Origin of the sequence: Mesorhizobium sp. M0663, from assembly GCF_040320585.1 — a bacterium.
GTDB lineage: Bacteria > Pseudomonadota > Alphaproteobacteria > Rhizobiales > Rhizobiaceae > Mesorhizobium.
The window spans coordinates 1-57,671 of the sequence record NZ_JAMYPX010000024.1 but is presented as its reverse complement, the minus strand read 5'-3'; the positions used below and the strand labels follow the sequence as shown (position 1 = coordinate 57,671).

The window sequence follows — 57,671 nt, the reverse complement described above, 5'->3', positions numbered from 1 at the left end:
GCCAGATCGTGCCCGTCGGCCGGGCCATTGCCGCGCACCAGCATATCAACCGCCGCATCCGTAGCATGCAAGACCATTGAGTAGAACTCAGAGGATGTGGCGGATTCATCAGCGTCCAAAACCAGTTGCGTGCTCTCGGCCCAAAAGACGCAGCCAGTGCTTCCATCGCTAATTGTCACGGACAGCGAGCCTCGCGGAGCGCCATCCCGAACGACGCTGCGCATCGCGATCACTTGCGCAGCCCCATCGAAGGTTTCGCATTCGGTTGCATTGCCAGCCTCGCAGAAAGACACTGAACGCACCTGCGTCCCGATGGCCTTCGACGCCAGTGCAAAGAACCTGCTGGCGAGTTGTCGGGCCGGGCCGCTTCCCTCGCAATCGGCGATGAACGCGACCGTCTTTCTGCGTTCAAGCAACGGGATCGCTTTCGAGGGAGAACGGTCGATACCGTCTCGGCATGGGTTTGCGCTCGCAAGACGCCGTCCGCGAATCCAGTCTTCGAAGCGCGGATCAGAAACATCCAGGTCCTCGAACAACTCGGCGTCCAGCCCCGCTGAAGCGGGCTGCTCGAACGAGGTTTGGAACAAGGAAGCGTCTAGCGATACAGATTGTCTATCGCTGTGCACTATCGCGCAATACGGCCCTAGCTGCCGCCTGATATCGCTGAGAGCCTGCCGAAGGCTGGCAGCCGCCTGATCGCGGCCCCGATCGCTCCACAGCCTGGCCTGCAGCCAAGTCCTGCTCCGCGAATATCCGGGCGAAAAAGCCAATAACGCAATGAGTCCGCGCGCCTTTTGCGATCGCGGGCTATAGTCGACCCCGGCTGTATCCAAGAGTCTAAATCGCCCCAACGCACGCAGCGTCAGCATGCCCGACCCCCACGCAACATTGAACTCTACTTTGCCAAGCTCAACTCGCCAGCGGCGTCACGGACAGCCGCTAGAGAAAAGGTAGCAACAGCGTGGCTAATTGGAAAGCGATTGCTGCGGGCGGTGCGTCAAATATTTTCTGACCGACAATGGGCCCGTGCACATAAAGGTTGCCGATTTGCCGGCATGAGCATTTCGACTTCCCAGATTTGACCTTGCGACGAAAGTGCCGCCATCTATTTCACGATTTATTCACGCGCAACCATCGCGTCGCGGAGCTATCGTTATTGATCAGTCCAAGCCTAGTGAACTGTACGACAGACAGGGGAAAATCATGCAGTCGCGCGTCTATTCCGTCGACGAGGTCCATGTCGAAAGCTTGTTCGTACCGAACCCTCCAGCAATCGCAGTGTCGGCGAAGGGAACTGTGCCGACGACCGGTTGGACCCAGCCGGATCTCGCGCCTTGGTCCTACATAGCTCCGCCCAAGGACGGCATCCTCGATCTCGACTTCGTTGCGACCCAGCCAACCGGACTGGTTCTCGAGGTGATTTGTCCCATCAGCGTGACGAAGGCCTTTCAGATTCCAGCGTGGGTGCTCGGCGTTCGCGTCCATAGCTCGACGAATAAAGTCGAGGCTATGATCGCCGGCGCCAAAAAGCCGAGCGAAGCAGAGTTGGCTGGGGAGGGTATGCCCCTGCCATGGCCATTTCCGTGGTGGGCGCCCCGCAGCAAGCGTTCTTGATCGAACACGTGACGCACAAACTGCCTCTTAGACTTAGCCAAAACGCAGGAGGGGACATATGGAACGTCCAAGTTCGATATCGATAAAAGATTTGAACAAACTGGTCCCAAAGGCCGTTACGTCAGCTCTCAATCGACAGCGCTTGAAGAGTATCAAGGCGGCGCCAACGTTCTTTCCAGGACATGGCATCGTTGGCTTCGTTGTAAGGGACCTTGCCGGTCAGCCGTTTGACGCCGCGGCAGCGCATTCGTTGTCGAGCGACATCGCCGGCACAATCGGGCAAGGCTCAGTTCCAGCGACCCTGATGCTCGGACCCGACATCGTCGTTGGGTTCTTTCCAGCCGAACGTATTTGACGGTTCGGTCATGTCCAGGCAGCCACTTGCTCCGGCGACCAGGTGCCCAAGCGCACAGCCAGGGATGAGAGACGCCCTTGTGTTGGGCGTCGTTCTTCCAACTGAGGCGGGGAATAGAGTTTCCTACCTGAACGAAGAGCTCGTTGCGACCGACGAGGTCCTCGCGACCGCCCATCCCGTTCCGTCGACGCAGATATTCCGCCTCTCGGCTGTTTGTGAAGAGCGCAAATGCCTCCATTTCGATGGAGTCAAATGCAACTTGGCGTCTCGCATAGCTACGCAGCTTCCAACCGTAACCGACAAGCTTCCGGCTTGCATCATACGTCGTACCTGCAGGTGGTTCGCACAGGAAGGGCCTCCCGCGTGCTTCAGGTGCCCACAGATTGTCACCTCTGCCGAAGATCCTGTGCTCACCTCTCTCGCCATGCCTAATACCGGTGAGGGCCCGGATCAGGCGGCAAGCTTATGAGCCTTGTGTGGAGATGAAATGGGTATTCTGATCGAAGGCAAGAGGCGCCGGCTGCGCGGTGCGCCACGAGCGGCCTCTATCGAAGTGCTTGGCTTGGAAGTGACCCAGGCGATTCAAAACCTAGCGCACCAAGTGCCGCTAATCCGCAGTAAGTCGACGGTAGTCCGCGTATATGTGAAGTGTACGGGCCTGACGGCAAAGCGTGACCTTCGCGGCGAGATAGCAGTGGCTTCGGCGCCCGGGGCTCCGGCGAGGTACGTTCCTTCAACAAAATCCATAATTATTTCAGACAAAGATCAACCCGATTTAGGCATGCAGCGAAGAAACGCTGAAATGAGCCTCAATTTCGTCCTGCCTCTTGACGTTTGTTCGTGGCCGACTGTCAGTATTTCTGTGAATCATATCCGCTCTGCGGATACCGACCTCCCCTTGAGTGGCGATCTAACGACAACGCTTCCGCTGATCGATTCGCCACCGCTCAGGATCAAGGTGGTTGGCTTGCGCTACCTCTGGACCAAGCCCGGCGGCACGCAAATCGATGTCTCACCGGAAGCCTTTCACTTTGATTTCCTGCGATCCTTTCTCGGTCGCGCCTATCCGGTTCCCTCAATCGAGTGGTCGCAGTTGGTCGTGCAAGCGAATCCGCAGTTCGCACCACCGTTCAGCGGCCCGCAAACGCCAGACGGAGATGATCCGCTATGGCGTGCAAAGCTGGCGATCGCCCACAACCAACTCGCGGTTTTACGTGCCAAGGACATTGAAGCGGGTACTGATCCGCGCACCCACTACTACGGACTGGTCTCTGATGCGTCGGCAGGTCTGTTCTTCCGTGGTGCCGCAAAGGACATTCCTCAAGTTCCCGATCCGTCCGTTGTAGCTGTCGGCCCAACGGGCAATCCTCGTCAGTATCCGTCGCTAAATTGGGACAAGGACGCTTCGTACGGGGACTGGTACGCTGCTCATGAGTTGAGCCACACGTTCGGCCGCTTTCATCCCGGCTTCTGCGGTCAGGATGCCAGTGATGGGACGTTCCCATATCCCGATGGTCGCATTGGCGATCTCCAGCACGGCGATATGATCGGACTCGACGTCGGAGACCCGACTCTCAACATACCCATGGCCGCGCTTCCGCACGAGAAATGGCACGACATCATGTCATATTGCGACGATCAGTGGCTATCCTCCTACAGCTACGGCGCCATTCTCGACCGCCTTAAGTTGGAAGATGCGGCATTTCGGGTTGCATAAGAGAAACGCGATGGAAAACGAACTCATCTTCGGACAGTACGCGCACGTTGCCGGTACATTCGATCTGTCCGCGAAAAGCGGCACCATCGACTATGTTACACCGATCAAAACGGCGCAGCGTGCAGCAGAAGCGCCAACAGGGACGATTCATCTCATTGGTGAATCACACGATCAGAAACGCCTGTTTGACCAGGTAGTGCACCCTCAACGAAACTCCTGCGCTCCCAATGCAGCGCAAGGTACCTTCGAGGCGGTCATACCTGTCAACCCAAGTCTCGGTTCAATACGACTGGAGATTGATGGAAAAATCGCCGCGGTGTTCCAGCGTGGCCAAAAGGTGCCAGCAGCTTCTTTGTCTCTAGGGCCCCCAGATCCGGCGCGGCCGCACAGAGTCATGGTCAACGCACCGCCAAGTCAGGTTGCAAGTGAAGGCGTTACCTACACCGTTCAAGCCAAACCTGGGGGTAGCGAAAACTGGCAAACCTTGGCGGTGGGGCTACCGGTCCCGCAAACGTCGTTGGACGTAAATCAATTTCCTGGCGCCAAGAGCGTGGAAGTCCGTGTGCTGCAGTCGGACGGCTTTTCCGAGGAACAGATTTTTCAGGAGACAAAGCACTTTTAGGCGAATCTGGCCGGTTATCTGGAATAGCCAGGTGTGGGGTGGATCGGGATGCTTCGCCATGGACGAACATATCTGACAGGCCCGGTCGAGTGAGCGAGTCCGCTGCTTATGGCCGCGAAAGTCAACAGAGCGGAGTCAGACGGAAGGCCGAAATTCTGAAGCGTTTTTCCTTTCGAAGGAGACCTATGATGCTATCTCGTTTCACATCTGGGGCGACGACCGCAACTGCCGCCGCCGGAGCGACGGTGCCGCCTCATTCCCAAATCGAACCTGTCGAGGACATCCGTGCCTCCTTCATCGACAAATTTCAGAAGAAACGCATTGAGGATGGTGAGCGACCGGCGGAACGGGCTGTTTTCCGCAAGCAGCACGGCGTCGCGAAAGGAAAGTTGGTTGTGGCCGATACCTGCCCAAAGCTATTTCGCATCGGGCTATGGGCAGCCGGACCGTATGATGTGTGGATGCGTTGGTCGAGCGATGCGCCTCCGGATGTTCCGGATCAGCGGAACAACACCCTGGGCTTCGCGCTGAAACTGTTCGGTGTGAACGGCCCAACACTGGCAACCGACAATCCGCTCGCAGCCACGGCCGACTTAATTTTTCAAAACAGTGACATCTTCTTTGTCGACAACGCACAGGAGATGGCTGCGATCTCCTCCGATGTGGAATCGCAGCCATTCACCGCGATACACAAGCGCTCGTTGCTGATCTTGAAGGAGATGGCCAAGGAGGAAAAAAGCTTGGTGGCGGCACGTTACTTCAGCACGCTGCCATATGCGCTGGGAGAAACGATCGTCAAGTATCGTCTCCGTGCCGATAAGCCGATAGAGGCCGATACCCCCGGTCCCTCTCCGAACTATCTCGCGGAAGATTTGAAGAAGCGGCTGAAGGCCGGTGCAATTAGCTTCCTGATCGAAGCGCAGCAGTTCGTTGATGACAGCGTGACGCCCATCGATCGTGCGACCGAACGCTGGGAGGAAGCGACTTCTCCTTTCGTTGCGGTCGCACGGTTGGATATTCCCGCACAGGATATCGACCAGGCCGGTCAAGCCGCTTACGGCGAAGGCCTCGCTTTCTCACCATGGCGGTCACTGTATGAAAACAGGCCGCTTGGGTCGATCGCAGACGCAAGGCGCATCTCCTATCCAGCCTCGGCAGCGGTCAGGCGCAGCTTGAACGGACAGTCGATGCAGGAACCCGACCAACCGCGCTGAACGGTTCGACGCAATCCCGATGGCAAGCCGCCGCCGGCACGCGCCATCGCTTCTTGCGATCTCCTGCCACTTTCGGGAATCCCTCAAGCTCAAGGCCGCATGATGATAGATGCCAGTGCTATTGCAGAATTGAAAGTCTATCCCCCGATCGGCATCGCGCGCGTTGGCAATGCGACAGGCGCCGATGACTACGTCATCGGTCCTGAGGTGATCGGAGGTACACCGACCTTGCCTGGCACGGCACCGGAGAAGCCGGCGCGATATGTTGACGACTTCCGGTCCGCAAACGGAGAAATCAAGCGGCAGGCTGCGCGCTTTCGTATTTACGCGCATATGAAGGACGGCAGCGTGCAGGAAGTGACTGCCGCGTCCGCAAAGATCGAATGGCGTGTCACGGTCGCGAACCTCAAGGCCGGCTGGTACGAATTCAATCAGGCTATGGACCTTGGGCCCCTTAGCCAGAACGCCCTCCAGCGAAATCGCGATCTTGTCCTGCCGGATAGCCGGTGGCGGCTCGATATAGCGCCGACGCCGCGGAGCATCGCCAGCCCGAATGCTGGCCCGATCAAACTGGACGACGGCGCGTTCTGGGGCTCGCCAATCTATCTCGGCGAACTTCGTACCGATGCGGATGGGCGCCTGATCTTCCTTGGCGGCAGGGGCACCTCGCAACCCTTCCATCGAGGATCAAGGCCTCTCACCTTCGCCAACAATTCGGGCTGGCACGACGATGTCTGCGACGGCCCAGTGCGGGCTGAGGTTACATTCCCAGGACGTGCGCCGATCGACGCCGAGCCAGGTTATGTTTGCGTGACGCCGCCAAACTACGCGCCTGGCCTGTTCGGTCTCGTGACGATGGACGACGTTGTGCGAGAAGTCTTCTACGACAAGACGTGGATTGCGAGGCCGACCAAGACGTCGTTCACGAGCGACGTGCTGCCCGTGTTTCAGCGCCTGACCGGATTGCAGTGGGTCAATCACGGGCTCTTCATTCTGCACGGCTTTGGTTCGGCACTCGACGCTCAGAATCCGCAGGTCGTGGCGAAGTTGAACGACGCTTCTCCAGCGAATGCAGCGTGGCGGAAGACCGTACTGTCAGTGTTTCGAGACCCCGATGCAACAACCCCATTGGTCCCCGATCAGGTTCCGCAGATCTTCGGCGATGCCGTGGATGAATTCTTCGGCAACCCGCCTATGCCTCCGAATGCGCTTCTTGCCGTGACGAAGACGCAGTATGCGCACCTCCGACGCTGGGGGGATGGCGACTTCAATGCCGATTGGCCGAGGGCCGCGCCGCCGATCCCTCCGAGTTTCTCCACCCTGCCAGCTGAAGAACAGGTGAGGCATCTGGAGCGCGCTCCATTGCATGATTGCCTTGGCGGACCGTTCCATCCCGCGATAGAAATGACCTGGATAGTTCGAATTCCACTACTCTGGAAATCGGCATATCGCCTGAATGTGCTGCCGGGCGAGCAACCCGCAAAGCAGGACTTTGGCCAAACCCTGACACCTGCGGTCTGCACTGGTGCCAAAGGTCCCTACGATGGCGCGGCGGCCGGGTGCCTTACCCGTTTTCTCGGCGTGCCCTGGCAAACCGATCACACGTCATGCAATTCTGCGGCTGACTATTTCCCTTCAACGTTCCTGTCGACGCCAACGTTCTGGGGACCGCGATCACCGGATCAGGTGCTTGCCGAAGGCAACTATCTGCGTGCAGCGGTGATCGCCCCTATCGGGCAACTCACGCAACAGCAGACCTTCAAGCATCTCATGCACAGGGTCGACTGGCTTCGCGACATTAGGGGTTCCGACTACTACGACCGGCTGTCGGCGATGGTTGCGGAATGGGCCGAACTCGGCATGGTGCTTCCCATCAGGAACCCGCCGGCCTCACTGCCCGTGGAAGATCCGCGAGTCGAGCAAGGACGCAGCGAGAAGGGAGTGCAGATCGACGTCAAGAACGATCCGAAATTTCATGCGGTCGAAGACATTGAAAGCCTGTTTGTGCCGCAGACTACAGCGGGCCTCTTGGCGACGCGGGCCGTGCGGACGGTGGCTCCGCCACCCAAGCGAAGGTATCGGCAAGGCGAGATATGATCTCGGCAGCGGGCCGGACTGACTGTCTCGTGGTGGGAGCAGGGCCGGCCGGCGTAACCATCGCACGTCTTTTGGCACTCAAGGGTCGTGACGTCATCGTCGCAGATCCCGACTTACCTTCAGCCAACCGCCTTGAACTTCTCGCGCCGGCGTCGCTTGCCGTCGTCGCAGCGGTGGGGCTTGAACAACTGCTAGACGATCCAACAGTTACCCGACGCTGCCTTGGCGTTCGAAGGAGGCAGCCGGCGGGCAATTGGGAGTATGAAGATTTCCTTCGTCATCCATCTCGCAACGGTTACGTGGTGGACCGCGTCCGTTTCGACCAGCATGCTCGCTCAGCTGCTGTCGCGGCCGGAGTCAAATTCGTGCAATGGCGCGCGACTGGTGTCACGGCGGACGGCGGCGTTATCTTTCGAGAAAGCGGCGGAGCCGGAACGACAAAGCTTATGTTCGCCAACGTGGTCGTCGATGCCACAGGCCGCCGCGCCGCGATCGCGCGCCGCAGGGGCGCGCGGCTTGCTGTCCGGGATCGCATGGTCGCGGAACTGATGAATACGTCTGTCGATTCCGTCGCGCACAATGCGTCATGGCTTGATTACTGGAGCAACGGATCGAACTGGTGTTATCACGTTTGCGGACCAATGGGGCACGCCCAGACTTGGCGAGTCCGCGCCTCGGGAAAACCCGCGAATGACGCCCTATTAACCGTGGACGCGTCATCGACTGTTCTCTCTGCGGCGGCAGGTCAGGGGTGGATAGCGGTGGGCGACGCGGCCATCGCGTTCGATCCGATCGCCTCCCAGGGTTTGTTCAATGCGCTGTCGTCTGCTTTGGTGGCAGCTGGGATGCTCGTCTCGGCCGATCAACTGAGCTGGGCCTTGGCGAGGCATTATTCCGACGCGGTTACCGCTACATTTCTTTCGACGGAAGCGGGCCGCATCAACGTTTACAAAAACAGTTCAGTGCCCCTTGTGTCAGTCTCACTATAGACCGAACGAATTATGCAGCCGAAACAGGCGCAGGCCCGAAAAGTGCGATTCAATCGGCACTACCCCGTCCTCCGGTCCTTCCTTGGCCCATCGCCCGCCGAGCAGCACGCCTTACCACGCGCCAGCACAAGAGCCGCCCTTCGTCGTCGATCTCGTTTCGCTGGCCTCGCGAAAGCTCAGGCTGATCAGTCACAAGACAAAGCTCGCCGAAGCGATCCGCTACACGCTCTCGCTTGCACGGCCTGATGCGACGACATGCGCACGGACGAACAACCGAGGCCCCAGTTGTGTTGTTGCGTTTCACGAGTTCTACAGTAGTCTGAACTGGCTGATTTCATGGGGCTGCGCTGGAATTCCAGGACGGTCGTTAGCGCAAGGGCGGCAGTCGTTGGGGGTTAGTATATGCCGATAAACAATTGGATCCGGTTCCTTCGGAACTACGGCCCGATCCCCACCAATGACAATATGTACGACGAGACCATCCAGCGGGCTCTGGCTCGCTTGAAGATGCAGCCAATCGAGCTTCCTGCCCCGCATCTCGAATGGCTGGTCGACAATTTCAGGTCAGATCAGTGTCAGTCCATTATTCTTACGGGCACGGCCGGTGATGGTAAGACTTACCACTGCCGGCGCGTCTGGCTTGAGCTCGGCGGCACCATCGAGGACTGGAACGGCGGCGACAAGATCCAGTGGCTGAATCTTGGGTCTCGCCAGCTGATTGTCGTCAAGGATCTGAGCGAACTTCGTTCAGACGAAAGCAAGCCGCTGATCGAGCGGATGGCCTGGGACGTGGCGGCCCCGAACTCGCCTCGCGTGTATCTGTTGGCCGCCAACCATGGCCAGTTGCTCGAGAAACTGAAGACCGCCGGCAGCGACAAGGCCACAACCGCACTTGTCGAGGTTGTTGAGGATCTCCTGGTCGTCGGCCGAAGTGGAAACCCGGCCATCAAGCTCGATCTGAGGGACCTTAGCCGGTCGGCCGCAGCAATCATGATCGATCAGGTTATTGATGCGGTGACCCAGCATCCCGGATGGGATGGGTGCTTGGACTGTCCTGCGCTTGGGGAAGGGACCTGCCCGATCCGAGAGAACCGCGGGCGGCTGGTGGGAACAAACGGCAATGGCCTATTCAGGCGACGATTGGGCGACCTCGTCGAAGCCAGCGAGCAAAACGGCGGCCACTTCACCATCCGCCAGGTGTTATCTCGTCACGAACGTCATCCTTGGCCATCCAGATGCGCGGGATGGGTTGATGGCGTGCACCGACGTCGAGAACCTGGCGTCGGCAGGAACGGCAGAGCGCGCCAGTCCTTATCGCAACGTGTTCGGCGGCAATCTGCGGGCGAGCCGTGCAGAGAGGACCGAGCCCTTCCGCAAGCTCAATCTGTTTGGAATTGGATCCGAGACGAGCAACAAAGTCGACAACATGCTCGTCTATGGCGCCGACGATCCGGCGCTCATCGACACCTATCGCGACTTGGTACAGTCCGATCAGGTCTATGGTGAGACGCCGGCCTACAAGCGGGCACAGCAGTCCTATCTCGAAGGCGACGACGCGAGCGCGGTCGCGCGATTTCTGGGACTGCTGCGGGGGCAGCGCCAGCGTCTCTTCTTCACCATTTCCGACGAGCTCGCCGATATCCTGGACTGGACCTTTGGGACCTGACGGTCTTCCGGTATGGGGGTCTTTTTCTTGAGACCACTCGCGCATTGACCGAGAAGCGTCCACTGCCACGCCAGGTGATGCCCATGCTCATGCGCGGGCTCAACCGCGTGTTCACCGGAATGCTGATCCAGAACCAGGACGAGCTCGTCCTGGCGAGTTCGGGTAGCCTAGAAGCTCATTTTGGCAGATGCCAGATGATGATCTAAGCGCGTTCCTGGTAACTGCTATTCCATCGCGACGAGTTCAAAGGGAAGTGCTTTCGCAAACCGGCCCATGCCGTCGAGAATACGTTCTATTTGCTTCGGCATCGCGGAAATCACCTCGTCCCGAATGTAGAAGATCCAAGGATCGCCGCCGGATGTCGCCGCCAGGAAGAGATAGGCATCTGCCTTGGGGGGCAACGTGCTCGCCATGTTCTCGATGCGGACGATGGCACGTTTCCGGGGCTCACATTCGGTCGCGGAACTGAACGCACCGGGCTGGGGGTTGAAGGCATCGATGAATGCATCTTCGCTTTCCCAGAAAGCGACGTTGAGGAAGGCCACCCCATCGGTGCTGGGATGAAGCAGCCCAAGTTCACGCAGTCCTGGCATATCCACCCCCTCGACCCGTGTGAGGTACTCCGTGATGAAGCCGGGCTTTCCGCGCGGCCTCTCCTCCTCGTACGCGGCGAGGAAGTCCTCGACATAATCCTTCTTCGCTACTCGCCTGATCAGCACGATCACCGCCATATGAACCTCCCTTTGAGCAAAGCGCACTCCGACAGGGCAGCGCCAAGCCACCTACCCGGCCTTGGCGTTAAACCACTCCGCATTGCTGATCTTTCCCGCGGCGTAACGATAATTAGCCTCCAACCGGCGGCGCGCCTGTTCCTCCGTCGGTGCCGATGCGGCTTCGAGACGGAGCTTGCGCGCCATCTCGGTCCGCGGCATCGCTCGAACAGTGAATGCGTCTCGCCCGAGCAGATGGCTGGATAGGACGACAATCTCGTAGTCCTCAAAGCGCGGAAAATTCGGATCGTGGGGGCATAGACGATCTACCGACCCGCCAAAGCGCCTGAACCCGCAGTCGAAGACTTCAACGACGTCCCAGTGTTTCTGTTCGTCGTCCATTGGCGCATCTGCCCGCATCGAAAGGGCCGCACCGCAATACGGACATCGATACTCCTCAAGCTCGGTTTCCAGGCTCTCGATCTCTGCCTGCAGCTCGGCAATCGCAGTTCCGTTCGCCAGACGCTCGAGCTCGGCTCGAGGATGAGCGGAATATAGGTCTGGGCGTACGGCGCGCAGGATCTGGATGGCGGCTTGCATAGCGTCGACCTGGCTTGTGTCCACGGCGAGCTTGTCGGCGAGAGAAGGACTGAAATCGGACACTTGCTTCTTGGTGACGCCGTGCCAGACCGGAATAATGCGGATGTCCTGGTCGACCTCCCGGCTGACGAGGCTACGGAGCTCGTGCTGGGTCCAATTTCGGGAGATGAAAGCGGGGCTGACGACGACGATGCCAAATCTTGAGGTTGCGATTCCTCGGTCGATCATTTGCGAAATGCTGTCGCCTAGCTCCATGGAAAATTCGTCATACCAGACGGCAACGCCAAGCCCGCGCAGGGCCTCGGCAAGTGGCCTGACGAACGTCGCCTTGTCCGGCGAAGCGTGGCTTATGAACACGTCTGGCTTGTCGATCACCACGTGCGCCCCCGACCCCTCATCTCAGTCCCTCGCTACGCGGTGCCAGTGCGATTTGGACCTCAACCGTTGGCACTTCCAGCAGTGGCCGTGGCAGCGCCCCGGGCGCGCCAGCGGCCCGTTTGACAAGCTCCGCGTAGGCGTCGCCGACCCGCAGAGCGAGTACGTCGTAAGTAAGCCAGTCTGCAAGTGAGCGGGAAGCCACGGCCACCACATTTCGCGATAGAGCTGTCCCCGATCCCTTGTACTCTGAGAGGTCGCCGACCAATGAGGCAGGGATTACCGGAACTCCGCGTCCTCCAAGAGGGGGCCCCAGGAAGAAATATACGCTTGAATGGGTCTGCTCTTGCAGGTGAAGTCGCTGGTCGCGGTCGATCTTGAAGGAGTCAAGCCAGGCGGTTTGCTGACGAACCTTGTTATTTCGGTAGAGACGCTTGGCTTGAACAAGCGTGACCCGCCGGCCGAGCGAGACGCCGTTGATTCTTGGCTCCACGATCAGGCACAAATCGGCCGAGAAGCTTTTTGCTTTCTTGATGCCTCTCGCACCTTCCCTCTGCGCGATCAACATTGCGGTATTCCATACTGACCGCGGCACGATGCGGCGCGGCAGCGGCGCGAGCCAACGATTCAAGTGCCTGATCCAGGTCAGAAAAGCGAAGTGCGAGCTCTCGGAACAGCGAGGAGAGTAGTCGATCCTCACCTTCGCCGCCGTGATTGTGATATTCTTGGGCAACCCTCGCTTCAACGCGTGAGATCGTCTGTTCGATCAGACGTTCCACCGCGCGATCGCCTAGCCAGGTACGCGCAGGCTCATCGGCGGGCGCGGCTCCCCCATCGAGCGTGACCAATGACTGGAGCAGACTTCCACCGGGTGGAAGTGTTCCCACTTCAAGTCGCTCGCTGAACTTCGCCGCCCTGACCGCGCGAGCCGCATATTGGACGAGGCGGACAGGATGTCTCTCGAGTTCGAGGAGGGCGGAGCGATCTTCTGGCTGGGCAAGGGCGACGGCGGCAAACTGGGCAAGATCGGCTCCTCGACCACCCGCGGACCAAAGCAACGCTTCAATGACCGCCTGCCTGACTTGCGGGTCATTGCCAATTATCGCTCGCAGCCTATCCACAAATGCCGCGCGAGTTTCCGCCGGACGGCTGAGCAAACCGTCATCCCGCCATTCAGTTCCCTGCCCAATGAGCTCGAGCAGTAAACCCGCAACGTTACGTACCTTGGCATGTGCCTCGATTTCCCGGGCCATCTCGACGCGTCGATCGATGGTCGACTGAGATTCTCTTGAGCGATCGCCCACCCGCTCAAATGTAGCATGCAGACCGGCATAGTCAGGTCGCACATGAAGGATCGCTTGCAGTGAGACCCAGGGCGTCCATCCCATGCCACGACCAAGCGCGCAGAACAGAGACGTTGCTAGTCCTCTCTCGTCACGGATTCCGCGTTCAAGAAACGCCGCGATAAGTAGACGGGCCTCCGCGAGCGTCTCGGGCGCAAGTTCGTCCAGCACCTCCTCCAGTCGAAAGGTGTAGCCTTGCGGAGTCGCGAGTGAAGCCGCGAGTCGGCTAGCCAGGAAACGCTCGCATCTAAGCTTGGGGAAAGTGCGGAAAACAGACGATGGCTGATAAGTCTGGAGCGCGCACTCGACTAGTGGTTCGACGAAGGATGGCCAACGCCGCTCGACATGGGAAATCACGCGGGCGCGGAACGTGTCGACGTCAATACCAGTCCACCCGAGCTTCTCAATCGCACCAAGCAACTTCAAAACGACCTCAACATCGATGTGGGAGTCAGAGGCTGCATCCGCCAAAGCGGATGTTGCCGGCTCCAGCTCATCAGCGCCCAGATCACGGTGGTTTCCAATGTTGATGCGACGCCGAGGTTTTGGCCTCGTCCGTTCCGGAAAGAGATGGGCAATCACTCCGCACAGCACGTCAAGCTCGGTGGTCGCTGTATCCTCCGCTGCGTTATCTTTTTTTGGCGTCATGCTCGGCCTTGTCGCTCACCCTATTCGGACGTCGCTGAATTAACATGTACTCGCGCACTGACGACCGTCGAACATGACACCGCATTCAGCGGCCGCGCCGATCGGGATCCCTGTACGCACCCGACTTGCTTCGATAATCGTGCCCACGCTCATTTCAATCAGACTCTTGCCCACTCATTCATGAGGTGAGCCGGAAGTCTGATTTTGCATAACCGATGCTGCTTGATGCATGCGCGAATATTTATGGGCATTCTCGTTGCGGCGATCGTTATAGTCGCCGCACAAGGCATACATCGCCTCTTCCACCTGCAGGTTGCTCCAGTCCCACTCGTCGTCCGTCCAATGAGCATCATAAAGGCCATCGAACCGATAAGCCCCCCGATCTTCATGGAAGACGATCAGCCCAGCGGCCCGGAGCTTCACGTTGGGATCAACAAGGAGTCCTGCGCGGTTTAGGGCGCCATCGTCCGTGCCGGCGCCCTCAAATCGCGGCAGGCGATAGATGGGCGCTCCGAATGCGCCGAACGCCATGTGCCATAGAGCGCCGCTGACACAGGCGCCGCCCATGTAGTCATCGTAGAAGAGCGGGGCCAGCGTGTACTTTCCTTGCGATGGCGGAGGTAGCCGGAGGAGATTCACGAGCGCAAAGGTCGGGCCGCGTTGAAATTGTGCGTTTTTGAAGTTCCCCGCGGCCTTGCCGATCAGCGTCTCGATGCATTTTCGAACCGACCAGGGATCGTAGGTCGCATCCGTCCCGTACCGCCGATGCGGCGCGATTTCACCCTCAGTCATGGCGACCCTGCGCCCCTCCTGGACTTGCCTCTCAAGTTCGATCTGAAGGTTCATGCCTTCATCCAGCATTTCGGGCAGTCGCTGGGGAGCGTCGGCAATATCCAGCGATTTTACCTCAATGAAAAACTCAAGATGCTGCTCCTTGCCGGCGTGAACATATCGAAGGTCACAAGCAAAATCCGGCCCGGCATCTTCCGTCTCGGTTAGCTTCCTAATGGTGAGTGCCGTCCCGCATCTCTCGCGAAGCAGACGGCAGACAAGCGCTTCGGAATAGACATCAAAGACCTGTCTATAGATTTCGTGCCGAGGCTGCTTGGTGACCGTCGTCAGCTTCTTCAACATGTCCTTCACGAAGATGCGCATCGTCGCATCCGAATGCGCCTCATCCTCAATACGCCGCATCTGTCCAAGATCGAAGCACTGCAAAGTGTAGTCGCGCGATATGCCGCTATGAAGATGGTGCTCATCGATCAATCGGGCGCAAAGAGGATAGGCGTGGCGACGTGATCGGTCGTAGAGGTCCAAAAACGACTGCTTGAAGTTGGACTTGGCGGTTGGCGCGGCTAGGAGGGCTAGCATTTCGGCGGTAAGCGATTCTAACGCTTCATCCTGGTCTCGAATGGCGCGCTGCCGGATTACGTCGAGCCAATCCTTTTCCAGGAAGGCAAAGGCGTAGTCCTTCTGGCCACGAAAGGCAGTGAGATGTTGTTCAAATGCAGTGCCGAGATCTGTCGAAGTTCCGTCCCCGATCGGAATGTTGGCGAACAAGTGGCTGCCCTCCCTTGATGATAGCCGTCTTTGCACTTTCGCGACCGGGCGTGCACGGAGCAAGCCATTCAGCGTAGAACCGGCCATTTCGGTATTGGCAACTACTCGTTTCGCCTCCTCGTGCGTGTTGAGGCTGAACTCGCGTCGACCTCGTCAGGCCATTTTCGACGGTAGCCTAGTGGTTGAAAAGTGTCAGAAAACTGCGTATATTTCTGACAAGGAGATGGCCATGCAACGGTTAACCGAACAGATTCTTGCGCATGCCGAAGGGCAGCCGGAAGGCACACCCGTGGCGGCTAAGAGCTTGCTCCACCTCGGTAATCGAGCTGCCGTGGATCAGGCCTTGTCGCGTCTGACTGAGCGCGGTCAACTGATCCGGGCCGGTCGCGGCGTTTATCTCCGGCCCGTCACAAGCAGGTTCGGCACGAGGGCTCCCTCCGTCCAGCAGGCGGTCGAGGCGCTCGCCAACCAGCGTGGTGAAGTCATCGTCCCGAGCGGGGCGGCGGCGGCTAACACGCTCGGCCTGACGACCCAAGTGCCGGTTCGGTCGGTCTATCTGACCTCCGGCCGCAGCCGAACGATGAATCTCGGTAAGCAGGTCGTCGAACTTCGTCACGCTCCGCGCTGGCAGCTCGCCTTGGCTTATGAGCCGGCTGGCCAGGCGGTGCGGGCGCTGGCTTGGCTTGGGCCGGAGAAGGCGGAAGCCGCCTTGAAGACATTGAAGCAGAAGCTCCCGCCGTCGACCTTCAGCGAACTGGTAGCAGCAGCGCCACAGCTTCCGACCTGGCTCGCGCGCAGCGTGGGAAAGGCGGCGCATGGCTGACGCCTTTCTCCACCTTCCGGTCGCCGACCGCCGCGAGGCGCTGAGCGTCGCGGCCGATCAGTCGGGACGCCCAGCGCACCTTCTCGAGAAGGATGTATGGGTGGTGTGGGCGCTCGCAACGCTCTACGGATCGGCGCTCGGTGAGCATCTGGTGTTCAAGGGTGGCACGTCACTGTCGAAGGCCTATGGGGTCATCCGGCGGTTTTCCGAGGACGTCGATCTGACCTACGACATCCGGGCGATCGCGCCCGACCTGGTGGGCGACAACGGCGAGGCGCTGCCGAAAACTCGCAGCGAGGAGAAGCGCTGGTCGAGCGAGGTGCGTAAGCGCCTGCCGGAATGGGTGGCGGGGGCCGCACAGCCGGTCATCGCGGACGCGCTGGCCGCGCAGGCGTTGGTCGCCACGATCCGCGTCGAGGGCGAGAAGCTGTTCATCGACTATGAGGCTACCGCGACAGGCTCCGGCTACGTGGCGCCAAGCGTGATGCTGGAGTTCGGCGCTCGATCGACGGGCGAGCCGGCAAGTCTGCGGGATATCGCTTGCGACGCATCGGGCCTCGTCAAAGGCGTGGTGTTCCCAACGGCACGGCCCCGCGTGATGCACGCCGAGCGAACCTTCTGGGAAAAGGCGACGGCGATCCACGTCTTCTGCCTGCAGGAGCGGCTCCGCGGCGATCGCTTCGCGCGACACTGGCACGACGTCGTGCGGCTGGATGAGGCCGGTCTAGCGGAAACGGCTTTCGCGGATCGCGAGCTGGCGAACGCTGTCGCGCGCCACAAGGGCATGTTCTTCGCCGAGAAAGCTGCTGACGGTAGTCCGATCGATTATGTGGCCGCTGTGAATGGCGGTTTGCAGCTTGTGCCCGGCGGCGATGCCTCCAAGGCGCTGCAAGAAGACTACGGCCGTATGGTCGAGGACGGGTTGCTCTTGGACGATGCCGAACCCTTCGAGGCGCTGATGGCGCACTGCGCCGATATCGCCGCGCGGGCCAACCGCGCGGGCGCATAGAAGGGGGAGGCGAATGCTAAGTCGGGGATCGGAATGGCGGAGGTGGGAGCCGCATATTCATGCACCGGGCACGGTGATGAACAACCAGTTCAGCGGCCCCACAGCCTGGACTGACTATCTCACCGCACTGGAGAGCGCCACGCCGGTCATCGAGGCGATTGCCGTCACCGACTACTACGTCACGGATACCTATGAGGATGTGCTGAGGCATAAGGCCGCCGGCCGGCTGCCTGCCATCAAGTTGATCTTCCCGAATATCGAACTCCGGCTCGACGTGGCCACGGCCAGGGGCGGGTTCGTCAACCTTCACCTGTTTGTCAGCCCGGAGGATCCAAAGCACGTCGAGGAACTGCAGCGACTGCTGTCGCGACTGCAGTTCAACGTTATGAAGGACCGCTTCGACTGCACACGCGCGGACCTTATCAGGCTCGGCAAGAAGGCCGACCCGAACATCACCGTGGACAACGCGGCGCTGGCCTATGGAGCCAACCAGTTCAAGGTCAATTTCCAGAAGTTGCGCGAGGTGTTCTCGGAGAGCGGATGGGCGAAGAAGAACATCCTGATTGCGGTCGCGGGCGGCGCGGCCGACGGAACGTCGGGCGTGCGGGAGGCTGCGGACCAGACGATCCGACGCGAAATTGAAGGCTTCGCGCATGTGATCTTTGCCAGCAGCCCGGCGCAGCGCGAGTTCTGGCTCGGCCGAAGGGATCTTGCGCCTGATGAAATGCGAGCCCGATACGGTGGGTTGAAACCTTGTCTGCATGGGAGTGACGCCCACAAGCTCGACGATGTCGCCTCGCCATTCGGGGACCGGTTCTCCTAGGGTGGGTTGGAGTTCGATGCCCTGCGCCAGGCGTGCATCGATCCGGGCGGCCGCGCGCATGTCGGCGCCGAACCGCCGGCATCGGCAACGCCGTCGCAGGTTATCTCGGGAATCGAGATCCTTGATGCGCCGTGGATGACGACGCCGGTCATTCCGCTCAATCCTGGGCTGGTCGCCATCATCGGCGCGCGCGGCTCCGGCAAGACCGCGCTGGCTGACATGATCGCGGCGGGGTGCGACTCGATCTCGGATGAGGCGTGGAACGCCGAGGAATGGGCCAATCCCTCTTTCCTTATCCGCGCTCGCCCCCTTGTTGGCGACGGGAAGGTCAAGGTGAGTTGGGCGTCTGGAGAACCGAGTACCCGCGCACTCGATGGTTCGGATGCGAACGGGCCGTTCAGCTATGAGCGCCTGCGGTATCTGTCGCAGCAGTTCGTGGAGGAGCTGTGCTCGTCCAGCGGGCTGACCGACGGCCTGCTGCGCGAAATCGAACGGGTGATCTTTGAGGCCCATCCAGACGATGCTCGGGACGGCACGCTGGACTTCGCCGAGCTTCTCGATCACCGCGCGTCGCGCCACCGTCTCGCGCGCGAACGCGAGGCTGAGGCCGTGTCGCAGATTTCCGAGCGCATCGGCACTGAGCTGGAGAAGGAAAAGCTGATCGCGACCTACGAAGGGCAGGTCGTGCAGAAAAAGAAGCTGGTCGACGCCTACACGGCCGATCGTACGAAGCTCGTATCGGCGGGCAGCGAGAAGCGAGCCCAACGTCACACCGAGTTGGCGGGAGCCGCAAACCAGATCCGAGCAAAGCTGCGCCAGTTCGCCGGCCAGCGGCAGACCTTCCTGGCAATGCAGGACGAGGTGAAGGACCTACGGCGCAACCAGGCCCCTGAAGCGCTGAGGCAGGCCCAGTCGCGCCATACCCACAGTGGCATGTCGGTAGAGCAATGGGCGTCGTTCCTGCTGGACTACAAGGGGCCTGTCGACAACGACCTCACTGGCTATGTGAAATGGGTCGACGGCGAGATCGCCAAGCTCAAGGGATCGCCGCCGGCCCCAAGCGATCCGAACACGCCGTACTTTCGTGACGACGCCGATCTGAGCACGCTGTCTCAGGCCGTGCTCGAGGCGGAGATGGCGCGGTTGGAGAAGCTGGTCAGCGCTGACAAGGAGACGCAGCGGCGCTACACGGCTCTTTCGGGGAGCATCGCGACCGAGACCGCGGCGCTGCAGACGCTGACCGATAAGCTGAAGGATGCCCAGGGCGCCAGAGAGCGCGCGCGTGAGACGCAGCGCGAGCAGGCCTATGGCCGGGCCTTCGACGCGCTTGTCGCGGAGCAAACGGTGCTGGAAGACCTCTATTCGCCGCTCATGGCGCGGCTCGCTGCCGCGTCCGGCACGCTGAAGAAACTCTCCTTCTCCGTCACGCGTGTCGCCAATGTGGAGCAATGGGCGTCAGAGGCGGAAGACGGTCTGATAGACCTCAGGAAAGCCGGCGCGTTTCGGGGAAAGGGAACGCTGCTGCAGAAAGCAAATGAGGTGATGAAGGACGCATGGGAGACGGGGGATTCACACGCCGTCGTCGCCGCAATGGCGGAGTTCCGACGGCTCTATCAAAAGGACCTGCTGGATCATTCCCCGGTCGCGCACACTGACCAGACGGAATTCCGCGCCTGGTCGAAGCGCTTTGCGCAATGGCTGTTCAGCACCGATCATATCGCGATCCGCTATGGGATCGATTACGATGGTGTCGACATCCGCAAGCTGTCGCCGGGCACCCGCGGCATCGTGCTCCTGCTCCTCTATCTAGCGCTGGACGACAGCGATAACCGGCCGCTGGTGATCGACCAGCCCGAGGAGAACCTCGATCCCAAGTCGGTTTTCGATGAGCTGGTCCACCTTTTCATCGAGGCGAAGGTCCACCGCCAGGTCATCATGGTCACGCACAATGCAAATCTCGTGATCAACACCGACGCGGACCAGATCATCATCGCCGACGCGGGACCGCATCCGCACGGCTCCCTGCCGCCGATCTCATACAGGTCGGGCGGATTGGAGAATGCAGATATCAGAAAGGCGGTCTGCGACATCCTAGAGGGTGGCGAAGGCGCATTCCAGGAGCGAGCGCGAAGGCTGCGCGTGAGGTTGGAGCGATAAGGGTGGACGTCAACGATTTGGTTGTGCGCCCACATTTTGAATCCGCTGGCAAGCGCTGTGTCGGCGACGGCGATCCTTGTCAGCGCGGAAGGGGTGCCGGCCGAAAGAGTGCATATTCACCATTTAGACGATCCCCCATGCGCGAAAACTCCCCTTCCCCGTCAACTCACGCAGGTTGAACGCGCCGACGAGATCGAGCGCGCCCTGTCGCGAGACCTTCAGCTCCTCCTGGATCATGCTGGTCGACACCAACGGTCGCGACAGCACGAGGTTGAGCAGCGCGGGGAGTTTTGAGGTGGCGCGGCGACCGCGGAGCACGCGTTCCATCTGTTCCTTGGCGAGCAGGAGACGGTCGTGCTCCTTCAGCCCGGTGCTCGCCGCCTCGTATATGGCGTCGATGCAGGCAAGAAGGCGATCGGTCCGGTTGCGGGCGCGCCGGCGCTCGCGGGGAATCTTTTGCGCGCCGAGATGCAAGCATGGCAGATGATGGACGGCAGGGCCTTCCTGGCGCATCAGAGCAGCCACCAGAAGAGGTCCAATCCAGTCACCCCGCTGAAGTACCTCTATGTCATTCCAGGCATCGAGCAGCAGCGCGGCACGCAGCACGACAGGCAGATGCCGCGTCCGATCCAGCGCATCGCGCCATTCGGCGAGCCGGCCGCCCTCGTTCCAATCCTCGTCAAAAAACACCGACAGCCGGTTATCGTCTTGCGGAACCCGCCGCAGCGGCACGGCGGCGCCGCTGAGGATTTTGGACGAACGCGCCAGCAACGCGTCGATCTCCGCGAATTGCCGCGTCAGCGCATCGTCTTCGGGCACCTCAGCCGCCGTCGCGGGCGCGGCTTTCGTCAGCACGCCCCCCTCCCCTTCCTGGCCATCTACCGATAGGTCCACGCCCGACCCATCCTGCCCCGTCAGCTCGCGCAGGCCTTCCCGCCCGAAGACCCAGTCGCGGGGCCGGGAGAGGATACGCCGTCGCTTGCGCAAGACGGCGTGTGCCCTGGTCAGTTCGTGGGTTGGTGAACGCTGATCCATCTGAGCATCGTGGAAGACCAGATCTTCAATGTGGACGAGCTCGCCTTCGATCCATAGCGCGGCGGTGGCGTCGTGGAAGTGCGAGCGCTCGATCCAGCCCTCGCGCACCGGCGAGCGTGCCAGGCGCTCATCGAGGCGCGCCAAAGCCGCGGTGTGGCTTTTACTTGCGGATTTCAATCCTGCGAATGTCATATCCGCGTTGGCTTTGGGTGGTATTGCGCGACTGATTTCTCGCTAAGAATTTCAATCATGGGGTGCCGCCTTGCAGAAGCTGGTGCAAAAGGGGCCTTCGGCCGCGTCCCGAACTGCGACCGACGACCACTGGTCGCAGGCGCGGCGGATAGCGAGCGAACTCGACAAGGTCCTCGATGGTTCCGCGCCGCGCCGATCGGCGATTGCTCGCGTAGCGGCTGAGCTGCAGTTGTCGACCCGTCAGATCTACAATCTCCTGGCGCGCTATCGTGACGACCGAACAGTAACGGTGCTCTTGCCGAAAACGGGCAACACACGCCGGAAGCGGTTGCCGTCGAAGATCGAGGAAATCATTGCTGCGACATTGCGCGAGCAGTGGCTTGTTCTGGAAGCGCCGCCGCTTGCCCCTGTCGTCGCCGAAATCCGCGCGCGTTGCGAGGAGGCCGGCCTTCGACCGCCGTCCTACATTGCCGCCGCGCGCCGCATCCCGGCTTTGTTCACGCCGGAAGAGATTGCCAAGGGGCGGTCAGCCAACCCGAAGCACCTTCGTCGCCTCAAGCCGCGGCCGGGCTATATCCATGCCCCGCGCCCGCTCGACGTCTGTCAGATCGATCACACGCCGACCGACATCAACTTCGTCGAGGTGGTCGACGGTGCCGGCATTTTCGTCGGCCGCGCCTACCTGACCATCCTCACCGACGTGTTCTCGCGCTGCATTCTGGGTTTCTGCCTGTCCCTGGAAAAGCCGTCTTCCCTCTCCGTCGCACTCTGTCTTGCGCACGCAATGTGCCCGAAGGAGCAGTGGATGGCCGCACGCGGCCTTGACCATGACTGGCCAATGCTCGGCCGACCACGCCGACTCGTCACGGACTCGGCCAAGGAGTTCAAGGGGCGGGCGTTTCAGCGCGGCTGCGACGAATACGGCATCGGCATCCGATATCGTGACCGCGGCCGCGTCCATCAGGGTGGTGTGGTCGAGCGTCTGCTGGGCAAGCTCAATGCCGTGCTTGCTACGCACCCGGGATCGACCGGACGATCGGTGGCCGACCGTGACGAATATCCGTCTGAGAAACGTGCTTGCCTGAGCTTTGCCGATCTCGAGCGTTGCGTCGCGCTTGCTGTCGTCGATCACAATCTCCAGGAGAACGCCAAGACGCTAAAAGTGCCGCTTACCGAGTGGCAGGCACACGCGGTGGATAATCCGCGCTTCAATGACGACGCGCATGACGTCCTGCTGACGTTTCTGCCGGGTGCCGAACGGCGCCTGACGCCGCAAGGCATCAGCATGTTTGCCCTGTTCTATTACGCGCCATGGCTCGGTTCGTTCGTTCCCGAACGCGACCGGTTGGGCAAGCTGGAGATTCGTTACGATCCGCGCGACATCAGTCATGTCTATGTCCGCGACCCCGCAGGTGTCGCCTTTCGCTCGGTCCGGCGCCGTGACGGGATTTTGACGCCGGTCACCCTGTGGGAGCACGAAAGCGACCGCGCCAACCGCCGGATGGCGAATGCCCGGTCGAATGTCGAGAAGGTCCAGCTCCGCCGTGAGATTGCGTCCGTTGCCGGAACCGCCTGACGACGGGCCGAGAGTGGAATGTGGCCTAACCGATCGATCATCGCCATCGAGATGCACTCGGCGCCGGATCGGACGGCGACCACCGCCGCCTTGGTGAGGATGGCGACGACCTCGCCGATCAGGCCCTCCGAGAGCGAAAAGATCTTGCGCGCCATTTCTTCCTCCGACAGGTCGGAGCTTTTGGCGAGCGGCAGGGCCGCCTCGAGACTGTCGGGGAGCGCCAGATATTCTTCGCCATAGCGCCACCGCGGGACCGCGCACAGCTCGAACCGGCTCGCCATTTCATCGGTCGCATTGATAAAGTCATAGACGGCGACCTCACCGATCAGCACCGGCGAGATGTCGTGAATCCGGCCAAGCCGACGCAGGAAGGCGAAGATCGCCTCGACGTCGCGGGTGCGGCCGCGTAACGCGTTGTGGAATTCGTCGAAGATCAGGATTCGGGGCGCGAGGCTGGCGAGCAGGTGATCGAGTTGCGCAGCCTTCCGACCAACATTGCGGACGTTGCCGATCGGCGCTTTCAGCGCCTGAAGGACGGCAATGGCGCCGGTGCCGCCGGCCCCGGTGGAGCACCCGGTGCGTCAAAAGCGGCGGCTGCCGATCGAAGAATGGTAGCGCGTGAATGGCCGATCATCTTCTCGACCATGTACGGCCCTATCTCGATGGAAACATCGAGGAGCGGATCGCCTTCATCCGCTCGCCGCGCTGGATCGGCCATCACGCGGCGCTGGACGCTCATGAGCGGTTGGCCGACTTGCTTTCCCGTCCGGCTGCACTGCGCACCGGCGGCCTGATGCTGATTGGTCCTTACGCCAACGGCAAGACGATGGTCGCCGAGCGATTCGCAATCGAGCATTTGAGGATGTCTCCGACGCAACGGGTCTGGATCGTGCAAACCCACGAGGGCGCAGGGCTTGCCCATTTCTATGTCAGCCTCATAAGGCTTGGAAGCTCCCGCCGCATGGCCAGCGCGAACGGCGTTGCGCAATTCCGTCTTCTTGTGAGCCGGTGCGCGAAGTCCTGCTATAGCGGCTATGACCGGCATGGCCGAGTTCGCGATCGAAGTGCAGTCGCACTACCGGGAGATTCATTCCGACCGCTGGCCAGTCGTGGTCGTGCCGCAAGCGGATGAGCTGCTATCGAGCTGGCTCAATCGCCTGGCGTTCGCCAATGGCATCGCACCGCGCCATTTTGCCGACGTTTTCGGGATAGACGGCGGCATGTGGTCGGCGCGGCTCGATCTTGCGCTGCCGGATGGCGCGGCGCGCCTGCTTCATCACTATTCCGGAGTTGCGCGAGACACTTTGGCTGCAATGACCCTTGCGCAGGATGAGCGCACGCGCCTCCTGCTACCACTGCGCCAGACCGGCCCCCGAGGGCGCTCGACCTGGCTGCAATTCTGCCCTCAGTGCCTCACCTCCGATTTGGCGCCTTACTTCCGCCGGCGGTGGCGGATGGCGAGCAGTATCTCCTGCCCGATGCACGGCTGCGGGCTGCGTGACCGGTGTCCGTCTTGCGGCAGCGGCACTGCAGCATTTAATCAATCGGGCCTTATTCCGCAGCATCATTGCGCCACTTGCCATTTCGACCTGAGAACAGCCGCGAAAGTCAGCGTGAAAGCGGCAACGCGGCGTTTCGAGCGCTGCCTTCATGACATGCTCCGCATGGAGGCCGCCAAGGGCTTTCTCGCAAAGAGTTCGCTGATCGCGCGACTCCTCAGCCTTCCGACGGCCGTTGATCCCGGCTCGGCCAGGACGCTGATCAACCTATCTTCAGCCGCGCGCATCCGCTGTTTCGACCAAATAGCAGAAGAATGTCACGATCATCTGACGGCCGGGACGGAGGCTTTCGAAATCATCTTCTGGCGTCAGCGCATTCTCGCCGCCGGTAGCCTTGCTGCAGCCTTGCAACCGCTCTGCCAGTGGATGCGCAAGCGTGTCATGATCGAGGACGAAGCTCCCCAAAGGACGATTGATATCCAGGGCGTCGATCTTTCTGCCCCGATTGGCGCTTATCGACGTGTTAGAGAACGGCAGTTAGGTGGTCATGGTACCAGAGCATATCGGCCTGTTGGAGGCCGAGCTGACATATCTGGCGTTTGATTGACAGACAGTGGTTCAGGCTGTGTCGAAATGCGATTTTGAAAGAGACGATGAGATTGACCGTATCCGTGCCCGCCTGGAATCGCTGGCTGCGGAGCGACGAGCCCTTGAAGCAAGACTTGTCGAGCTTGATCAGCCACAGGCACTGCTCCCCTTGGCGGACCTGTCCGCGCCTTTCGCCGAAGCCGCGCCGGTCACCAATGCGTCAACGGCGGTAGACAAAATTGCTCTGTTCCGCCGCCTATTTGCTGGCCGATCGGACGTGCATCCGGTCCGCTGGGAAAACAGGAAGGCGGGGCGGTCGGGCTATGCGCCGGCCTGCGCCAATGAGTGGGTGAAGGGAATCTGCGGCAAGCCGCGGGTAAAATGTGGCGAATGTCCACATCAGGCCTTCATTCCGGTCTCCGACGACGTAATTGAAAACCATCTGCGTGGCGCGACCGGGTCGCGACGCGGCTCCGAGAACTTCGTTGCCGGGGTCTACCCGCTGCTGCTCGACGAAACCTGCTGGTTCCTGGCGGCTGATTTCGACGGCGAGAGTTGGTCCGCGGATGCAATCGCCATGATGGAAACTTGCGATGCCAAGGGCATTGATTCCGCGCTCGAGCGGTCGCGGTCCGGCAATGGCGGGCATCTCTGGATTTTCTTCTCCGAACCGATCCCGGCGCGCTCCGCGCGACAGCTCGGCTCCCTCCTCGTGACCGAGACCATGGAGCGACGCCCGGAAATCGGCTTTGCTTCTTACGACCGCTTCTTTCCAAGCCAGGACACCATGCCTATTGGCGGATTCGGGAACCTCATCGCCCTTCCGCTGCAGCGGCGCGCGCGGGAACAGGGCAACAGCGTCTTTGTCGATCGAGATCTGCGTCCCTATGCCGACCAGTGGGCGTTCCTGTCGTCATTGCCGCTTCTGCCCGCCGACGCGGTGAGCCGCTTGGTAGACGAGGCGGAGATGCGGGGCCGCGTGCTCGGCGTGCGATTGCCGGTCGAGGACGAAGCAGCGGATGAGCCCTGGCGGATGACGCCTTCCAGGCGTGCTCCGATCGTAGTCACCGAGCCGCTGCCGGACCGAATCAAGATCGTGCTCGCGGATCAGGCCTATGTCGAACGCACCGGCCTGCCCGCCACCATGGTGGCGCGGCTCATTCGGTTGGCTGCTTTCCAGAATCCGGAGTTCTATCGCGCCCAGGCCATGCGCCTGTCGACCTTCGGCAAACCCCGGATCATTTCCTGCGCGGAGGTGCATCCGAGTCATGCCGGCCTGCCGCGCGGCTGTCTGGACGAGGTGATCGGCCTGATCCGGAATCACGGCGGTGACGTCGACCTGGAGGATCGCCGGGAATCGGGAGCTTCGCTTCCCGAAGGCACACGGTTTCTCGGCGCGCTGAGGGGCAGGCAGGTCGAAGCCAATGAAGCGCTGGCGGCGCACGACTTTGGCGTGCTAGCTGCCGCCACGGCATTCGGCAAGACGGTCGTCACCGCGGCACTGATCGCGCAGCGCGCCCGCAACACGCTGATCCTCGTGCACCGCCGAGAACTGCTCGCCCAGTGGGTCGAACGTCTGAAAGCCTTCCTCGCAATTGACCCGCAGCATATCGGCGTCATTGGCGGCGGGCGCCGCAAACCGACAGGCATTATCGACATCGCGCTTATCCAGAGCCTTGTCCGGCGCGGCGAAGTTTCGGATCTGGTGGCCGACTACGGCCATCTCGTCGTAGACGAGTGCCATCATCTGTCCGCAGCAAGCTTCGAGCTGGTGGCGCGGCGCGCCAAGGCGAAATACGTCCTCGGCCTGTCGGCGACTGTCGCGCGCAAGGACGGGCACCATCCGATCATCTTCATGCAATGCGGACCGGTCCGGTATCGCGCGAGTGCGCGCCACCAGGCAATCGAAAGCACATTGAGCCACCGTGTCCTGGAACGACCGACCACATTCCAGCTTCCGCTTTCCCTTGCGAACATGGAACGCCCCTCGATGCCAGCAATCTATGCCGCGCTTGCTGTGGACGAGCCCCGCAACGATCTGATCTTCGACGACGTGCTGAAGGCGCTGGAAGCGGGGCGGTCGCCGGTCGTGCTGACCGAACGGCGGGATCATCTCGAACGCTTGCAGGCGCGATTTGCCAAGTTTGCTCGCAATCTCGTGGTCCTGCGCGGCGGCATGAAGGCTGCGGACCGCAATGCGGCCGAGGCTGCCCTTCGCATATCGGACGATCAGGAACGGCTCATTCTGGCGACAGGCCGCTATCTCGGAGAAGGCTTTGACGACCATCGGCTCGACACGCTGTTCCTGACCATGCCGATCTCGTGGAAGGGGACGCTCGCCCAGTATGTCGGGCGCCTGCATCGCGAACATCAGGGCAAGTCCGACGTTCTCGTCTATGATTATGTCGACGGGGCCGTGCAGGTTCTGGCGCGTATGGCCGCGAAGCGGCGGACCGGATATCGGACCCTTGGCTACCGTCTGGAATAGCGTCGGTCAGGGTCTATCGACGATGTTGCCGCGTTCGTGCGACGATATGGCGGTTTGGCTCTCCAAGGCCGTCCGGCCATGCCTATGCGCCCGGGCGCAACGCTTGGAGCAGCGGCTTGAGCTTGTGCTTGCGCCGGTGTTTTTCGATAAGCTTGTCGATCCTTTCGATCCAGTCGTCGAACCGGCCCGCCGCATCATAGGCGAGCACCGCCTTTTCCAGCCACTGCGCCGCCAGTTCGTAGAATCCGGCCTGGCCCGAATCCATGACGTTGACGGCCATGCGCTCGCAGACATCGATGACCCAGTCGGGATGGCTGGCGTGCGCCGCCTCGGCGAGGCGCATAAGAACCGTATTGGACGGATTGCGCAAAACGTTCTCGACGTCGACGGACCGCACCGCCTCGTCGATCCTGCCTTCGTTCAGGAAAATCTCGGTCCGGTCGTGAGCGTGTTTCGCCGCCGCCAACTTCGCGAGAAGGCGGGCGCGCATCGCCGTCCATTCCGGTCCGGCCAGGGTCTCGGCCGCCCGAAAATCATCGAGCGACAGACTGTGCTCGAAAGCGGCGCCCGCCGCCGTCAATGCGGGTTCTCTCCTGGCCAGCGCGGCGGCGCAATCGCGCAGCCAGCGCGCGAGACCGACAATCCCATAGGAGCGGTCCTCTTCCGCCTTCAGCGTCAGACCCCATTCGGCCAGTTCCAGCGCCTCGTCGATCTGTCCCGCCTCCTTCAAGACCTGTGAGAGCCGCAGAACCTCTTCGGCGGAGCGAAACTGTTTCCGGGCATAAGCGGCAGCTTCCGCGACACGTGCCAGCCGCACGAGCATCGCGGCATGATCGCCATGCCGTCCCGCCGCTCTGGCGAGGTTGAGAAATTCCTCCGCCCGCCCGCCGATATCGAGCACCCGCAGCCGGGCTTCCGTCAGCCGCTCCATGATCCAGTCGCCCTGGCCCGAGAGCGGCCAGGTTCGTCCCCGGCCGGCCATCACGTCCGCAAGACCGATCTCATCCCAGCCCTGTTCGAGCGCATCGATCGCGACCTGCAGATGGTCGTCGAGGCCGTAGCCGTCGAGTTCGCCCTGCCAGACATCGAGCCGCGCCATCAGGTCGTCGCGTTCGCCAGGTGCGAGATCGCTCATCAGGACCGCCTCGGCGATCAGTTGGCCGAGCACGGGAAAAAACTCGTGCAGCGTTTCGTCCCAGTCGGCCTGTTCGAGCCATGCGGGCACCAGGGCCTCGGTGACCGGCTCCAAAATGGCGAGGGCGTTGCGACCGTCACCCGCCTCGAGGAAAGGCCTCGCCTTGTCGATCAGCGCCGCGACGCCGTCCTCGTCGATCGCGGGGACATCGTCGCTCCAGCCGCGTCTTCGGGAATTGCGCCCCGACAGCAGCGCCTCAGCCTGCCGTCTGATCGGTTTCGGATCGACGGCGGTGCGGCGCGCACCCGCCAAAAATCCGTCCGGCGCGCCGACGGCCAGTTCCGCCTCGAGCCAGAGCACCAAGCCCGGATCCTCCTCGGCCCGGCTGATCAGCAGCGCCGCCAGCGCCGCCCGATCGAGGTCCCGGAGCATGTCCGCGAGCGGAAGCCTTTCCACGACCTCGCCCGGCTTGGCAACAAACTTCAGGAGCACGGCGACGACATGCTTGCAGGCGCCGCCCCAGTCGTAGGGGCAGGAGCAGCGTGTCTCGATCACGCCGCGCGTGTCGGCGACGCCGCCATCGCGGAGCCTGACCGACACGACGTAAGGCGCGAATTCGCTGCCTTCGACCTGCGCGGTCAGGACATCGCCGCGGCGCACGAGTTCGGAAACAGCCCCGCTGCGAAAGTAGCTTTTGCCGCGCGCGAAGGATTCCTCGGTGGCGAGGGCACGGATCGTGTCTTCCCCGAATGGCGGTGGCGTCATGGCAGCCCCTGCTCCTCCGCCTCTGCGTCTTCGCTGACAATGCCGAGCGCGCCGGACAAGTCGGCGAGCAGTTTTGCCTTGTCGAGCAGGCCGGCGTCCTCGAGCTTCTCCATGTCGGGGAGATCGCGCAGCGTCTCGAAGCTGAAGTGGGACAGGAAGGTCTTCGTCGTCACATAGGTGTAGGGCGCCCCCGGCTGCGGCGCGCGCGGTCCGGAAGCAATGAAGCCGGCGCCGCGCAGATTGCCAATGAGGTCGCGGCTGATCTCGCGGCCGAAAAAACCGGACAGCTCGGCGCGGGTGATCGGCTGGAAATACGCCACCGTCATCAGCACCAGCGCTTCCGATTGCGACAGGTCGACGGTCTGTTCGCTGACGCCCGAAGCGGCGCGGATAGCGTCTGAAAAAGCCGGCCGGGTGCGGTGCTGCCAGCCGTCGGCGACCGCCACCAGATCGTAGGGCCGGCCGCGCAGTTCGGCGCGGATGTCGTCGATCAGAAGATCGAGATTGCAGTCGCGGCCCACCATCCGCGCAAGAACCTCCCGCGACACCGGCTGGTGGGAAGCGAAAATGACGGCCTCGACCCGCCCCATCCATTCACGCCACCGAACCTCCGGCGGCAGGTGGTCGAGATCCCGGTCAAGCAACAGTCGTTGCCCATCCCCATTTCCTCGGCGAGCCTTCGTCGGACGCGCCGCCATCATCACAGCCCGTAGATGCGAAAGGTGGCGCGGCCGGACAGTTCGCGCACCGCGCCGAGACCGGTCAGCCGCTCGAACAGGCGCCGCGCGCCCCATCGCGACAGATGGGGCGTCTGCAGCGAGCCGGGCACGGCGTCCTCGTCGAGAAGCAACCTGATCGCCTCCCCCGCCCCTTTCGCCCTGAGCTTGGGCGCCGCCGCGGCAAGCCGGGCGGCGTTCCGGGCGATGTCGGCGGCCAGCCGGCAGGCCTCCACCGAGGCTTGCGCGACCGCGAGGCAGACCGCCCGCTCGAACTTTTGCTCCCCCGGCCGTATTTTTGCGCCTCGTGCGCCCTCGGTGCGAAAGGCTGACGAATGCACCTGCGCCATCAGGAGCGGCACCGGCCGCGGCCAGCGCAATCTTTGCGCCAGCGCCAGGTCGGCGAGCCACCAGCCCAAAAACGCCGCCTCCGGCCGCGCGGCGTGGACGTGCCCGGCGATGGCGGCGGCCATGAACGGCGCCGGCGGCGCGGACCGCAGCAGATCGTCCATGCGTTCGGGGATGGTCGCCAGCGCGCCATCCCAGCGGACCCCGAGCAAGTCGCAGATTCCGCGCAGGCCGTCGGCGTCGACCGCCGGCGAGCGTGAGGCCAGTCGTTTCTATGCCGCAAAAATGGCGCCGGAGGGGCCGGGATCGTCGCCTGGGCTGCGCAGATGCCAGGCGTCGCGCAGCGCCGCCTCGTCCTCGGCGCGGCCGGCGAGGCGCACGGCGGCCGCGGCGCATTTCAACGCCTGGCGCTGGCGCCAGGCGCCGGCCCAGGGCGGTGCCGCGCGCACCAGAGTGTCGAGCGCATGCAACGCCGCGCCGGCCATGAACGCCGCCTCCGCATCGCTTGTCACCGACCCGCGCTGGGTCGCCCAGCCGGGCACGGTGGGCGGCTCGCAGGTCGATGCAATCGGCGACATGGCGGGACGAATCATGGCGTGGACGATAACGCCATCGTGCGCTTTTCGCTAGCGATCCGGTGCAAAGCGCACAGCCTGTCGCAACGCTTTTATGTCCGATAAGCTTGCCTTATCGGACGTATGGCGGTAGCCTGCCAAATCATGGAAAATCCCCCGGCCAATGCCACCGAAAACGATCTCTCGGACGCCGACGATCTTGACGGCGATCTGCCCGACATCGTCGATCTGGTCATGGAAATGGGCTCATCGCCGGCGCGGCTGGAAGCCCTCGTCGAGACCGCGACGGCCTACGCCAAGGCCGCCAGTTCCGAGAACACGCGGGACGCCTACGCCAAGGATTGGCGGCATTTCACCTCCTGGTGTCGCCGGGAAGGATTCGATCCGCTACCGCCCTCCAGCCAGGTCATCGGTCTCTACATCGGCGCCTGCGCTGCCGGCGATCCGAAACGCGGCTTGCCATCGCTCTCCGTTGCGACGATCGAGCGCCGCCTATCCGGTCTCGCCTGGAACTTCACCCAGCGTGGCCAGCCGATGGATCGAGCGGATCGCCACATCGCCACCGTACTCGCCGGCATTCGCCGCAAGCACGCAAAGCCGCCGCGGCAGAAGGAAGCCGTGCTTGGCGACGACATCAAGGCGATGGTCAACACGCTTGGCCATGATCTGCGGGGCCTGCGCGACCGGGCGATCCTGTTGCTCGGCTTTGCCGGCGGCCTTCGGCGCTCCGAAATCGTCGGTCTGGACGTCGTGCGCGACGACCGCAGTGACGGCGCCGGCTGGATCGAGATTTTTGACGGCAAAGGCGTGCTGGTCACCCTGCGCGGCAAGACGGGATGGCGCGAGGTCGAGGTCGGTTTAGGAGCATCCGACCAGACCTGCCCGGCCGCCGCGCTCGAGAGCTGGATCCGCTTCGGTCGCATCGCGCGGGGTCCGCTCTTCCGGCGCATCTTCAAGGACAACAAGACCGTCGACACCGAGCGGCTTTCCGACAAGCATGTCGCGCGCCTGGTCAAGCAGACCACCCTTGCCGCCGGCGTCCGTTCCGATCTTCCGGAAGGCGAACGCGAGTTGCTGTTCTCGGGCCATTCCCTTCGTGCCGGCCTAGCGTCATCGGCCGACATCGAGGAGCGATATGTGCAAAAGCATCTCGGCCACGCCTCGGCCGAGATGACACGCAAATATCAACGGAGGCGAGACAGATTCCGCACCAACCTGACCAAGGCGTCGGGCCTCTGAGAAAGCCCCTCCCCTCCCCCGTTTCAGGCCGCCATGTAGAGATCCCGGAGAGCAGGATTTTCAGCTTAGCGTTTCAATTGAAATCGGGAAGTAAAACCGACAGCGCCGGATTGATCAGCACATTGCAATCGAGACGCGCCACGACACTCGGCACCAGCAGAATGACGCTGCGCCGTTCTAAACACCAGGTTTCGCCAAATCCCTTGCTCCCCGTCGCCGGCATCGTGTCCCAGCCGGGCAGTGACGGCTGCGAAAAGACCTCGTAGCTCAGCCCGCGCGGGATTGTGATTTCGATGTAGTGCTGGTTGGGCGGCAGTCTGCCGCTGCCATGCACCAGCTTTTCCAACAGGGCCGTCGAATAGTGCTCGCTGGCGTAGATGATAGGACTTCCGGGCGTGTTCCATCGCCCTGGCGCGATTGTCGAGCCGGTCGCGTCGAAGATCGGGTAGGTGCCGGCCGGATCGCCGATGCGAAAGGACGAAAGCGTGCGATGGAGAGTCTGCGCCGTCACGCAGCACTGCCGTACTTCAGACCTGCGAGGATCTCGACCACCATTTCGGCGCCGAACCCGCTCAGGATAACGACGTCGATCGGTCGCTTGTCCTCAATCATCGGGTGCGGCCGAAACAAGAAATCACGCGCTTCCTCTTCGTTCTGCCAGACATCGACAGCAAGGCTCCAGACGCGCGCGACGCGGGCCAATCGTGTGCCCTCGTCCGACGAGAGGCGATGTACCGCCTTGCGCCGCTCGTAGGTGGCCTTGGGGATCAGCCGGTATTTGAACTGAGCATCGCCAGGCGCCAGAAGATGCGCAACGAGCTCGAGCGCCCCGATGGGAAGTCCATTCTCGATCCGGGAGATCAGCCCGAAAGGCGACCGCGCCGCCACCTCTTTAACGGGCAGCCCCAACACGTCGGCGACATTTCCGAACGCTAGCATTTCACTCTCCATTCCACATGAGGCAAAAGATAGCCTCACTTGATGCACCATGCAAGCCCCGCATCAGCGCGAACCGATCCGCCAACGGTTACCCTGTCATCTTTGCTTTCTCGCCGTTCGCTCGCAATGCCGCCATCAGCATCGGCCCGACCGAAAACTGCCCTGCCCTCGCCTTCTCGGTTAGCACCCGCAGGTAGCCGCCGGCTGAATCGATGTGCTGTGCCCGGTGTAGAATGCAGGCGATCACCACTGCGGCGATCTCCTGCCCCATGACATGGCAGGCATCCTCGTATGCGGAAGGCGAAACGCCCAGGTATCCCCGCACCTGGGCGGCGGTTATCATGAAATCGCGCCAGTTGCCGACGCCGTCGACGGCGTACTCCGCGATTTCCGGGCAGGCCTTCAGCACTAGCCCCAGCGGATAGGTTTTCGGCGGCTCTGCGGTACTCGTCCTTAGCTCGGCCGCCGACCCGCTTTTTTCCAAAGCAGGTTCAAATTCAAAGATAGATTCGGTATTTGAATCAGATTGCTGCCGCTCGCTTTGGGACTCATTGCCGCTCGGATTCGTGGATTCCATATGGATTTCCAGCAGCTTATCCACGTCGTCACGCAACGCGGCCAGATCGGCGACGATAGGCTCGAGCGCGGCAATGCGGGCTCGGCGCGGAATTGCCTCCACAACGGCGCGGAAACGCCTCCACAGCCCCCCCCAGTCGCCCGGCACGTCTTCCTCAACGGCCGCCTCGACCAGCTTGTGGATATCCCGGCGGTACAGCGTAATGCGTTCCCTCATAAGCCTGAGCGCCCTGTTGTCGGCGCGAACACGCTCGGCCGCCGCCTCGAACTCGTTAGCACGGGCCAGCAGCGGCGCCAGCGAGAAGCCAAATGCTTCCTCGATCTCCCCACCCCTGCCCTTCCGTGCATAACGCTTGCCGTTCGGGCTGTCCCGACGGATGACTAGACCGCAATCCACCAGTTCCGCCAGGTTCCTCCGCAAGGTGGAATCGGGCATGCCGTGCGCCCTGAGGGACAGCTGTGCGTTCGAGGGAAACACGATGAGGCCGTTTTCCTCACTCAGCTCGCTGTCAGGATAGAATGATAGCAGCGCATTCAGGACAGCCAGGGCGCGATCGCCGATGCCGACGATGCTCTTGCCCTCGCAGAGGTTGCGGTAGATCTGCCATTTGTCAACGACTCTGTCCTTGGGGATTTTACGTGACTCATTTTGAGCTGCTAACAAGGCAAGCGTCATCGGTCGACCCCCAAAAGGGGTCGCTGCGATACCCGTCTCCATTTCTTCCTTCGCCTTTTAATCGGGCAAAAGAAATCCGCTCGCCGAATTGACGCCGAAAACTCTTGACAGTGATTCGCGGAAATGAGATTCTCGGCTTGCTAGAACACGAGAAGGGCTTCCGCGACGGTTTCGTTCGGGGGCCTTTTTCTTTTGCGGTTTCAGTCTCCTACTGCTTGCATATTGGACTGCCGGAAGGCCTCGTAGAGGTCGTCCAGTCGCCCGGTTATGAATTCGGCAAAAAGCGGCCCGTCAACGGATTCCAGCGTGACAGTGGCCTTTTTCGCGGTCTTTTTCAGCGTCACGCTAACTGATTTGTCCTCAGGAGCCCAGGTTTTGGTCGGTGTTCTTTGAGCGGCTGCTATCCTCTGCCCCGCTGGCTTCCCAAACAGGTGCCGAGACATCATCTCCAATCTGTCGTCGCTGGTGGCGTCCCTGAATTCAGGTGTTGCTATCAGCTCCTTGATGGAACCGCCGCCTTCCCTGATCCTCTTGGCGAGATCGTACCAACGGTCGCGGCCGCTATTCTTGGCGGCTCCGATCGCCTTAATGATTTCAGCCGGAATGTCCTTGGTGACAGAAATCATTTTCGAGACAACGGCCTTGTCGACGGATAGCGCCGCCATAATGACGTCGCGGTCATAGCCGTTTCGCTCTAGATTGCTGGCGAAGACGGCTTTCTCGATGAACGAGAGATCGGCCCGGGCACTGTTCTCTTGCCCCTGGGCGATCACATGGTCTTTGTCAGCCAGTTCCTTGACGACCGCCCTCACCGGTCTTCCGAGTTCCTTTGCAGCCCGTGCCCGGCGATGGCCGAATACGGTCATGTATCGGCCATCGATCCCAGGGTGCGGACGCACCAGGATCGGGCTGTCCTGTCCTCTTTGACGGATGGCTTCGACCAGTTCCTCGAAGGCTTCTTTGTCATCGTCCATTCGGTCGGCGACAAAGGAGACGTCGATCGTGTCAGGGTCGAGATCGATTACCGTTACGCCTTCGAGCAGTCGGGATTCGATATCTTTGGCGGCCTGCGCCTTCTCTGCGAGCTCGTCGATCGACCGCGTCATGGCTCCGAAAGCGCCGCGGCTTCGGTTTCTTTCCATGGCGGGCGAAGGTCTGGCGTCTACGGGTGTCGAGTTGACTGCAGTCAACTTTCGCTCGGTAAACGCAGTCAGCAGGTTTTTTCTGGACATCAGCGTCCCCATGCCCTGTGGATTAGATTTGTGATCTCTGAATTCACCCGATGCAGAGATTCCATTGCGCGGTCGTATGTCGACCTGGTGAACTGAGTGCGTTCGACCTCATACAGGGACTGCTTGGTAATCCCAGCATCCGAGATCGCCGTGCTCTTAAGCATCTCGTTGACGAGCACATGCTGTTTGAACAGCGATCTCATGAAGGCGACCATCTGGCTTTGTGGCCCGTCCGTCGGCTCGTAGCGGGTCACCAGATAGCGAAGCCAATCGAGCCGCATGTTGGCACCCGCTTTCTTCAAGGTGCCCATGATCTCACCCATCATCAGCAGGAACTGGCACATGGACATCACATCTAGCATCTGCGGATGCACGGTTATCAGGATGCCAGTCGAGGACGACAACGCCGTCAACGTCAGATAGCCGAGCTGGGGAGGACAATCGATGATTACGATGTCGTATTCGTCGGCAACATCAGCCAAGGCGTCATCGAGACGTCCGAAGAAAATGCGGCCCATCGAGCCGTCTTTCTGCGACAGTGCGAGGGGAGTGTCGTATTCGAATTCTTGCAATTCCAAGTTCGCAGGAACAATGTCGAGACCGGGGAAGTTGGTTTTCTTCACAAGCGCCGACAGTGGCTTCCTCTCGTCATCGTAGCGCAAGGATTCGTAAAGCGATTCGTTGTGATCGATCTCCGGCTGGAAGCCGTGCAAGGCCGACAGCGAGGCCTGCGGGTCGAGATCGATTGCAAGAACGCGATGCCCGGTGAGTGCCAGATGCTGCGCCAGGTGTGCGGCCGTCGTGGTTTTCGCGCTACCACCCTTGAAATTGACTACCGCAAGGATTTGGAGACGATCTGAGCCCCTCCGGTGAGGAACATATTTCGCTGCTGTCCGACTGTTCTTGTCGAGAAAACTGCGCATTTCCAAGAGCTGTTCGGCGGTATAGGAGCGGCGGCCCGATGGGGTTACCATCGGCTGCGGCCCCTTGCCTTCGAGAGACAGATTTTTCAGGTACCCACTCGTGACACCGAGATACTGGGCTGCCTCCGACAACTGGAATGGACGGAGGGTTTTCTCGGCATTGGGCGGAAACATTGCCAAACGATGCTCGTTCAACATCGCTGACAGTTCGTTCGCCTGCTGTGTAATCAGCAGGTCGACTTCTGCAATCTCCTCCTGGATGCTGGCTTTCACATTCATCGATATTTCCCGCACATGCGTTTTGAAGGCCCATCCGGCTTTCCAACCGCATGTAGCGCTGATTCTTTTGATCCGACAAGAACTTTAATGTTAACGAGAGGTTAACGGGTATCCGGGAGTTGACTGCAGTCAACTTTCACCGCGGGATTCGACTCACGTGAAACGACTCCACCTTTGAGATAGTAACCCTATCAGAACCCCTGGCTTCGGGGGGCTAGTTCAAGGAGCGGGAACAAACCCCGCTTCCTTTGCCTCGACCACCCCGCTTCCGCCAGTGCACGGCCGCCGCCTGGCGCTGCGCCATCGACTTCGCAATACGATCCGCGAAATCATCAGACAGACTAGGCTGCAGGAACGGTGTAGCTTTTGCTTCCCGATTTCAATTGAAGTCCTAAGCTGAAATTTCGGCCCCCGCCGGTCTTCACCTTGCGCCTTCACCCGGGGCCGGGATGGCTCGTCAAAGCCCGCTCGCCTTGGTGAGATTGACGCGGAAGCGGTCGCGCCGCCGCTGATATTTGGGGGTCATTTCGGCGCTGGTGTGACCGAGGTGCTTTTGCACGTAGCGCTCGTCTACCTCGGCCGAGGAGGCAAGGACGGCGCGCAGCGAACGGCCGGCAAACAATTTTTCACGCTCGCCCATCTCCGCGCACGCCGGCGGCGAGCGCCGCTCGTTTGACGAGACGGGCAACTTCCTGGTCGTTGAGCCGCTCGGCGCCGACCTTTTTGCCTTGTCCCGTCACCCTTCGGAACAGCGGACCATGCGCGATGCGGGGTTCAGCCAGGTCTCCAGGGCCACGACCGGGCAGGTGGCATCGACGAGCCACGACCGATCTCGACCTCACGCCAGCCGGTTTTACCCCGAAGGGTCACCAAGACTCCTTTGTCGGGGAAAACCTCCACCCAACCACGACCGTCTTCGGTCTGATCGCGACCGACATCCAAGCCCACGATTTCTGAGCGTCTGAGGCCACCGGCAAAGCCGATCAGCAGCATTGCGCGATCGCGCAGGGTGCCGCGGTCGATCGTTTCCAGCATGACGATCAGATATCCTCGGGCAGAACCGCTTCCTTCTGCCGGGGAGGGGAAGAATGCTTGTTGCGGATGCTGGCCATGACGGTGGCGATGTGCGGGTCTTTGCGGTCCAGCGGCTGGCCGCGCTGGGCATAGTTCCAGGAGAGCGAGGACAGCCGGCGTTCGATCGTCGACACCGCATTTGGCCTCTTGTCGCCGCTCACGGATCCTGACGCGCAGGCGGTGATGTAGAGGCCGACGACCTGTGGATCGGGCGGAAGCATTTCGACGCCCTGCCGGCGGCACCAGCTCGAGAAATGCTTCCAGTCGGAGGCATAGGCGCGGCGGGTGTTGGCGGAGCTGGCCGCCTCGACATAGCCATGAGCCTTGTCAGCGAGACCTTCCAGGTGGCCGGGGAGACGTTCCGCCGGCGTCGCCGTGACCGGAAGGGGAGGGGAGGGGGCTTTCTCCTGCTCTACAGAGCGTCCCATCTGCATCACCACATCGATGATGTCCGGGAGATCGTCGTCTCCGGAAGCTGCCGATGATTTCTGAACGTCGTCAGCCACCCTATGCCGCCTCGATATCCGTTTGGGCAAAGTCCTTGCCGATGAAAAGCAGTCGGTTCGTCCGCGCGTTTTGCCAAAGCGTAGGAGATATAGTCGGCAAAATTCAGCGACACCGAATGGCGGCCCTTGCCGTAGGTCAGCCAGGCCTGGGTCGCTCGGCCAAGGCGTGTTCGCCACGCCGGCTGACAAGCACCATGCGCGCCTCGAGCACGCAGGTCGCGGGGACCAGACGGATTGGATCGGAGACGAGCGCGCTATCAAGCCGTGCTGCCTCAGGTTCATTCCGCATGTCGGTTTACTTCCCGATTTCAATTGAAACGCTAAGCTGAAAATCCTGCTCTCCTGAACCGCCAAGTGGCGGCTGCAATCGGGGGAGGGAGGGGGCTTTTCAAAGCCCGGATGCCTTGGTGAGGTTGGTCCGGAACCGATCGCGTCGCCGCTGATATTTGCGGGTCATCTCGGCCGAGGCATGGCCGAGTTGCTTCTGCACATAGCGTTCTTCGATCTCGGCCGACGAGGCAAGGCCCGCGCGCAAAGAATGGCCGGCGAACAGCAGTTCGCGTTCGCCTTCCGGGAGATCGGAGCGGACGCCTGCAGCCAGTGCCGTCCGCTTCACGAGGCGGGCGACATGCTTGTCGGAGAGCCGCTCGACGTCGACGGTCTTGTTGTCCTTGAAGATGCGGCGGAAGAGCGGGCCCCTCGCGATGCGGCCAAAACGGATCCAAGTCTCGAGCGCCACCAGCGGGCAGGTCTGATCGGAGGCGCCGAGTCCAACCTCGACCTCGCGCCAGCCGGTCTTGCCGCGCAGCGTCACCAGGACGCCCTGGTCCGGAAAAATCTCGATCCAGCCGGCGCCGTCGCTGTGATCATCGCGGACGACGTCGAGGCCGACGATCTCGGAGCGCCGAAGGCCGCCGGCAAAGCCGAGCAACAGGATCGCCCGGTCCCGAAGCCCTCTCAAATCATGGCCCACGGTTTCGAGCATGGCCAACAGATCCTCGCCGAGCACCGCTTCTTTTTGCCGCGGCGGCTTTGCGTGCTTGCGGCGAATGCCGGCAAGAACCGTTGAGATATGCCGGTCGGCGCGATCCATTGGCACGCCGCGCTGGGTAAAGTTCCAGGCGAGGCCGGAGAGACGCCGCTCGATTGTCGCGACCGAGAGGGCAGGGGCGCTGCGTTTCGGATCGCCGACAGCGGTGTCAATGACACTGCCTGAGGCGCAGGCGCCGATATAGAGGCCGATGACCTGGCTCGAGGGCGGCAGCGGATCGAAGCCTTCGCGGCGGCACCAGGAGGTAAAATGCCGCCAGTCCTTGGCGTAGGCGTCTTGCGTGTTCTCGGAACTGGCGGCCTTCGCATAGGCGGTCGCGGTCTCGACCAGGGTTTTGAGACGCGCCGGCGGCGGGGCGGGCGGCGAGGAGCCCATTTCCATGACCAGATCGAGGATATCGGGCAGATCACCATCGGGACCGTTGTCAGCCGTTGCGTCGATTTTGGCGGGCTTTTGCCGGGGATTTTCCATGATGTGAGAGGGCTATCGCCATACGTCCGATAAGCAATTACCGGACATGACTGTCCCGCGACAGGTGCGGCGGATTGCTGCCAGTTGTGTTGCCAAAAGCGCCGCAATGAATCATCATGTCGACGATGATTCTGCGCCCGAAATCGCCCCTGCGCCGTCACGTCACGCTGCCCGGCGCCGCCCCGGCCGCTCCGACTGTCGCCGTGACGAGCTGGCTGCGCAAGGCGGTCGAGGCGGCGCAAACCGTTGAGGATGCTGCCCTGGCCACCGGCGCGGCCATCGCCATGCTCGATGCGGTTGTCCGCCGCGACGAACAATGGGCCGGGGTATGGCGGCAGCGGCTGGCGCTGGCCGCGGCGGCGGCGACTGCACGGCAGGCGGGGCGCGTCGAGGACGAGGCTGCCTTACGCGACGCCGTGCTGTTCGCCCGCCCCGGCGATATTTTGTCAGGGTCGACGACCCTCGGTCCCGCCGGTCTTTTGCTGGTCGCCTGGCGCCGGCTGGCGGCACGGCCCGCAGAGGCGCTTCTGACGAAGAAAAGTCTCGCCGCGGTGTTGGAGGAATTCGGTTTTTTCGCCCGCGACGGTGCGGCGGTCAGCGATCTGGCGGACGCGCTGCGGCGGCTCGCCACGACCGAAGGCGCGGTCGGGATGCTGACCGGCGCCTACGCGGCCATCGAGGGCCACGGCCTGCCACGCGCCATGGGACCCTGGCTCGCCGACGCCTTGCTGGCGCAGCGGCTCGGCTGGAGCCATGCAGTCCCTTTGCTGGGTGGCGAGGCGTTCTTGGGCGTGAGCGCTCGCCCGCGTCGCGCGGCCGCAACTGTGGCAACGTCAGGCATCGAGATGGAGCGTGAGCGTGCAAAAGGTCTGCTTGCTGCCCAGGCGCGCGCCGCACTGCGGGCCATCGAGCTCGCGGCCGACCTCGGCCGCCCCGCCGAGCGGCTGCTCGCCGTCGCGCCGAAATTGCGGGCAAAGGAGGCGGACCATGTCGTCGATCATTTGTCGCCTTCGGATGCCGTCGCCGCTTGCCACTGAGCGGCAGTCGGTACTCGACAGTAGTTTTGGGACCCCGTGGCGAGGGAGCTTTTCGTTGGACGTCTCTCGCGAGTTTCGCCTCGGCTTCAGCCTTCTCTGCCGGAGTCACAAAAGGAGCGTGAACATCAGCGGCGACCCTGGCACAATTCTCGGGCACGATAGGTGAAGGAGCTTTGGAAAGCACCTTGAGGAGCCCATCGAGCGAATATCCCTTCGATGCGTAGGTATACAGATAGAGTTCACTGCCCCCTTCCGGATAGTACATTCCCGCCCATTCCGGTCTTGCAAGCGACCAGTTGTGCTGCCGCGCCCAGGTATTATGTTCGGCAATTTTCGACGGAACGCTCGCTGCGTAAGGTTCGTCGGCTCCGACGTGATGTTTTGCGACTGGATCGTACCAGACACTTCCATGGTCACGTCCAGGCAGGCGGGCCGAATACCCGCCTCGGGGTTCGACGCGTGCCTTTGATGGCCGCAGACCGGTGATATCCATGAACTGCAATACCCTTGCAGCCCCGCATGCGCGCCAGCGCCGCGTTCGCCGAGTCTGGTCGATATTCATCGATCACATGGTCCGAGGCATGACGCCGGAAACGACCGAGATTGTGAGCATATCGATACTGAGACGGTTTGATCAGTTCATCAAGCGGCTTTGAAATGCATACCCGGATCGTCTCACGGAACGCGATTGACACGTGCGTAGGCCTCCAGGAAATGGTCTGCTGTGGGTCTTGCAACGTATGATGGTTAAAGAAGCTCACGGTCCTGAGGCGCGGCGACACGACTCGTCTCTTCGAATGCCCGCCCGCTCACTGCATAAAATGCCGTCTGAACGTCGACGCTGGCGACCTGCTCGATGCAGGCTCTACTGAGGCGCTTTTAAAGTCGGCGCCGGAATTAACCGACAAGGATGCCGCGTTCAGCCGATGGAACGGGCCGGTTCAACCGGACCTAGATCCGAACGTGTCGCTGGATTGCGCGATTGTCGCGCCAGTGCAGGCGGGCATTGGCGACGGTGTCGAGCCAGTCCTGCAACTGGTCGTTCAGATCGTTGAGATTGCGGAAGGAGCGGGCGAGGAGCGTAGACGTCCTCGTAGACATAGCGAAACGGTCGCTGGACCTCGCCCTTGGTTTTGGCGCGTAGCAGAATCTGCAGATCCTGGCTTGGTATGACTTGGGGGCGAAGATGTAGCGCGCGGGGCCAAGCGGCGGCGAATCGGTTCACGGCGGTGTAGCCGCCTTCATAACCGCGTTCGCGAATCTCGCGCTTCAGGCGAACGGCGGTGAGATCGGGGTAGGCGGCGACGCTTTCACGCAGAGAGTCGACAAAGGGGCGCAATCTTGTTGTCGGAGCGGCGGGCCTGCTCCGTCGTTAGCGTCGATCGTAAGATGATCCGCTACCAGTCCCCTTGCCTACTGTCGTGTTTGTCGAATCCGCGACACATTGTTTTCAGCCTGACAGTCTGCTGCACTCCGGGTCAAGTCATTGAACAAAAATCAGAAAATATTTCTTAGGCTCCCTCGGCGCAATTGGCATGACATTTGAGACGTTCTCATCATGAAACGCGAGGCGAGGCGGCACTGGTGTTCGCCTAGGGGATTCGAATGGTCAGTGATAGCCAGAGCTTCTCGTTGCCACGCAACGTCCAGTTGCCGCGAGTGACATTCCGAAAACCGACGGAGATTCATGCCGCCAATGTATGGGAACTCATCGCGAAGTGTCCGCAACTAGACCGCAACCTCGCTGTATTGCGAGCTCCTGCTTTGCAGTGACGAGACCTGCGTGCTCGCTGAGCGTGCCGGGGCGGTGGTTTGGTTGGTCGTCGGCCTACCGGCGCCGACGACCCATCCACGCCTGATAGCCATCGACCCCATCGTACGCTCTGAAGCTCTGCAGACATTCCCGCGGGTCCGCCTACCCAACCTAGACAAGGAGGCAACGATGACTGACCAAAGTGCACCGGATCGCGAGGAGGAATTTGCGATCTTCAACCATCTCGAGTCTGAAGTTCGCAGCTACGCCCGCAGCTTTCCCGTCGTTTTCGCGACGGCACGAGGGGCCCAGCTGTTTGCGCGCGATGGGACAGCCTATCTCGACTTTCTCATGGGCTGCTCAAGTTTAAACTATGGGCACAATCCCCCCGAGCTGAAGTCCGCGCTCGCAGACTACATTGCGGGCGACGGCATTACCCTTGGTCTCGATCTGTATAACGAAGCCAAAGAGTCCTTTCTGCGGGAATTCCACGAGACAATTCTTAGGCCGCGGCAATTAGACTACGTCGTACAGTTTCCGGGTCCGACCGGCGCTAACGCGGTCGAGGCTGCCCTCAAGCTAGCGCGCAAGATCACTGGTCGGGCCAACATCATAGCCTTCACCAACGGCTTTCATGGCGTGAGCCTTGGCGCTCTCTCCTGCACCGGCAACCGATATCACCGCGCAGTCGCCGGCCAGCTGCTCGGCGGCGTCACGCGACTACCCTTTGACGGCTATCTTGGATCAGCTGTGGACACGGCCGATTACCTTGAACGCCTGCTCTCGGACCCCTCCAGCGGCGTAGACGCGCCGGCTGCAGTGATTGTCGAGACAGTTCAGGGCGAAGGCGGCCTCAATGTCGCCGGCACGGAGTGGCTCCGCAAGGTGGCGGCCATTGCGCGCAGCCATGGGGCTCTGCTGATCGTCGATGACATTCAGGCGGGTGTTGGCCGGACCGATGCGTTCTTCAGCTTCGAGGCGGCCGGTCTCCGCCCTGACATCGTTACAATGGCCAAATCGATATCGGGTTATGGCCTGCCTATGGCCCTCGTCCTTATTGATCGAAAACTCGACAGGTGGGAGCCGGGAGAGCACAACGGAACGTTCCGCGGCAACTGCCATGCTTTCGTCACCGCGCGCGCAGCCCTAGAGTACTTCTGGCGGACGGACAGCTTTGCGGCGTCTGTCGCGGAGAAAGGCAATCTGCTCAAAAACCGCCTTGATCAGATCGCCCAGAAGTACGACCCAAGTCGAGTGTCAGTCAAGGGCCGTGGCATGATGCGGGGCATCGATCTGAAGTCTGGCGACGTTGCTAGTCAGGTCATCAGCACCGCCTTCCAGAGGGGCCTCATAGTCGAGACCGCTGGTCCCAAAGACGAGGTCGTGAAGTGTCTGCCACCCCTCGTCATTCGGGAGGATCAGCTTAGCCAAGGCCTCGACATCCTCGAGGACGCGATCGAAAGCGTGATCGGCAGCCGAGTGAACACGGCAGCGTAAGAGGTGATAATGATCGTCAGGGAACTCGACGAAGAGAAACTGACAGCCCGACGTGTCGAAACGTCGAGCTGGGAAAGCGTGCGGTTGCTCCTGAAAAGCGTAACCGGCCGATTGTTTACCGCGGAGATTTTGCTTTGATGCGCGCGATGAGCTCATCATCGTCGACAAAGCTGTCGAGGAAGTCGTTCCATTCGTCGGTCGAACGGCGAGCATGGGCAAGCGTTAGCTTCAGTTCGTCAATGCCACCGTCGGTCAGGGCGATGATTGCCTCGTCCGATCTGCCGTAGGAGAGGTTATCGTCGATGCTGACGATCGCCTGAAGGAGCTCAGGATCCTCTCCGTGCTTATCATCGGACAACGAAGGAGGAAGGCATGTCCAATCCCAGCTGCAATGTGCTGCTCATCGACTCGACAGGGAGAGGGCACGCGATAGCTGACCTCTTCCAGCGCAGCGACCCTTCGGTACGGGTCTTCTATGGGCCGGGAAACCCGTCGGTTGCTGGCGAGCGCATCTGGACCGTCCCCGATATTTCGCTAAGCGATCCGGGATCTGCAGTACGATTTTGCCAAGCCCATGCAATAGACTTCGTCTTTGTCTCTCACATCGACGCGCTCTCCACCGGCTATGTGGATTTCTTGAAAACCAATGGGATTCCCACAATTGGCCCAGACCGTGCTGCAGCCCGACTTGAATCAAGCAAGGCGTTCACGAAGTCGCTCCTGCAGCGGTACAACGTAAAGACGGCGCGTTTCGCGGTGTTCGACCGGCCCGAACCTGCCAAGTGCTATATTCGCGGGCTCGGCTATGATGTTGTCGTCAAGGCGGACGGGCTATGCGAAGGCAACGGCGCCTATGTATGCAGCGACCAAGCATCGGCGCTTCAAGCCGTCGATAGCATCATGCTCGCGCGGGCACACAAGGATGCTGGAAACCACATCGTCATTGAGGAGCGGCTCTTCGGAGTGGAGATATCGATCTTCGCCCTCTTCGATGGAAAGGAGTTTCTGCTGTTTCCGGCGGCCCTGGACTATAAGCGCTCCGACGATGGTAACAAGGGCGTTAATTGCGACGGTATGGGTTCGCTGTCCCCACATCCGCTCGCGGACAAGGCGCTGTACCGTGAGATACAGACCGAGGTTCTAGAACCTCTAAGAGCTGCAATTCTGGGTGAAGGTTTGAAGTACACAGGCTTCATCTATATCGGCGCCATGCTTTGCCATGACGGCATCAAAGTTATCGAAATCAATGTCCGCTTTGGCGACTCCGAGGCCGAGGCCGTCCTGCCCAAAGTGCAGAGCAATTTCGTCCGGCTTTGCGAAGGCGTCCTTCAGGGGACCCTTGGCTCTATGACCCTCGAGACAGACGATAAATGCTACTGCAATGTAGTGGCCGCACAAGGGCCAACAATGCGATTGGACGAGGTCGGCCGCGAGATCCGCTACCCGGGCTGGCCGCACGGAGATTTCGAGGTCGGCTGCCCTATTTCTGGACTCGAGGCAGTGGACCGCCGTAACTCCCGTCTGTTCCTCGCTAATGTCCGCCGCGATGCCGAGAACAGTCTCGTAACGGCAGGCGGACGCGTGCTGCACGTCACTGGCTTCGGTGCCAATTATGCACAAGCCGTCCACCATGCCTATGCCAACATTGAGAAAATACGGTTCAAAGGCATGTCCTACCGCTCCGACATTGGCCTGATCTATGGCTCGGTAGATGCTATGCGGCAACGACGGGAGATCCCATCGCTGCCTTGGACATGGCAAATGCCACGCGGAGCGCTCTCTTAGCCCGAGGGACTGACAGCCCTGAACTGCGCACATGGGCGCCTACCCGACACGAGTGCACCAATAAACCATGGAGAACCAATCATGATCATCAGGACACTAGAGGAGGCGGAGCAGTCCGACCGACGCGTCGCCGCGGAGAACTGGGAGAGCATTCGCCTTCTCCTAAGTCAGGACGGAGGCGGATTCTCTTTTCATATCACAACTATGTTTCCGAATACCGAGACGCGCATCTGGTACAAGAACCACTTCGAGGCAGTTTTCTGCATCGAGGGCGAGGGTGAGGTCGAGACACTGGCGGACGGCAAGATTCACCCCATCCGACCGGGGACGATCTATATCTTGGACAAGCACGACAGGCATATCCTGCGTGCCAAGACACAAATGCGTAACGCCTGTGTGTTTGCCCCCGCCCTTCATGGCAAAGAAACTCATGATGTCGACGGCTCATATCCTTTATAGCGAGTACAGCGCCGGGCCAAATAACCAGATGGAGCAAGAGATCTCTGCCCGGCTGCCCAGAAGATTGCGGCAGGGAATTGCCCCATTTCTTTAGCCTGGATTTCCAAGAAACCCACTTCTCAAGTTGGAGCCCCTCATGGAAATTCGTTTCGTGGGAACTGCCGACCGCGACGGATGGCGGTCCCTTTGGAACTCGTATTGCGCCGACCAGGGTGTCGGACTATCGGAACAAGCGACTGAGACGATCTGGCGGCGGATCGAGCACCCAGACGACCCAACGAACGCGCTGATAGCTGTCGGGGCCACTGGCGCGGCCTTGGGTTTGATCAACTTTATCGTCCATCCCTATACTTGGAGCGATCGGCTACTCTGTTTTCTCGTTGATCTCTATGTCGATGATTCTCGACGGCGGGAGGGGATAGGCCAAGGCATGATAGCGCACCTGGCCGCCCACGGTAGCCGCCAAGGTTGGCTGAGAATCTATTGGAACACGGACAGGTCCAATGGGCGCGCGCGGGCGTTCGCTGATAGCATTGCCCGATTGAGTCCATATCTCTCCTACCATCTTGACCTGTAGAGTCGGCGCCTGAGGCGCTGGCGCCGACCAGCCCGAGCGCATATAAGGCTGAACGCTGTGCTGCCGCCGCATGAACCGCCCCGGGTTGATCGGAGGCTCCAACTCCTGAGAAGGTGGAGCCATGATAAGCAAGACGACCAACAAGTTCTCTCCCGAGGTCCGAGCCCGTGCGGTGCGGCTGGTTCTGGATCACGAAGGCGAGCATGCGATCGCCCCGTCGACGTACCACGACCATGTCGCCAAGCGCACCGATCCCTCCCGGCTGTCGGCTCGGGTGAAGCGGGATGAGGCTTTGAAGGACGAGGTCCGACGCGTGTTCGAGGCTAATTTCCGCGTCTACGGCGTTCGCAAGATCTGGCGGCAGTTGCAACGCGAGGGCTTCGATGTCGCCCGCTGCACGGTTGCCCGCTTGATGAAGGCCATGGGCCTCGAAGGCATCGTCCGCGGCAAGCCGATCCGCACTACGGTGAGCGACAAGGCGGCACCATGCCCTCTCGATCACGTCAATCGCCAGTTCCATGCCCCGGCGCCGAACATGCTGTGAGTCTCCGACTTCACCTACGTCGCGACCTGGACGGGCTTCGTCTATGTCGCCTTTGTCATCGACACCCATGCGCGAAGGATCGTCGGCTGGCGGGTGAGCCGGACGGCGCATGCCAGCTTCGTTCTGGACGCTCTGGAACAGGCTCTCCATGATCGGCGGCCCGTGCAGGGAGGCGGGCTCATCCATCACAGCGATAGTGGCAGCCAATACGTCAGCATTCGATACACCGAGCGCTTGGCGGAGGCCGGCGTCGAACCCTCGGTGGGCAGTGTCGGCGACGCTTACGAAATGCTCTCGCCGAAACGCTCGACGGTCTTTACAAGGCCGAGGTGATCCATCGACGCGGACCCTGGCGCTCATTCGAGGCCGTCGAGTTCGCCACGCTCGAATGGGTCGACTGGTTCAACAATCGCCGGCTGCTGGAGCCCATCGGCAACATCCCGCCGGCCGAAGCCGAGGAACGCTACTACGCCATGTTGGATGAACCAGCCATAGCCGCGTGACTCAAACGAAACGGCCTCCGGAAAGCCCGGGGCGGTTCAGCATGGATCGCGATAGGCTTCTGAGGACCAGTGGGAATGGACTTTGTGCCGAGCGGCATGGCATATGCAGTATGCGCACGGGCAACCGAAAGTTACTCGACGCACTCTTGTAGGTCCGGCGGTCGCCTGGGGACGTGCCAGAGCGGTGAAGGATGACTATCGCTGGATTGAGAGGGGCGTGCTGAACGACATGCTGAAAATGCTCGCCCGTGAGCCCGACCTTGAACGGCTGATGATCCACAGCGCTGTGCAGATTTCTCAAATCATGAGGTCTGAAGGTAAACAGGCGGGGTCCCACTCCGGGAATCCTGCACCTAGCAACCACGAGCGACATCATTAATCTCCCGAGCTAATCCAGCATGCTAGTGCGCCGGAAAAGGGTTCGCTAATTGAGCGGATCCTCAGCACTCGGACAATCCGTGTAAACTCCAACGGAATACCTCGACTGCGCGCTCCGCGACGTCCCGTTTCCAGGTAGCTTCGTCGCAACAATATGCGTCACGCATGTTCTGCTTAATTTCCCGCGTTAAGCGCAAGTCGTTCGGAGCTTTAGCATGCAGCCAATGGTCTCCCCGGAGAGCGTTCAATACTTGCTCCAATTCAACGGTGCCATATTCGAGCGTCACGCAAGTGCGTTCGGCCGTGTGCAGGGTTTCTGCAACAGCGATCGCACTGTAGCCCGTAATGGCTGCCGATGATGATGAGCCGTTCTCTGCCGTTGTTACCGCGCCTCGATACCAGGTCTGAGCTCGCTGGTATTCTGGATCCAACGGACCACGTTCGAACTGAATTTCGCCATACCCGCGAGGGCCAAGCCCACTATGGATGTCGATGACGCATACACGTTCTCGTTGGGCACCATGCTGGCAAAGCAGCCGTCTCCAGAGCGAATTCGAAAAGGCAGGCGATCGACCCCCAAAAAAAAGGCCGTTGGCGAACTCGTACTGACCCCGCGTCACTGCCGAGATGTAGTTGTCATACCCGTTGGCCTCTGCGTAAAGGCGGAGTACGCTTTCTGCAGCGTCTCTAGAGGGGCCTTCCCAGCATTCTGGGAGTAGGCTGCCATGCAATTTGCGGTACTCATCGTTTCTCGGGAACGGCTTCTTATGATCGACGAAATTTCGATTGAGATCGACGTTGTCCTCGTTCACTCGCCTCAGATGTGCGAGTCCATACGGATCAAGCGCATGGACCAGCAACACGGCAGTGTCGCGGCTTCGCTCGTTGACGATCCTCTCTTCCAGAAGTCCGACAAGGCATCCAGACCCGCACAGGCCTTCAACTCCATGCAGTCCCGTGTTCACGACCACAAGGTTGGGCAGCGTCGCGTCTCCCAAAATAGCAACATCGGTAGACAAGACTTCGTTACTGGGTCCGCGGCCGGGATGGCGAAACTCGGTTAGCGCCGCGTCGGCTTGCGTAGCGGAATCACGAAACTTGAGTCTTGCTCGCTGATAGTCGACCGAGAAACAGCTCTCCAAAGTTGACATCATTCCGCTCCATGACCGACGACTGGCTGGTGTTATAATTCGATGGGATGAGGCGATGGGCCTACTTCCGTGGACCCATCATTTGCTTCACTTTCCTAGCGCGGCGCGGAATTAAAGAAGCGATCCAGCCGTCTAGTCAGTATTATCCCGGGAATACTAATCCCCAGAAACAGCAGGCCGACCAAGGAGATAGGTTCAAGATAGCGGTAGTAGATGTTCGCTTCTTGCCTCGCCACGCCCATGACCTCCAGGAGTGAAATGACTGACAAGATAGGAGTCTCTTTGAACATGGCGATGAAGTAATTGGCCAGAGCCGGTATCATTGGCGGAATGGCCTGGGGCAAAATGATCTGCCACCACGTGTGCCAGGACGACAGATTGCAAGCTTTCGCAGCGTCCCATTGGCCGCGAGCTACATTGTCGATCCCTCCGCGATAGACCTCGGACGTGTATGCGGCATAATGCAAGCCTAGGCCGAGAACTCCGCAAATAAGTGGAGACAGGATGATGCCCCAGTCGGGAAGAATATAGAACAAGAAATACAACTGTACGAGCAGTGGTGTCCGTCGAATGAACTCGACGAAAAACCTGGTCGCGCGCCGCAAAGCTGCGCTTTGAACACGTTGACCGTAGGCAAAGAGTAATCCAAGCGTCATCGCGAGGACCGAGCCGAGCAGCGTGGCTTCGATTGTCACTAACAAGCCGGCCAACATGTCTGGCAGGATTTTTCCTACGAATTGCCAGTCCCAAGTCATGAGGTCAGGGTTTCCAGCTTCGGTCGAGGCCAAAGTTAACGCGACGCTCCAGGCTTCGCGTGCCCCATGCGATCACAGAGGCCAAAATGAAATACATAATGAGGATTGAGATGTATGGGCCTGCGGTCTGGCCGGTCTGCATGCGTACGATTTGCGCATTGAAGGTCATGTCCGCGAGCGAGATTAGCGAAACGATTGAAGTCGCCTTCAGGAGTTCAATTCCGGCATTGCCGAGAGCTGGGAGCATGATGACGAACGCCTGTGGTAAAACGATGTGTCGCAACGACTGACTACGGGTCAGATTCAGGGCGACTGCCGCTTCAAGTTGGTCTTTTGGCACGGCGCGCACGGCTGCGCGTACGACTTCGGCTGCATAGGCTCCCACGTTCAGTCCGATCGCGAGCGAACCAGCTTGGAAAGGAGAAAGGCGGACGTCAAACAGTGGCAGTGCAAAATAGATCCAAAAAAGTTGAACGATCACGGATGTGCCGCGAAAGAACTCAATGTAGGCGGTGCTAATCCAGCGGATCGGCTTGGCTCGCGATAACCTGCCCAGACCGGCGAGCAGCGCCGCTGGCAAGGCGACAAGGCTACCGGCAATCGTAATTTCAACTGTGACCCGCGCACCTTGGAGGATGAGCAGGAAGTAACCGAAGCCTTGGTCGATAAACCACATCGAGAACATACCTTCGCTGGTTCTGACTCGGTCGACCAGCCGTTTAAATCAAAGACGTTGGCCGGCAGCTATAATCTTCTTCAAGAACGCCTTTGTCCGTTCGCACGACGGTTCGCGGAAGATCTTGTCGGGAGTTCCCTCTTCGACGATGGAGCCTGCATCCATAAAGAGCACACGGTCAGCAAAGTCATGGGCAAAGCTCATCTCATGCGTGACGAGCAACATAGTCACATCCGTCTCTTGTCCCAGTTTGGTGATCACGGCGAGCACCTCCTCAACGAGTTCCGGGTCCAGGGCGGACGTAATCTCGTCGAACAGAAGTATCTGCGGCTTTAGCGCCAGTGCCCTGGCGATACCGACGCGCTGCTTCTGCCCTCCAGACAATGCGGCTGGACGTTGGTTCGCTTTGTCCTCAAGTCCGACCATTTCAAGAAGCTCGAGGCCGGCCCGCCGTGCCTCTGCCGGGCTGCTCTGTTTGGTCAGGATTGGTGCCAAGGTGACGTTTTCTAGAACCGTCTTATGGGGAAAGAGGTTAAAGTGCTGAAATACCATTCCGAGCTGGCTTCGGATGCGGCTCAAATGCCGACTTGAGGCTGCTTGCCGCGAGCCGTTTCGCATTTCTGAGAATACCGATTGCCCTCCGACAAGGACCTCACCGCCGTCAATGTTCTCCAGCGTCATCAATATCCGCAACACGGTGGTCTTGCCCGAGCCTGAAGGCCCGATCAGTGCCAGTCGTTCTCCGCTCTGCACAGAGAACGACAGGTCATTGAGAATGGATTTTCCGCCATAGTGTTTGCGGACGCCACGAAACTCGACAGCAGGGTTCGTCATTCCGGATCCTTGCATTATGATCAGCTAACGGACCTGCGCTCAAAAGCCGCGCTGGCGGCGTCCATCCCTGAGTTACTGGACACCGCCCGTCAGCAGGACTTCATTGTGAAGCGGAACACAGAGCGGCGGTCGTCTGGCCCTCACGCAAGGGCACGTGCGATGACAGGCCATACTTCGCCATGATCGCTGCATACTGGCCGTTGGCAACAATCTTCGCCAACCCTTGATTATAAAGGTCGCGCAGGGCGACGTCTTCCTTTTTGAATGCAGCCCCACCGCAGCCGATTGGAGTTCCTTTGACGGGGAAAACAACTGCCAGGTTGGCATCCGGATTCTGTTTTTGTAGGGCCTCCAAGGAGGCATCCGGCAGTGCGAACAGATCAATGCGATCGTCTTGGAGCATCTTAAGGGCACTAACGCCGTCGGGGAAAATTACCATGTTCTGAGGCGAAACGCCGGCTTCAGTCGCAAACCGCTGCTCAGAGCAGCCGCCACAGACGCCTATGCGAAGGTTACCATCTGCAACATCCTTGTAGCTTTGAATTTTTCCCTGGAGGGTCTTCTTCATCAGAAAGCCCTCGGAATTGCAAACAACCGGCTCTGAGTAGATGACCTGCTCACAACGCGCAGGTTTGATGAATAGAGCACCTGACGAGATGATATCGACACGGCCTGCCTGCAGCGCGGGGATCATCGCGCCGTAGTCCATCATCTGCGCCGCATAATTGGAGACACCGGTTGCCGCTAGCGCCTCACGATCAACCTCGGGGCCGACGCCTGATAGCGAGCCATCCGTTCCGACGATCATCCACGGTGCCTCGTTCGCGACGCCTGACGTAATAGTGCCCTTCTGCTTGAGAGCGTTAACTACATCCTCGGCTTCGGCTGCCCCAATGCCTATCGACGTGAGTACAAGAACGGCAGTTCCGGCTACCGCCCAGAATGTGCGTCGGTGAGGAATGGAATTAAGGAAGTTTCTCATGTTCGTTCCCCTTTGTTATCATTTTGAGATGGCAACGCTATGCGCCGCACCGAAATCGGTGGACCAAAAGCTCCCACCAGCAAGGCCGCTCTACGTGCGCGACACCGATTGTGGGCGGCCTTCGCATTCCGGCCGATTGCATGCCACAGTTCCAGCAGGGGGCATGCATGTCAATCGTGAAATTGGTATGATCCATTTGATCGCAGATGATAAATCCCGTCTTTCGTTCTGATTTTTACTCTGCATGCGGCGAGTGCGGGGGAGAAGCTAGATGACGAAAGCTTAACTATCGCTCATGGCGGCAGGGTCGGCTCAGGGTCGCTGGCGAGCAGGCGCGCCAACGTTTCTACTCCACGCTTAAAATCGTCATCGTCACGGACAGAGTCTCCGATCGTTAGCCTTACCGCGTGTGGGTCCGCCTCCCGACCGACGATGAAAGGATCCGGTCCTGTGACCAATACCCCCCTCCGTCTGGCCTCTTCGACGAAAGGGCCTGTGCGCCAGAGCCCAGGGAGGGGCAACCAAACGTGTAGTGATGTCGGGCGCGTATTTTTTTGAACATCTTTTAGAGCCCGATCGAGGATCTTGTGGCGCTGCGCCAGCTTCTGCCTCTGCCAGGCAATCAATTCTGCCGTCGTCCCATCGGAAAGCCATCTGCAACTAATCTCGGCGACGAACGAATTCGACATCCAACCGGTCGTCCTTAGCCGTGAAACCGCTCTCGAGACCAGATCCTCCGGGACGAGCAGATAACCGGTTCTAAGGGAATGCATTACGCTCTTGGAAAAACTCGTCGCATAGCACGTCCGCTCCGGAGCGAACGCAGCTATGGGAGGCGGCTTCTTCTCTATAAGCGGACCGAAGACATCATCCTCTATGATCCAGATGTTGAACTTTCTCGCGATCTCAGCGATAGCGCGTCGTCGTTCCTCGCCCATAAAGCTCGCGGTTGGGTTGTTGAGGGTTGGGGTCAGGCAGACTGCTTTTACCCGTTCACGGCCGCACAGGGCGGCAAAGGCGTCCGGAAGCACGCCGCATTCGTCGCTGGCCAACCCCCGCAGCTGCAGTTTAAGGATCGTGGCCGCTGTGATGATGCTGCTGTCGACGAGATGATCGGTTGCGACGACCTCGCCGGGTTCCGTTAGAGATGCAAGCGCGACCCAAAGGCCATGCTGGCAGCCATTCGTAATCAATATCGTCTCTGAAGAAGCCTTCAGACCTAAGGCCTTCAGCCAATCCGCGCCCAAGCTTCGATGATGATGCAATCCTACGATCGGCCTGTGTGCAAGCAGGGATTCCAGCTCTCGCGATCTCGAAAGCGACGCCAGCATATCTCGGAGAGCCTGGACGTGCTTGTCTCCAACGATCGGCGCCATAGTCGAGAAGTCCAAAAGGTCTTCGTCCCTCTTGTCTACGATTGAGCCAGGCACCTTATCCAGATTGGCGTACCGTACGTACGTGCCGCGCCCGACCTCCCCGGACACCAGACCGCGGCGCTCGAGTTCGGCATAGGCCCGAAAGACGGTCTGAACACTGACCCCCATGCGAAATGACAGGTCGCGCTGAGGAGGCAATCTTTCCCCCGGCCGAAGTTCGCCGGAATCAATCGCGGCGGCGATGGCGTCCGCGATCGCTTGGTACCTCGCGCCCTTTAATGAGGACAGCACGGGCTTCCAAGTCCAACGCATGTTCGCTCCCTCTTCGCCACATATTGTGATGATCCAATACAGCAATTGACATGGTCACCAAGCGTCGTATCACCTGCGACGCGAAATGCAAAGGGATCCACGATGCCTCAGTTCGGATTGGAAGAATATGCGCGCCGCCTTGCAAGAACCAAGGAAGAGATGATTCAGCGCCGGATCGAGGTGCTGCTGATCACCTCGCCCGAGAATATGAACTATCTAACCGGCTACGACGCTTGGTCGTTCTACACGCACCAGATGGTTATCGTCGCCCTGGATCATCAGCCGGTGTGGGTGGGCCGTGGCATTGATGTTCCATGTGCGACCAGCACGGCATATCTGCCGTCGGGCGATGTAATTGGATACCCCGACCACTATGTTCAGTCAACGGAGCGACATCCTATGGAGTTTGTCGCCCAAGAGCTTGACCGAAGAGGACTCGGCAATCGCGTCGTCGGTGTTGAAATGGACAACTACTACTTTACCGCGCGATGCTTTGAGCGGCTGCAATCCTCGCTGCCCAAATGCACCTTCAAGGACGGCTCGAACCTGGTCAATTGGGTTCGCATCATCAAGTCAGAGGCGGAGATCGAACTCATAAAACAGGCTGGCGTCATAGCAGATTGCGCGATGCGGGCGGGTATCGATGCCATCACCCCGTCCATCAGGCAATGCGACTTGGCTGCGCGGATCACGCAGGCCCAGATCACTGGGACAGAGCCATTCGGAGGTGCTGTCCCTGGCGGCCTGGTCATGGGGATTGGCCCCCGAGCAGACGCGCCCCACCTTTCCTGGACCGACGATCCCGTAGGCAGTGACGTAGTGGTGAACATCGAACTTGGCGGCTGTCGGGCTCGCTATCATGCCGGTCTAGCAAGAAGCGTTTATTTGGGTACTCCGCCTGATCAATTGCGCCACCTTGCTGCCGTTGTTCGTGAAGGGATGGAGGCCGTGTTCTCCGCTATCGCTCCAGGACGAGCATGCTCAGAAATCGAGGAAGTCTGGCGGAGTGTCATTTCGCGACACGGTCTGAACAAACCATCTCGGATTGGTTATTCCATCGGCCTAGGCTATCCGCCCGATTGGGGTGAGCACACCGCAAGCCTTCGGCCTGGAGATACCACCGAACTCCAGCCCAATATGATTTTTCACGTAATTCTGGGGATGTGGCAGGGCGAACTTAGCTTTGTCCTGAGTGAAACCATTCGTGTGATGGAAAAAGGTTGCGAATCCTTTTCCCGAATGCCGCGCGAATTGTTTGTCATCTCCTAAGGGGAGCATTTCATGACTTCGAGCCAGGTGTTAACTCCGCTAGGGCTACTTCGCCTCGACGAGCCTAAACCAAGGGGCTGCCCGTCGCGGTGTTTGGGTGAGACCGGAGTTTTCCCACAGGATATGATTGAGGAGGTTGTCGAAGGCGTGTCGGTACCCGACATAATTCACGATCTTCCTCATGTGCGGGAGGCTTATCTCCAGGCCGCTCGGCGGCTGAAGGGTCGTGGGTGCTCCGCGGTTGTCTCGAACTGCGGCTACTCGGTATTATATCACAACCTGATTAGAGAGACCGTCAGCCTTCCCACCCTGACGTCTAGCCTGCTGCTGCTGCCGGTTCTCGCAGCCATCACGCCACCGAACCAGAAGATTGCAATTATCTGCTTTGATGCGACAGCTCTGTCTGACGCTCATTTGCGTTCTGCTTGGCCACAACTGCAAGCGGACAGAATTACAAAGGCCGGGATCGAGGGAACGGAAGCCTGGCGGCAGATAAACACGCCTGACGCGGTCTACGACTGGGCTCTAATCGGCGCGACACTGAACCAATTATGCGAAAGCGCGTTGCGCACCGATAATATCGGCGCTGTCATAGTGGAATGCTGTGCATTTTCGCCCTTCGTTCATACCATACAGAGCCGACTCAGGCGACCAGTGTTTGATATAATTTCTGCAGTGCACGCGCTGCTATTACCTCAGTCAAATTCGCCAGTAATGTGAAGCGCGGCTCCAAATACTTCTTGCATGAAGGGTGAAGCCGAACGCTGTTGCTCAAGCAGTTCCTAATCTTCTTGGGCTCGTCGGATGATGTCAGGGCTATCGGGAGTTGAGCTATGTCGGCGTCTGAGGGGCAGATCCGAGAGTACGGCGGCGCTGCTCCGTTCACGCGTCGATGATCCCTGATTTCAGTGCATTTACAACCGCGACCGTCCTGCTACTGCACCCCAATTTAACGGCCAAACTCGACCACGTTCCCGTCGTTAGCAGTGTTCGGGAACTGCGTAGCGCGCAAACAAGAAAACGTTCGTATACTCTGGTTGTTGGCCCTTTAATTATTTTGGTTGGAGCTGACGGCGAGCGATCCATGAGCATCTCCCCCTGCATGTTTTGGCTAACGCGCACGAAGCTGTACCGGTAAAAGGCGCCGTCTTGGCGCGGTCGGTCGGCAGTTTTTGCCGGCTCGTATCGGCGCTCGAGATTCGTGCCAACTGCGCAGGATCCCAATAAGGCTATATGTGCGTTTTTATCGATGGCTTAGCTAAACCCATCTACGTCTCGGCCTAACACTCTTCTGTCGCATACTAGACAACACTAGACAAAGTCATTGGCCAGAACCGGCATCGGCGGGTACTCGTCTCGGAAGCACTTCAAGATCATCGCCTTGCCCATCCTGCTGTCCCTATAGATCGCGACCGAAGGGCAGTGAGCTTTTGCCCCTTATGTGGACGCTGGTGAGCCGGTTTAGGTGGACGAGCCGTAAGCGCCAAGCTGACCCCATCTGGCGCGGCTTGAGGTGATGAGCGAGACATACTGACACTGAAGCAAGGAGCCGAGGAGCTTGCAGTGTCAATTTCTATG

At 60.4% G+C, this 57,671-nt stretch carries 43 protein-coding genes and 8 pseudogenes (1 of these 51 running past the window's edge); 25 read left to right on the top strand and 26 right to left on the bottom strand.

Annotated elements, in window-relative coordinates; translation table 11 throughout:
* Positions 1-587 carry the start of a hypothetical protein gene (locus tag NKI54_RS28260; RefSeq protein ID WP_352692939.1) on the bottom strand. The gene continues 778 nt to the left of window position 1, outside the view, so 587 of the gene's 1,365 nt are visible here — the first part of the coding sequence; its start codon is at positions 585-587; the stop codon falls past the left edge of the window.
* Between the two features lie 616 nt (positions 588-1,203).
* Between NKI54_RS28260 and NKI54_RS28255 the strand changes: the two genes are divergently transcribed.
* The 8 genes from NKI54_RS28255 (at position 1,204) to NKI54_RS28220 (ending at position 10,274) form a co-directional block, all read left to right on the top strand.
* The gene (locus NKI54_RS28255; RefSeq protein WP_352692937.1) at positions 1,204-1,614 is read left to right on the top strand and encodes a hypothetical protein; all 411 of its coding nucleotides are present in this window, start codon (positions 1,204-1,206) and stop codon (positions 1,612-1,614) included.
* 58 nt (positions 1,615-1,672) lie between these two features.
* Positions 1,673-1,969, top strand: a complete 297-nt coding sequence (locus tag NKI54_RS28250) for a hypothetical protein (RefSeq protein ID WP_352692935.1) — start codon at positions 1,673-1,675, stop codon at positions 1,967-1,969.
* 487 nt (positions 1,970-2,456) lie between these two features.
* Positions 2,457-3,686 (top strand): hypothetical protein, encoded by a 1,230-nt coding sequence (locus tag NKI54_RS28245; protein ID WP_352692933.1) that lies wholly within the window; start codon positions 2,457-2,459, stop codon positions 3,684-3,686.
* A 10-nt stretch (positions 3,687-3,696) separates the two neighbouring features.
* The gene (locus NKI54_RS28240) at positions 3,697-4,308 is read left to right on the top strand and encodes a hypothetical protein (protein ID WP_352692931.1); all 612 of its coding nucleotides are present in this window, start codon (positions 3,697-3,699) and stop codon (positions 4,306-4,308) included.
* Between the two features lie 188 nt (positions 4,309-4,496).
* Positions 4,497-5,522, top strand: a complete 1,026-nt coding sequence (locus NKI54_RS28235; protein ID WP_352692929.1) for a catalase family protein — start codon at positions 4,497-4,499, stop codon at positions 5,520-5,522.
* A 99-nt stretch (positions 5,523-5,621) separates the two neighbouring features.
* Positions 5,622-7,619 (top strand): LodA/GoxA family CTQ-dependent oxidase, encoded by a 1,998-nt coding sequence (locus tag NKI54_RS28230; protein WP_352692927.1) that lies wholly within the window; start codon positions 5,622-5,624, stop codon positions 7,617-7,619.
* Positions 7,616-8,608 (top strand): NAD(P)/FAD-dependent oxidoreductase, encoded by a 993-nt coding sequence (locus tag NKI54_RS28225; protein ID WP_352692925.1) that lies wholly within the window; start codon positions 7,616-7,618, stop codon positions 8,606-8,608. Before NKI54_RS28230 ends, NKI54_RS28225 begins: the two co-directional genes overlap by 4 nt.
* Positions 8,609-9,728: 1,120 nt before the next feature.
* The gene (locus NKI54_RS28220) at positions 9,729-10,274 is read left to right on the top strand and encodes a hypothetical protein (RefSeq protein WP_352692923.1); all 546 of its coding nucleotides are present in this window, start codon (positions 9,729-9,731) and stop codon (positions 10,272-10,274) included.
* 224 nt (positions 10,275-10,498) lie between these two features.
* On the opposite strand, the gene NKI54_RS28215 is transcribed toward NKI54_RS28220, so the two are convergent.
* The 4 genes from NKI54_RS28215 to NKI54_RS28200 form a co-directional block, all read right to left on the bottom strand.
* Positions 10,499-11,005 (bottom strand): antibiotic biosynthesis monooxygenase family protein, encoded by a 507-nt coding sequence (locus tag NKI54_RS28215; protein ID WP_352692921.1) that lies wholly within the window; start codon positions 11,003-11,005, stop codon positions 10,499-10,501.
* Between the two features lie 51 nt (positions 11,006-11,056).
* Entirely contained in the window at positions 11,057-11,962 is a 906-nt protein-coding gene (locus tag NKI54_RS28210; RefSeq protein WP_352692919.1) for a toll/interleukin-1 receptor domain-containing protein, read from the bottom strand.
* Positions 11,963-12,375: 413 nt separating this feature from the next.
* The gene (locus NKI54_RS28205; protein ID WP_352692917.1) at positions 12,376-13,950 is read right to left on the bottom strand and encodes a hypothetical protein; all 1,575 of its coding nucleotides are present in this window, start codon (positions 13,948-13,950) and stop codon (positions 12,376-12,378) included.
* 174 nt (positions 13,951-14,124) lie between these two features.
* A complete protein-coding gene (locus NKI54_RS28200; RefSeq protein ID WP_352692915.1) occupies positions 14,125-15,510 on the bottom strand; it encodes a hypothetical protein in 1,386 nt (461 codons plus the stop codon).
* 229 nt (positions 15,511-15,739) lie between these two features.
* Here NKI54_RS28200 and NKI54_RS28195 point away from each other — a divergent pair, with 229 nt between their 5' ends.
* From NKI54_RS28195 to NKI54_RS28185, 3 genes and pseudogenes are all read left to right on the top strand, one after another.
* The gene (locus NKI54_RS28195) at positions 15,740-16,333 is read left to right on the top strand and encodes a DUF6088 family protein (protein ID WP_352692913.1); all 594 of its coding nucleotides are present in this window, start codon (positions 15,740-15,742) and stop codon (positions 16,331-16,333) included.
* The gene (locus NKI54_RS28190; protein WP_352692911.1) at positions 16,326-17,342 is read left to right on the top strand and encodes a nucleotidyl transferase AbiEii/AbiGii toxin family protein; all 1,017 of its coding nucleotides are present in this window, start codon (positions 16,326-16,328) and stop codon (positions 17,340-17,342) included. The genes NKI54_RS28195 and NKI54_RS28190 overlap by 8 nt, the downstream gene beginning before the upstream one ends.
* 13 nt (positions 17,343-17,355) lie before the next feature.
* A pseudogene (locus NKI54_RS28185) lies at positions 17,356-20,322 on the top strand (TrlF family AAA-like ATPase).
* Between the two features lie 123 nt (positions 20,323-20,445).
* On the opposite strand, the gene NKI54_RS28180 reads toward NKI54_RS28185, so the two are convergent.
* Positions 20,446-21,549 (bottom strand): RHE_PE00001 family protein, encoded by a 1,104-nt coding sequence (locus tag NKI54_RS28180; protein ID WP_352692909.1) that lies wholly within the window; start codon positions 21,547-21,549, stop codon positions 20,446-20,448.
* A gap of 70 nt (positions 21,550-21,619) precedes the next feature.
* Between NKI54_RS28180 and NKI54_RS28175 the strand changes: the two genes are divergently transcribed.
* Positions 21,620-23,125 carry a TnsB C-terminal domain-containing protein gene (locus NKI54_RS28175; protein WP_502898259.1) on the top strand — a complete coding sequence of 502 codons (1,506 nt, stop codon included), beginning with the start codon at positions 21,620-21,622 and terminating at the stop codon, positions 23,123-23,125.
* Here the strand turns inward: NKI54_RS28175 and NKI54_RS28170 are convergent.
* Positions 23,119-23,664, bottom strand: a pseudogene (locus tag NKI54_RS28170) (TniB family NTP-binding protein); the annotation flags it as partial. The gene NKI54_RS28175 and the pseudogene NKI54_RS28170 overlap by 7 nt on opposite strands.
* Before the next feature lie 83 nt (positions 23,665-23,747).
* Here NKI54_RS28170 and NKI54_RS28165 point away from each other — a divergent pair.
* From NKI54_RS28165 to NKI54_RS28155, 3 genes and pseudogenes are all read left to right on the top strand, one after another.
* Positions 23,748-24,068 (top strand): annotated as a pseudogene (locus tag NKI54_RS28165) (TniB family NTP-binding protein); the annotation flags it as partial.
* 100 nt (positions 24,069-24,168) lie between these two features.
* Complete coding sequence (locus tag NKI54_RS28160) at positions 24,169-25,227, top strand: TniQ family protein (protein ID WP_352692907.1); 1,059 nt, start codon at positions 24,169-24,171, stop codon at positions 25,225-25,227.
* 154 nt (positions 25,228-25,381) lie between these two features.
* Positions 25,382-27,700: a TOTE conflict system archaeo-eukaryotic primase domain-containing protein gene (locus NKI54_RS28155; protein WP_352692905.1), complete on the top strand. Its 2,319-nt coding sequence runs from the start codon at positions 25,382-25,384 to the stop codon at positions 27,698-27,700.
* Between the two features lie 82 nt (positions 27,701-27,782).
* Here NKI54_RS28155 and NKI54_RS28150 read toward each other — a convergent pair whose 3' ends face one another.
* The 3 genes and pseudogenes from NKI54_RS28150 to NKI54_RS28140 form a co-directional block, all read right to left on the bottom strand.
* The gene (locus tag NKI54_RS28150; protein WP_352692903.1) at positions 27,783-29,600 is read right to left on the bottom strand and encodes an SWIM zinc finger family protein; all 1,818 of its coding nucleotides are present in this window, start codon (positions 29,598-29,600) and stop codon (positions 27,783-27,785) included.
* Positions 29,597-30,298: an SMC-Scp complex subunit ScpB gene (gene scpB / locus NKI54_RS28145; protein WP_051409785.1), complete on the bottom strand. Its 702-nt coding sequence runs from the start codon at positions 30,296-30,298 to the stop codon at positions 29,597-29,599. Before scpB ends, NKI54_RS28150 begins: the two co-directional genes overlap by 4 nt.
* A 2-nt stretch (positions 30,299-30,300) precedes the next feature.
* Positions 30,301-31,242, bottom strand: a pseudogene (locus tag NKI54_RS28140) (DUF1403 family protein).
* Positions 31,243-31,383: 141 nt separating this feature from the next.
* Here NKI54_RS28140 and NKI54_RS28135 point away from each other — a divergent pair.
* The gene (locus NKI54_RS28135; protein ID WP_352692901.1) at positions 31,384-32,478 is read left to right on the top strand and encodes a tyrosine-type recombinase/integrase; all 1,095 of its coding nucleotides are present in this window, start codon (positions 31,384-31,386) and stop codon (positions 32,476-32,478) included.
* A gap of 73 nt (positions 32,479-32,551) precedes the next feature.
* Here NKI54_RS28135 and NKI54_RS28130 read toward each other — a convergent pair whose 3' ends face one another.
* The 8 genes and pseudogenes from NKI54_RS28130 to NKI54_RS28095 all read right to left on the bottom strand — a co-directional run bounded on the left by NKI54_RS28130 (position 32,552) and on the right by NKI54_RS28095 (position 40,205).
* Complete coding sequence (locus tag NKI54_RS28130; RefSeq protein ID WP_352692899.1) at positions 32,552-32,989, bottom strand: RES family NAD+ phosphorylase; 438 nt, start codon at positions 32,987-32,989, stop codon at positions 32,552-32,554.
* The gene (locus NKI54_RS28125) at positions 32,986-33,417 is read right to left on the bottom strand and encodes an antitoxin Xre-like helix-turn-helix domain-containing protein (RefSeq protein ID WP_352692897.1); all 432 of its coding nucleotides are present in this window, start codon (positions 33,415-33,417) and stop codon (positions 32,986-32,988) included. The genes NKI54_RS28130 and NKI54_RS28125 overlap by 4 nt, the downstream gene beginning before the upstream one ends.
* An 88-nt stretch (positions 33,418-33,505) precedes the next feature.
* Complete coding sequence (gene repC / locus NKI54_RS28120; RefSeq protein WP_352692895.1) at positions 33,506-34,711, bottom strand: plasmid replication protein RepC; 1,206 nt, start codon at positions 34,709-34,711, stop codon at positions 33,506-33,508.
* Between the two features lie 158 nt (positions 34,712-34,869).
* On the bottom strand, positions 34,870-35,901 hold the full coding sequence (gene repB, locus NKI54_RS28115; protein ID WP_352692893.1) for a plasmid partitioning protein RepB: 1,032 nt from the start codon (positions 35,899-35,901) through the stop codon (positions 34,870-34,872).
* Positions 35,901-37,103, bottom strand: coding sequence for a plasmid partitioning protein RepA (repA, locus tag NKI54_RS28110; RefSeq protein WP_352692891.1), 1,203 nt, complete (start codon positions 37,101-37,103; stop codon positions 35,901-35,903). Before repA ends, repB begins: the two co-directional genes overlap by 1 nt.
* Before the next feature lie 457 nt (positions 37,104-37,560).
* Positions 37,561-38,611, bottom strand: a pseudogene (locus NKI54_RS28105) (tyrosine-type recombinase/integrase).
* A gap of 73 nt (positions 38,612-38,684) precedes the next feature.
* Positions 38,685-38,972 (bottom strand): annotated as a pseudogene (locus NKI54_RS28100) (type II toxin-antitoxin system VapC family toxin).
* Positions 38,973-39,071: 99 nt separating this feature from the next.
* Complete coding sequence (locus NKI54_RS28095) at positions 39,072-40,205, bottom strand: tyrosine-type recombinase/integrase (protein ID WP_352692889.1); 1,134 nt, start codon at positions 40,203-40,205, stop codon at positions 39,072-39,074.
* Between the two features lie 116 nt (positions 40,206-40,321).
* Here NKI54_RS28095 and NKI54_RS28090 point away from each other — a divergent pair, with 116 nt between their 5' ends.
* On the top strand, positions 40,322-41,242 hold the full coding sequence (locus NKI54_RS28090; RefSeq protein WP_352692887.1) for a DUF1403 family protein: 921 nt from the start codon (positions 40,322-40,324) through the stop codon (positions 41,240-41,242).
* A 972-nt stretch (positions 41,243-42,214) separates the two neighbouring features.
* On the opposite strand, the pseudogene NKI54_RS36540 reads toward NKI54_RS28090, so the two are convergent.
* Positions 42,215-42,383 (bottom strand): annotated as a pseudogene (locus NKI54_RS36540) (IS21 family transposase); the annotation flags it as partial.
* A gap of 801 nt (positions 42,384-43,184) precedes the next feature.
* On the opposite strand from NKI54_RS36540, the gene ectB reads away from it, so the two are divergent.
* The gene (gene ectB, locus NKI54_RS28080) at positions 43,185-44,492 is read left to right on the top strand and encodes a diaminobutyrate--2-oxoglutarate transaminase (protein ID WP_352692885.1); all 1,308 of its coding nucleotides are present in this window, start codon (positions 43,185-43,187) and stop codon (positions 44,490-44,492) included.
* A 115-nt stretch (positions 44,493-44,607) separates the two neighbouring features.
* Here ectB and NKI54_RS28075 read toward each other — a convergent pair whose 3' ends face one another.
* Positions 44,608-44,850 (bottom strand): hypothetical protein, encoded by a 243-nt coding sequence (locus NKI54_RS28075; RefSeq protein WP_352692884.1) that lies wholly within the window; start codon positions 44,848-44,850, stop codon positions 44,608-44,610.
* Between the two features lie 14 nt (positions 44,851-44,864).
* On the opposite strand from NKI54_RS28075, the gene purD reads away from it, so the two are divergent.
* From purD to NKI54_RS28055, 4 genes and pseudogenes are all read left to right on the top strand, one after another.
* Positions 44,865-46,277 carry a phosphoribosylamine--glycine ligase gene (purD, locus tag NKI54_RS28070; protein WP_352692881.1) on the top strand — a complete coding sequence of 471 codons (1,413 nt, stop codon included), beginning with the start codon at positions 44,865-44,867 and terminating at the stop codon, positions 46,275-46,277.
* An 81-nt stretch (positions 46,278-46,358) separates the two neighbouring features.
* On the top strand, positions 46,359-46,736 hold the full coding sequence (locus NKI54_RS28065) for an ectoine synthase (RefSeq protein WP_352692879.1): 378 nt from the start codon (positions 46,359-46,361) through the stop codon (positions 46,734-46,736).
* A gap of 136 nt (positions 46,737-46,872) precedes the next feature.
* Entirely contained in the window at positions 46,873-47,313 is a 441-nt protein-coding gene (locus NKI54_RS28060; protein WP_352692877.1) for a GNAT family N-acetyltransferase, read from the top strand.
* Positions 47,314-47,521: 208 nt separating this feature from the next.
* A pseudogene (locus NKI54_RS28055) lies at positions 47,522-48,360 on the top strand (IS3 family transposase); the annotation flags it as partial.
* 440 nt (positions 48,361-48,800) lie between these two features.
* Here NKI54_RS28055 and NKI54_RS28045 read toward each other — a convergent pair.
* The 5 genes from NKI54_RS28045 to ehuB all read right to left on the bottom strand — a co-directional run bounded on the left by NKI54_RS28045 (position 48,801) and on the right by ehuB (position 53,136).
* Positions 48,801-49,889, bottom strand: coding sequence for a M14 family metallopeptidase (locus NKI54_RS28045; RefSeq protein ID WP_352692875.1), 1,089 nt, complete (start codon positions 49,887-49,889; stop codon positions 48,801-48,803).
* Positions 49,890-49,984: 95 nt separating this feature from the next.
* A complete protein-coding gene (gene ehuD, locus NKI54_RS28040) occupies positions 49,985-50,644 on the bottom strand; it encodes an ectoine/hydroxyectoine ABC transporter permease subunit EhuD (RefSeq protein ID WP_352692873.1) in 660 nt (219 codons plus the stop codon).
* 4 nt (positions 50,645-50,648) lie between these two features.
* The gene (gene ehuC, locus NKI54_RS28035) at positions 50,649-51,320 is read right to left on the bottom strand and encodes an ectoine/hydroxyectoine ABC transporter permease subunit EhuC (RefSeq protein ID WP_352692871.1); all 672 of its coding nucleotides are present in this window, start codon (positions 51,318-51,320) and stop codon (positions 50,649-50,651) included.
* Between the two features lie 48 nt (positions 51,321-51,368).
* The gene (gene ehuA, locus NKI54_RS28030; protein WP_352692870.1) at positions 51,369-52,154 is read right to left on the bottom strand and encodes an ectoine/hydroxyectoine ABC transporter ATP-binding protein EhuA; all 786 of its coding nucleotides are present in this window, start codon (positions 52,152-52,154) and stop codon (positions 51,369-51,371) included.
* A gap of 100 nt (positions 52,155-52,254) precedes the next feature.
* Complete coding sequence (gene ehuB / locus NKI54_RS28025) at positions 52,255-53,136, bottom strand: ectoine/hydroxyectoine ABC transporter substrate-binding protein EhuB (protein WP_352692868.1); 882 nt, start codon at positions 53,134-53,136, stop codon at positions 52,255-52,257.
* Between ehuB and NKI54_RS28020 the strand changes: the two genes are divergently transcribed.
* Complete coding sequence (locus NKI54_RS28020) at positions 53,135-53,368, top strand: hypothetical protein (RefSeq protein ID WP_352692866.1); 234 nt, start codon at positions 53,135-53,137, stop codon at positions 53,366-53,368. The two genes, ehuB and NKI54_RS28020, sit on opposite strands and share 2 nt — an antisense overlap.
* 61 nt (positions 53,369-53,429) lie before the next feature.
* On the opposite strand, the gene ehuR is transcribed toward NKI54_RS28020, so the two are convergent.
* The gene (gene ehuR / locus NKI54_RS28015) at positions 53,430-54,824 is read right to left on the bottom strand and encodes a MocR-like ectoine utilization transcription factor EhuR (RefSeq protein ID WP_352692864.1); all 1,395 of its coding nucleotides are present in this window, start codon (positions 54,822-54,824) and stop codon (positions 53,430-53,432) included.
* 102 nt (positions 54,825-54,926) lie between these two features.
* Between ehuR and NKI54_RS28010 the strand changes: the two genes are divergently transcribed.
* Together NKI54_RS28010 and NKI54_RS28005 are read left to right on the top strand one after the other, a co-directional pair.
* Entirely contained in the window at positions 54,927-56,093 is a 1,167-nt protein-coding gene (locus NKI54_RS28010; protein ID WP_352692862.1) for a M24 family metallopeptidase, read from the top strand.
* A gap of 123 nt (positions 56,094-56,216) precedes the next feature.
* Positions 56,217-56,813, top strand: coding sequence for an aspartate/glutamate racemase family protein (locus NKI54_RS28005; RefSeq protein WP_352692860.1), 597 nt, complete (start codon positions 56,217-56,219; stop codon positions 56,811-56,813).
* Positions 56,814-57,671: the final 858 nt, after the last annotated feature.

What these genes read in the sequence shown, in the direction of transcription:
- ehuC (WP_352692871.1), bottom strand. Translation starts at nt 51,320, where the DNA reads ATGTGGTTTATCGACCAAGGCTTCGGTTACTTCCTGCTCATCCTCCAA.
- NKI54_RS28225 (WP_352692925.1), top strand. Translation starts at nt 7,616, where the DNA reads ATGATCTCGGCAGCGGGCCGGACTGACTGTCTCGTGGTGGGAGCAGGG.
- purD (WP_352692881.1), top strand. Translation starts at nt 44,865, where the DNA reads ATGTCCAATCCCAGCTGCAATGTGCTGCTCATCGACTCGACAGGGAGA.
- repB (WP_352692893.1), bottom strand. Translation starts at nt 35,901, where the DNA reads ATGTCCAGAAAAAACCTGCTGACTGCGTTTACCGAGCGAAAGTTGACT.
- NKI54_RS28045 (WP_352692875.1), bottom strand. Translation starts at nt 49,889, where the DNA reads ATGTCAACTTTGGAGAGCTGTTTCTCGGTCGACTATCAGCGAGCAAGA.
- ectB (WP_352692885.1), top strand. Translation starts at nt 43,185, where the DNA reads ATGACTGACCAAAGTGCACCGGATCGCGAGGAGGAATTTGCGATCTTC.
- repA (WP_352692891.1), bottom strand. Translation starts at nt 37,103, where the DNA reads ATGAATGTGAAAGCCAGCATCCAGGAGGAGATTGCAGAAGTCGACCTG.
- NKI54_RS28010 (WP_352692862.1), top strand. Translation starts at nt 54,927, where the DNA reads ATGCCTCAGTTCGGATTGGAAGAATATGCGCGCCGCCTTGCAAGAACC.
- NKI54_RS28160 (WP_352692907.1), top strand. Translation starts at nt 24,169, where the DNA reads ATGGCCGAGTTCGCGATCGAAGTGCAGTCGCACTACCGGGAGATTCAT.
- NKI54_RS28245 (WP_352692933.1), top strand. Translation starts at nt 2,457, where the DNA reads ATGGGTATTCTGATCGAAGGCAAGAGGCGCCGGCTGCGCGGTGCGCCA.
- NKI54_RS28240 (WP_352692931.1), top strand. Translation starts at nt 3,697, where the DNA reads ATGGAAAACGAACTCATCTTCGGACAGTACGCGCACGTTGCCGGTACA.
- NKI54_RS28065 (WP_352692879.1), top strand. Translation starts at nt 46,359, where the DNA reads ATGATCATCAGGACACTAGAGGAGGCGGAGCAGTCCGACCGACGCGTC.
- NKI54_RS28230 (WP_352692927.1), top strand. Translation starts at nt 5,622, where the DNA reads ATGATGATAGATGCCAGTGCTATTGCAGAATTGAAAGTCTATCCCCCG.
- NKI54_RS28020 (WP_352692866.1), top strand. Translation starts at nt 53,135, where the DNA reads ATGTTCGTTCCCCTTTGTTATCATTTTGAGATGGCAACGCTATGCGCC.
- NKI54_RS28135 (WP_352692901.1), top strand. Translation starts at nt 31,384, where the DNA reads ATGGAAAATCCCCCGGCCAATGCCACCGAAAACGATCTCTCGGACGCC.
- NKI54_RS28180 (WP_352692909.1), bottom strand. Translation starts at nt 21,549, where the DNA reads ATGACATTCGCAGGATTGAAATCCGCAAGTAAAAGCCACACCGCGGCT.
- NKI54_RS28250 (WP_352692935.1), top strand. Translation starts at nt 1,673, where the DNA reads ATGGAACGTCCAAGTTCGATATCGATAAAAGATTTGAACAAACTGGTC.
- NKI54_RS28125 (WP_352692897.1), bottom strand. Translation starts at nt 33,417, where the DNA reads ATGCTAGCGTTCGGAAATGTCGCCGACGTGTTGGGGCTGCCCGTTAAA.
- scpB (WP_051409785.1), bottom strand. Translation starts at nt 30,298, where the DNA reads ATGGCGGCGCGTCCGACGAAGGCTCGCCGAGGAAATGGGGATGGGCAA.
- NKI54_RS28215 (WP_352692921.1), bottom strand. Translation starts at nt 11,005, where the DNA reads ATGGCGGTGATCGTGCTGATCAGGCGAGTAGCGAAGAAGGATTATGTC.
- ehuD (WP_352692873.1), bottom strand. Translation starts at nt 50,644, where the DNA reads ATGACTTGGGACTGGCAATTCGTAGGAAAAATCCTGCCAGACATGTTG.
- NKI54_RS28060 (WP_352692877.1), top strand. Translation starts at nt 46,873, where the DNA reads ATGGAAATTCGTTTCGTGGGAACTGCCGACCGCGACGGATGGCGGTCC.
- NKI54_RS28150 (WP_352692903.1), bottom strand. Translation starts at nt 29,600, where the DNA reads ATGACGCCACCGCCATTCGGGGAAGACACGATCCGTGCCCTCGCCACC.
- NKI54_RS28095 (WP_352692889.1), bottom strand. Translation starts at nt 40,205, where the DNA reads ATGGAAAATCCCCGGCAAAAGCCCGCCAAAATCGACGCAACGGCTGAC.
- ehuR (WP_352692864.1), bottom strand. Translation starts at nt 54,824, where the DNA reads ATGCGTTGGACTTGGAAGCCCGTGCTGTCCTCATTAAAGGGCGCGAGG.
- NKI54_RS28195 (WP_352692913.1), top strand. Translation starts at nt 15,740, where the DNA reads ATGCAACGGTTAACCGAACAGATTCTTGCGCATGCCGAAGGGCAGCCG.
- NKI54_RS28235 (WP_352692929.1), top strand. Translation starts at nt 4,497, where the DNA reads ATGCTATCTCGTTTCACATCTGGGGCGACGACCGCAACTGCCGCCGCC.
- NKI54_RS28190 (WP_352692911.1), top strand. Translation starts at nt 16,326, where the DNA reads ATGGCTGACGCCTTTCTCCACCTTCCGGTCGCCGACCGCCGCGAGGCG.
- NKI54_RS28220 (WP_352692923.1), top strand. Translation starts at nt 9,729, where the DNA reads ATGGCCTATTCAGGCGACGATTGGGCGACCTCGTCGAAGCCAGCGAGC.
- ehuB (WP_352692868.1), bottom strand. Translation starts at nt 53,136, where the DNA reads ATGAGAAACTTCCTTAATTCCATTCCTCACCGACGCACATTCTGGGCG.
- NKI54_RS28090 (WP_352692887.1), top strand. Translation starts at nt 40,322, where the DNA reads ATGTCGACGATGATTCTGCGCCCGAAATCGCCCCTGCGCCGTCACGTC.
- NKI54_RS28255 (WP_352692937.1), top strand. Translation starts at nt 1,204, where the DNA reads ATGCAGTCGCGCGTCTATTCCGTCGACGAGGTCCATGTCGAAAGCTTG.
- NKI54_RS28005 (WP_352692860.1), top strand. Translation starts at nt 56,217, where the DNA reads ATGATTGAGGAGGTTGTCGAAGGCGTGTCGGTACCCGACATAATTCAC.
- ehuA (WP_352692870.1), bottom strand. Translation starts at nt 52,154, where the DNA reads ATGACGAACCCTGCTGTCGAGTTTCGTGGCGTCCGCAAACACTATGGC.
- NKI54_RS28205 (WP_352692917.1), bottom strand. Translation starts at nt 13,950, where the DNA reads ATGACGCCAAAAAAAGATAACGCAGCGGAGGATACAGCGACCACCGAG.
- repC (WP_352692895.1), bottom strand. Translation starts at nt 34,711, where the DNA reads ATGGAGACGGGTATCGCAGCGACCCCTTTTGGGGGTCGACCGATGACG.